The organism is Aphanothece stagnina RSMan2012, from assembly GCF_046764815.1.
Taxonomy (GTDB): Bacteria; Cyanobacteriota; Cyanobacteriia; order PCC-6307; family Cyanobiaceae; genus NIES-981.
The window spans coordinates 1-44638 of sequence record NZ_JBKOUC010000024.1; the positions used below are offsets into that span (position 1 = coordinate 1).

Consider the following 44638-nt stretch of genomic DNA (forward strand, 5'->3'; position numbering starts at 1 on the left):
CGCATTCGGCGCTCCAGGGGCGTACGCCCCTGGAGGTCCTCCAGCAGTGGAGAGCGGCCTGACGACCCACCAGCTCTCAGAAGAACTGGACCAGCAATGGGGGTCACGTCAACTTCACCAAGGTCAAGCGGGTCGCCGTCACCCTGCGCGGTGAACCGTTTCCCCATCTGCTGTTCCACTACCGCCTGGCCTGGAGCGGCTGGGCCTATGGCCAGGTGATCCACGGCGGCGAGAGCTTTGTGGCCCTCTCAGAGGGGCTGCAGAACGCCCTGGCCGCATGTGGTGGCGTGACCCGGGAACTGCGTACCGATCGGCTCTCGGCCGCCAGCCGCAACCGTGACGGCAGCTACGCCCTCGACATCACCCCCCGCTACCAGGCGCTTTGCGCCCACTACGGCCTGACCCCCAGCCGCAACAACCGGGGGGTGGCCCATGAGAACGGCATCGTCGAGGCACCGCACGGCCATGTGAAACGGCGGCTGGAGCAGAAGCTGCTGCTGCGTGGCAGCTGCGATTTCGACGAGCCGGCCGAGTACGGCGAGCTGCTCGCTGAGGTGTTCAGCGCTCTCAATGCCCCGCGCCAGCGGCGCTACGAGCAAGAGCTTGAGCATTTGATGGGCTTGCCGGCCTTCCGCTTTGCCGACTACGAGCTGCTCACGGCGCGCGTGCGGAGCACCAGCACGATCGAGGTGCGGCAGGTGATCTACTCGGTGCCGCCCACCCTGATCGGCCGCCAGGTCACGGTGCGGCTGCACCATGACCGGCTGATCGTCTACCTCGGCAGCGATTGGGTCTGCCAGCTGCCCCGTGCCTATGGCACCGGCAGCCATGGCCCGAGGGCCTGGTGCATCGATCTGGAGCACCTGATCGATGGCCTGCGCGCCAAGCCACGGGCCCTGCTCCATTGCCGCTACCAGCGCCACCTCTTCCCCGACCAGCACTGGTGGAACTTCTGGCAGCGCCTGCTTGCCAGCGGTGACCGTGACGCGGCGGCCCGGCTCATGGTCGAGGCCCTCTATGTCGCCGTGCGGGTGGCCTCATTTGCGCTGGTGCTCGCTTTTCTGCAGCAGGCGCAGCAGCGCCAAACCCTGACCCTCTCGCACCTGCAGCAACGCTTCCGGGTGCCGCCGCGCCGCACCGCCCTGCCTGATCCCGTGATCCCCCAACACTTGCTGGCCTCCTATGACCACCTCCTCCCCGGTGCCCCGCTCAGCAGCTGTGGAAGCGGCGCTGCCGCTGCTGCTCAAACAGCTCAAGCTGGCGCGGTTCCGCAGCCACTGGCAGCCGCTCGCTCAGCAGGCTGAGGCCGAGGGCTGGAGCCCCGGCCAGTTCCTCTATGCCCTCTGCGAGCAGGAGGTCGACCACCGCCAGATCGCACGGCGCCAACGGCTGCTGCGGGAGGCCCATCTGCCCTGGCAGAAGGGCCTCGATGGCTTTGATCACCAGCACCTCGAGCCCAAGCACTGGCAGGAGCTGCAGGTGCTGACCCGCAGCCACACCTGGCTGCTGCAGGCCGAGAACCTGCTGCTATTCGGGCCCAGCGGCGTGGGCAAGACCCACCTGGCCATTGCCATCACGATGGCGATGATCGAGCAGGACCAGGCCTGCCGCTTCTTCCCGGCCACCGCCCTGGTGCAGCTGCTGCAGAAGGCCAAGGCCAGCTTTGAGCTGCCGGCCCTGATCCAGAAGCTGGATCGCTACGGCCTGCTGGTGATCGACGACATCAGCTACGTGCGGCGCAGCGAGCTGGAAACCTCAGTGCTGTTTGAGCTGATCTGCCACCGCTACGAGCGTCGCTCCCTGCTGGTGACCTCCAACCAGCCGTTCCGGGAGTGGGATGAGATCTTCCCGAGCGGCTCCATGACCGTGGCAGCGGTGGACCGGCTGGTGCACCACTGCCACATCGTGGGGATCAAGGGCGAGAGCTACCGGCAGAAGCAAGCGGCCGCAAGGGTTTCCAGCGGCTCCAGCCACCCGCCTACGTAATTGACGCGGACGTCATGGCCGTCACGATCGAGGCCAGCAACCACTCTGCCCACCAGAAGCATTGCGGCGACACGATAACTGGCCCACCCGCCTTGAGATGGCCGCCGAAACCACAACTTGATTGACGCGCCGCGACAGCCTGGTCACGATCCCCGCTGCGATCTCAGGCTCCAGCGGGCTTCCGAACAACCACTCTCTACCGGTCAACCAGATTGACGCCACCCGTCAACCTGATTGACACGGGACAGCATCAGGCAGGACAGGGGATGGCCATGCATAGGGGGGATGTCCGAGGGATGGGCGGTGAACCCCGACCCTGGCGGCCTCGCAGCCCTGGTCAGCTGCACAACCTGGTGGGACTACTCAACCAGGTGAGCACCCCACCAAGTGTCACCATCCAGACCCATAACCAAGGTGGTGGCACTGCGGCTGTAGTCGTAGGTGATTCCCTCCACATGGCCGCGCGCCATCGCTAGCAGCGGCTGGACCCTGCCCTAGCGCTGGACTTGCTCGTTCTCATCGGCGCGGAGCACCATCGCCCAGCCGGGCGGATTCAGGCGCAAGTCGACAATGAAGCGGACCATCTCGAAAACGAAAGCGTCGGTGGAGGGGAAATCCGCCTGCAGGAGGATACTCAGCACTTCTCTGAGATTGCGCGCAGACTCTCAATCACGTCTCAGAAATCAAATGATTGCGATGCCTTCCGCCCCTGCTGGGCATAGAGATCGGCGGTTGTGGGTCAATGATCTGGCTGCGCCGTAACAATCACGCCGGTCCAGTTGCAGATGAAACGTCAGTTGCTGACAAAGAAGCTGACAAATGCACGCAATGTGAAAGAGCGCACTTCGTGGATCCTGAGCCAGCGTGCGCACACCAGTGACGTGGCAGCGGAGCTGTTAGACCATCACAGTCTCAGGAAGCAATCAGCCCCACGGTGCGGCGCTCAGATCAGCGGAGGAGCTCAACAAGGGGCGCTCTGCTGGCCAAGGTGCTGTACAACAGCGGACCGGTAGCGAGACACAGAATCAGTCGAGCTGCACAATCGGTTGATTGTTCATGCTTGGTGATACGATGGAATGCGACAGGAGCGCTTACGCCTCTCGCATTATAGGTCAACTGGGATGCCTGAATCTACCATTGTGGCAGCGCACGACACAGCGCCTATCCCGATCTTCATCGGCTATGACCCGCGGGAACGGGCAGCCACCAATGTGCTGATTGATAGCTTATACCAACACAGCACAATGCCGCTGGCTGTCACTCCATTGGTAAAGTCTCAACTTGAGGCTCAAGACCTCTACTGGCGCCAGCACGACCCCCTCCAGAGCACGGCTTTCTCCTTCAGCCGCTTCCTGGTTCCGCAGCTTATGGGCTTCAAGGGTTGGGCAATCTTCATGGATTGCGATATGCTCTGCCGTGGTGACATCGCCGAGCTATGGGAGCTCCGCGACTCCCGCCATACGGTGATGTGTGTTCAACATGAACACGTTCCCACTCAAGAGGTGAAATTTCTTGGAGAAGTCCAAAGCCGTTACGAGAAGAAGAACTGGAGTTCGTTAATGCTCTTCAATTGCAGCCGATGCAACGCTTTGACTCCAGAATATGTAAACAGTGCCAGTGGACTTGATCTGCATCGCTTCCGCTGGATCGGCGACGATGCACTGATAGGCAAATTACCAATGGAACGGTGGAACCATCTAGTGGATGTACAAGAAGCCGCAATGGCTGAAGAGGCTGCTCTGCTGCATTGGACTTTGGGGGGTCCATGGTTTCGGGAACAGCGCAAGATGGGAGGTTCGCTGGCAGCAGAGTGGTTCAGTGCCCGAGATGATGCAGTGCGACTTTGGGATTGAGCCAACCAATCCACTCACTCCTTGGGCAGTTCAGACCACCTATATGGCTTCAGAGCCAACTATATAGGTTTGTCTCCATTGCCTTATCATAGGTCAAGAATATCTTGCTCCATGAGCTGCTCTACGATTCGCACCCAATAGTCAGTATTCGCATGCCAGGCATTATTATTACCCTTGTAATACTGCACACGGGTAGACAGGGTTAGATCGCAACACAGGTCGGATGGGGGAAGAATGATTCTGAATGGGGACACCCCACTGCGAAGGGATTCATCACAGATAAGCCGGATATTTGCTATGTTTTCAGCATGGAGCTCACGAAGCGCATGATCAGAAGCAAGAACATTCCTAAGCGGCTCGATAAACATATCTTCCTTCCCAAGGATCGGGAGAGGAGCACCAATGAAGACAATCTTGTCACCACAGGCAGTTACCAGTGATCTGATAATTGCCGAAATACGAAACATCCACGGACTAATGCCGTCGAAACGGGCGTGATCGATGAAGCACGAAAAAATAATAGAGTGAAGAACTTCGGCAGAAAGAAGTGTTGGGAACGGCCTGGGATAATAGATGGGAGCAAAGAGCTTGCATGGAGATGCGACAATGAATATCAAGTCATAGTCATGGATGAGGGGAGTCTTGTGCTCACTAAGCTCCCATATTCTCCAGTCCTTGGATAGGTTTACCTTGGTCGGGTTGTTCTTGGGGGGAACAATATCAGGAGCCTCGATCCGCCCATCTTTGCTTAGTTCCAGATAGCCAAAGCCAGTCTCCCACATACCGGCGAAATCAATACTATCAGAATGCGTGCTAGAGCCTGATAGGGAGTCGACTCCTCTCTTAAAGCCAACGAGCTGGCTCGATCCAATAGCAAGGATCCTACTCATTGCGCAAACAGCTCAATAAATTCTTCTTGGCACTGGACTGCTTCTAAGTCAATCGAACCAACAGCATTCGAGGGCTCATGAGGAGCAAGACCCAGGGTATCGACCGGCAAATGTTCTCTGAAGAAATGCTGCATGGCATTTTCTGCTGCATGGGGTCTCACTGACCTGAGGTTGTCGGAAAATGATGTGGAATGGAGCCTAGGATTAGTTACAATCTCATAGGAAGGAAAATAGTCAATGTGTGATTGCTTGTTAGACAACTGACTGGCGACTGATAACAGCACCGCCTTTGAATGCATTGTGGCAACCAGAACATGATGACCACTTGCAGTTGCTGTGAGCGGAACAGGGGAGACCGTGAGGAGTATCTTAAAAGGTCGATTATTTCTAAGCTTTCTCAAGGTATCCTGAAACTTGTTGAAGTCAGACAGGATGCTCTTGAAGCTTGCATTTTCGAAGCGGTAGATGGCTCCATCGTACTCGCCGCAAAAGACTCCCGGTGCAGTTGGGAAGACAGTCCCAGATCTTCTATGTACCCACATCTCGGTTAGGCCAAGAGTAAAAATAAAGACGTCAAGACTCATAAGGAGCTCTTGAACTTTCTCGATGTGACACTTGCGCAGCTTCTTGACCACTTCTGGTGCATCACAGCCGGATGGTTCAACCGCAGGTCGTAGGGCGTCATAGTACCTTCCATTCTTTGTCCAGATATAGTTCTTGGGCGACCACTCGTGGGCGCACTCCTGAGTGAGCTGTAACAGCTGGCGAACGGTATATATATTCCCATATCTCGCGCTATACATCGAGAATCCGTAGTTCTGATGCAGGCTCAAGGGAAGCCCAGGGGGCGGCGGCTCAACATCCATAATATTGTACCCATTTTGCTTAAGTTGGCGCGTAATATGCTGAGCGAAGCAGGAGCCCGCGGTTGCTATCTTGTCGGCCGGCAGAATGTCAAACTTCTTCTTGTAAATCCCATCAATTAGGCAAGGGTTTTCCTGAGTAACGCCAGTCTTCCAAAAAGCGCTTGCAGGAAGGGCTTCATAGGGATTTGTGCTCATGGCTCTTCAACACTGGCTTGGCATCCTACTGAGGTGGTCTGGTATTTCTGGACCGGCCCCATCGCGAATCTCTGAGGCGGGATACCGCCCCTGAAAGGGCCTCCCACCGTAGGCACCGCCTTCTCCGAGGGAGTTGAGCAAGCGCCGAGCCACAGCCCAGAGTTCAAGGCCAGGGTCGCCATGGAGGCGATCAGTGGCCGCAAGGCGATCCAGGAGAGCCAGTGGAAGAAGCAGCTGCTGGAGGGAAGCAGCGAGCTGTTCACCAGGGGTAAGAAGACAAGGACAAGGGCGAGTGTCAGGCCAAGGAGGCGGAGCTGCTTCATCAGATCGGGCGACTGCAGATGGAGCAGGAGTGGCTCAAGGAAAGTCTCAGCTCCTCTGATGCCCGTGACCAGCGCAATCTGGACGAACACGACCATCTTGAGCTCAGCGTCAGCCGCCCATATGCCCCGCTGGGCCTGCCGCGATCCACGGTCTGTTACCAACAGAAACCAGTGCGCGAATCGACCCTGCAGAGCATGGCCAGGATCAATGTCCATGACCTGGAAGCCCCCTGCAGCCGCCGCCGCCGGATGGAGGGCTAAGGGTCAGAGATGGGATCCCGATCAACCGTGACAGGGTGCGAAGCCTCGCCCCGCGGTTCCTGGTGCCCCATCCGAGCGCGTTCCCTGGCTGGTGGCTGTCAGCACGATCACAACGGTGGATCCGGTGTGGCCACCGATATCACCTACATCCAACTGCAGAAAGGTGTGCTGCATCTGGTGGCGATCATGAAGCGCTTCACCAGCCACGATCTCAACTGAAAGCTCTCCAACAGCCGTGACACGGAGTTCTGTCTGAACGCTATGGAGACGGCTCAGGAGGGTGGCCGCAAGCCACAGATCCTCCATTCTGACCAGGGATCGAGTTCACCTCTGGGGACGTCGTGTCCAGGCTGCAGGCAGAGAAGATCAAGATCAGCTGGTCTGGAAGAAGGCGCTGCTACGGCCACATCCCCCTGGGGAGGCTGGGGCGTAACGCCAAGTACGTAGCCGCAGGCTTCCCGGCGACGCCGAGTAGAGGTGTACCTGCAGGCCTACAGCGATGGCTGGGACGCTGAGATCAACCTGGTCCACCGTCTGTGGAGATAGTGCCATGCAAGAGCGCACAGTGCACTAGGAGGCAGAACTCCCCATGAGGTCTACATGGAGACCGAACCGTGAGCCTCCCGCCCAGGGTTAACGATGTCCGGGGCCAAAGATTGTCGAATCGAAGGGACCCACATCAAGGGGGGCCGCCTGGGCCCTGCACTGATGCAGGTGTGGGATCATCTCGATGAACTGGCTGCGCAGGAACAGATCCAGCCGGTCGAGCCGCAGAGTGAGCAGCTGACCAATCAGCAGAGAGGTAACGCTGGATGTGACCTGGCGAACCTCGATCGTGCCTTTACGCCGCACCCGCACCACCGGGGGGGGCCTGGGCAAAGAAGTGGATCCTCCCGGCCACCTCGTCGAGACAGTTGACTGTGGCAATGGCCTGGGGCAGCAGCTGCCGGTAGTCAGTCCTTGTCTGGGAAGCCCTGCTGGCGCTCTAGCAGCATGCGGAAAAGCGTGTGGTCGCATGTGGGGTTGGTTTGATGCTGACGTGCCTGGTCCTGTACGGGATGCTGACAACTCCCATTCTGGCGAGGCCGTTTCAGAAGACAATCCCAGGCGCAGGGTTAACTCGCCAGCCTGCGAATGCCTAGAGCCTTTCATGAGTATTAGCATGTCTTTAGCAACTCGGAGAGCGCCAGTCATTGGGCTCAACCCCTGGGGCCCCTTGGCCTAGCAGAGCCAGTGTAGAATGGCAGAGCTGTTACCAGAACAATGAAGAAAGCGCGGAGGAGCCTAGAAGAAGACGTGATTGAGAATATTGCGTCAATCATTAGTCACTGCCGCGAGACATCTATTCCCAATGGTGTAGGCAAGCCAATAGACAAGCAGGATTCCAAAGCCTCGGCACGCATGCCGACACAGCAAGAACTTATCGAAGGCCTCTACAGCTCATGCATCGCACTGGAAAAGGACAACCAGTATCTTTTTGTTCTACTGTCACGCACTGAGCACAAACTCAGATGGTACAGAGACAGAGAGAACATGCGCCAGATAGAGAGCAAGCTTACAGCGCAGACATTGCGGATGGCGGCGTCGTCAATATCACGACTTTTGAGGATCATGGCTCGCTTGGTACAGACATGAAGCCCGGGATCGAAATAATGATCACCCAAAAGGACTAATAGCAATCCGGCCATGATTCAACATCTGGACAGCCACTCATCAGTTCAAGCAAAAGAAGCATTTGACGAGGACTTCTTTCTTGAGATCAACAGCATAAGCCGCGCATCATTGAATGGGGTAAGTGGTTTCGCATATTTTCAAGTCCACTATCAACTCTGCGATCTAAAGGCACGCTATGACTATGGAGTTTACCAGAGAAGACTTCAGCGACTTATAGCCCTGGGCAAGTGTCCTTCAAAGTTTCTGACACACTGGGCAAGACTGGAATCTGCACCACATGGGAAAAAACAGTATTACTACCCGCCTGCCCAGTCTGACCTAAAGGCTCTAGGCTTGAAGGCGAAAGAAGTCGACATGTTTGCAACACCGGAGGTTTTCACTTCCATACTTATAGAGTTTCTGACGAATGCTGATGGTGTACTAGCAAAGCCGCAGCTTATTCAGATGATTCCTCGCCTGCTGCGAGTGCCTGAGATTCGGGAAGCGACTCTTTGGAATGACCAGTTAGTCAACAAACTGCTTGAGCTTCTACAGGAAAGGAGCCAAGCAAGTCTTCTATCCAATAGGTACTCATTTAGCCATGGACGGCCAAAGGATATAGATGCCGTTCAGATTGAAACGATAAGAAGCTGCTTTGACAGTGACTATTACGCTCTTAATTACAACGTTCAGAATGACGACGAAGAAGAAATAAATTCATTCGATTTCTTTGTGTCGGAAGGCAGGCATGATGGCCACTCACCATGCGAGTTTTTTGACTATCAGTACTACATTGGACGGTACTGGAGGTCGATCCCAGGCACTGAAGATGCGTACTACTACTACCTTACAAGAGGCTGGAAACTTGGACATGACCCTTCACGAAGATTTCCGCATAAGCTGCTATCAGATCTAGCCGCATCATTAGATCTCGATTCCAATGGTCCTGTCGGCAAGATCTTAAAAAATAATTATCCTTGCAGCGTATTATTGAAGAATATGGAAGGTGGCCTCAGCCCTTCCAACAGTAGATACAACAAACCGTGCGACATTGATCCAAGTGGCGCCAAGAGGGTCCAAAGTCTAATCAGCTCGACGCCAAGTGTCCATGCATATTATCTTACCCAATACCACCCAATCTCCGAGAATGATGAAAACTGGGGGAAGGGGTTTACTGAATGGACAAATGTTACCAAAGCCCTGCCATATTTCCTGGGCCACAATCAACCCAAGCTTCCTCTGGAGGGATTTTACGACCTAAGAGTTGATGAGAACCTTTCCAATCAGTCAATTTTAGCCAAAGAATATGGAGTCGACTCTTTCTGCTTTTACTTCTATTGGTTCCAAGGCAAGAGAGTCCTGGAAAAGCCTCTAGATTCACTTATCTCCAGGATCAGTAGTGATCAGAGTTTTACATTGCTGTGGGCCAATGAGAACTGGACTCGGAACTGGGATGGCCAAAATGATGATGTAATTATTTCTCAATCCTACGGCGATGAGGACTGTGAGCGCTTTTGCCGAGATATTGCACAATATCTTACTCATCCGAGCTATTATCGCATCGACAACAAGGCAGTCTTTTATATCTATAGACCCAGCAGCATCCCTGACTTTCACGAGTGGGTCAGCCGCCTGAGAGAATACTTCAGCGCCCACCATAACCTTGAGCTTCTGATCGGAATCGTTCAATATCTACCCTATGATAAGTCACCAAAGCTATATTCCGCAGATTTGATACTACAGTTTCCCCCGAATGGTTATTCGAAGATGACTATATCAAAGCCCCCACCCAAGATTCTGCGTCCAACCAGCAATGACTACATTATTCTTGACTACATGTCTATGGTAGACGAGAATCATTCAATGGACTACCCGAGTGAAGTTGTGAGAACTTCTTTCGCTGCCTGGGACAGCTCTCCAAGAAAGAAGCAAGGCTGGGCTGCATTTGTAGGGGGAACGCCAGACGAATTTCAATACTGGCTCACCAGCAATATCAGGTCAACAAGCTTAGATAATAGTTTAGGTCTTACTATGGTAAACGCCTGGAATGAATGGGCTGAAGGTGCATGCCTTGAGCCAGATAGGCATTACGGATATGAATACTTGCATGCAGTACGAGATGCTCGTCTGCACTTTGCCTTAGAAGAAGAGTCTTTTGAATGGAAGGCAACACTACCTCGGGCCATAGTTGCGCATATATATTACGATGAATCCATTGATCGGGTAGCAAAACGACTTGAGCCTTATATTGGCATATGTGACATATATGTTACGACTCATCCTAAAGGTCTTTGTGTAAGAGCAGCAAAGATTTTCGCAGTGCTTCCTGACGCTCGTCTCTTTGTCACGGAAAATCGAGGACGAGACGTTGGGCCCTTTATAAAGTTATTGAACATTTTTCATGATCTTGGCATAGAATACGATTATATCTGCAAGATTCATGGTAAAGCCTCACATCATAGATCCGATGGGATAGATTGGTTTAATGATATTACCGAAAAGCTCCTGCCGAGCAGTCTAAATGGACAAGAAGAACTTCTGCGATTCTTAGAAAGCCACAACTGTGATCACTTCGGACTTCTAGCTCCATCAGGTCATATCGTCAACCTTAAGGAGTATATTGGTGGCAATCAATATTGGGTTGATAGGTTATTAGATTTCTATTCTGGCAGCAAGTCTGGGGAGCCAACATCATTCGTTGCCGGCACAATGTTTTGGATTGGCAGGTCAGTATGTAGAAAGCTTGTAAACCATTTCACTCCCATTTTCTTCCAGGAGGAATATGGACAACTTGATGAGACTCTCGCCCATGGTTACGAGAGAATGTTCTTGTGGTTGGCAGGCCATATGAATCTGGCGTCCTATACCTCAGATTACGAAGTTCTAGACTATACCGATACAGGCGAAGTTCGATACCTGTTCTGCTAATTTTGCGCGAAAGCTATTAGCAGCCTGTTCTCTCTCAGGCCGCATATCTCCAGACTCAGACATTACCTCATTATCAAAGATGAAATGTAGCCACTCAGATTCCGTTCTACCCACTTTGTCAGATCCCTATGGAGCTCAAGGGGTAGAAATCGTCAAGTGTGCAGGGGTAAATTCGTTCTATGGCCATTCTTCCGTCATCCGTCGATATTCGGGTTATCCGGTTAATCAGCCACTCCCATACATAATCCAACATGGTACCATTGGATTATCACAAGACTTCTACGAATTAAGAGAGTGGTACGACAGAGAAGTTATACATTCGTACTGGGCATGGAACCAGAAAGCATTAGATGCTGCGAATGAACATAGCTCTAGGTTTACTGTTGATGTTCTTGGGTCTCCGTTCCTATATTTTCTCCGGCTAATCAGCAAGGTTGACAGCACTCGTGGTACGGATCCTGTCTTGCCTTCTCGCTTAAGGCTTAGTGACATAGAGCAGAGAGTTATTGACACGTTAGATTGCATTAAGGAAAGGCGTAATAACTTGACCCCGGTTATTTTCGCTCCTCACTCGCTGCCAAATCGACTAATTCCGTTAGCAGAGCACCGCGCTTTTGCTACCTACTTGATTGTACAAGAACAGCTTGAAGCTGGAATCGTATGCTTGCATCCCTATGACATATTTCTTGGCAATCATATTGCTTATCAAGACTCTGGCTTTGAGATATCATGCTGCATGCATAATGCAATCGCCCGTCATCCCTGGAATGAGAAGGAATTTTGGCGTGCATATCACAAACTTGGAATTGAGTTCATGATTAACCTATACTCATTGCTCAGGATCTCATCCTCTTGCTATTTCTGTGGTCTCTCTACCCCTCTTTTTTATGCTGGATATCTTGGCATAAGATGCAAGCTTGTGACGTTTGAAGATCACATGGAAGTGGCTGATATGAAGCAGATAGTTTCGATCGCACAAAAGAGGCCTGTCACTGCCGCAGACAATGGAGTATGTTCAAGGCTGAACCAACTTCTACATCATAATGAATGGACTAGTTCTGATCTTCTTACCTTCAAGTCTTATTGTGAAGTCGTGCTCGGCAAGCATGCACTTGTATCGCCCAAGGCTATGCTAGCCAAGCTTGAGTATGCCTATCTTCTGTTATCGCGAAGCAACTCGTGAATCCTGTCGATTTGCTTAGAGATGGTGGACATAATGTACGTCTGGCAGACCATATCGCCGAGCCGAGTGGAGGCAAAAGCCATCCGGGTATTGAGCATGGGTATTATATTCGCTAGATACAATCAAGAAGGATTCTATACAAGACAAGTACAACTACCTAGGTCTGGGCCTGCCATCAGGGTGTTCATGCCAGTAGCTAAGCCAGACGCTGCTTGGGGGTTGAGGCAACCCAGGTCCATGTGGCATCGAAGTCCCTTGTAGATCTGCAGATATCTAGGGAACACATCGTTCATGGAGGCCTCGTAGGCGAAGGGTAATGACGTGAAGCCCGAATACCGGTCCAGGCTGAATGTCAGTCCTCAGCAGTTCAGGCTGGTCCAAAGACTCCACGATGAAACGTACTGAGCACACAGCCAAGCAGATCATCTGCAAGCTCAAAACGTCTGAGCAGCTGATTGCTCAGAGCAAGACCATCGTCGATGGTTGCGACGTGATCGAGCTGATGCAGCCGCTGTACCACTGCTGGAGCAGCAATACGGCGGCATGCAGGCCGATGGAGCCCGGCGGCAGACTCAGCTGGGAAAGAAGAAAGCCAGGCTCTAAATGCTGCTGGCGGTGGCGGAGCTGAAGAAGGCCATGCTCTGGCTCCAAGCGGCTGCGAAGCAGGAGGACCCTGACGATGGAGACTGCGGATCCCGGAACGTCGGCGCTAGGCCGTCGTGATCCTTCAGAAGCATTGGCAGGGCGCAGAACGTCAGGTCTGCCGGGTGGTGGGCCAGTAGTACCGAAGCACGCAGCGCCAGGGCCGCAAGGCCGTCTCGATCAAGGAGGGCACGCTGCGGCAGTGCCTGTGTGTGGTGGCAGCTGCACACAACCATTGGAGCCGCCCCATGTCCTGGCACCAGCTGCGGCGAGAGAGCTGGATTATGCACCACAAACAGCTGTAACGGCTCTGGTGGCATGAGGATCTGCAACGGACTACTACCAGGAAGCACTAGCGGCACGACTCACAGATGGCTCAGTGCGTCATCACCAAGCCCGCTGAGCTGGTCTGCATTGCGAGGAAAGGTCCCATGGTGAACCTCTGAGGCGGGGCACTGCCGCTGAAAGGGGGACCCACCCTAGGCGCCAACTTCTCCGAAGGAGTTGAGCAAGCGCCGTACCCACACCCCTGAGTTCACGGACAGGGTCGGCATGGAGGCGATCAGTGGCCACAAGACGCAAGACGATCCAGGTGAGCCCAGGGAAGAAGCTGCTGCTGGGGGGTGCCAGCGAGCGGTTCCCCCGATGGAAATGATCCAGGCCAAGGACGAGAGTCAGGCCAAGGAGACGGTGTTGATCCAGCAGGTCGGCTGGTTGCGGATGAAGCTGAAGCGGCTCAGACAACATCTCAGCGGCTTTGATGCCCATGAACTCCGAAAGCTGGTCGAGCACGGCCACCCCGGGCTCCGTGTCAACCGTCAGTGTGCCCTGCTGGGCTTGCGTCGATCCACGGTCTGGTGACGGCGCACACCGGTGCATGAATCAACGCTGCGGATGATGGCGCGGATCGAGGCTCTCTGTCTGGAGGATCCGAAGCAGATCACGGCAGTTGATCCGATATGGGCAACCGGCATCACTTCCAGACCGCTGCAACAAGGATTTCTGGACCTGGGGGCGATCATGGATCTCCACTCCAGGCACGTGCATTACTGGAAGAGCTCCATGAGCCTTGACACGGAGTTCCGTCTGGATGCCCTGAAGATGGCCCTGGGCGTGGTCGCAAACCCGAGATCGTCCACTCCGACCCCAGGGATGATTCAAAGTTTCAGCACGGGTTCAGCAGAGGCTGGTGCTGCGCCATCGCCAACAGCGCCGTGATGTCATGCATCACCGCCTGCATTCCAGCGCGGATTGACTGAAAACCTGCGAGGCGCAAGAGGTTCATCGCTGCAATACGCAGCGCCGCCATCACTCCGGCGCCATTGCCCCGGTAGCGGTGGCCATCTTCATGGAGCTGGGTGTCCCGGACCCAGTGCCAGCCTTCAATGCTCCAGCGGTCTCACACAAGTTGCAGCAAGGCTTTTGGGGTCGTTCGCAGGCTGGTGAGAAACAGGTGGGTGGCCTGAAATGGCTTGCCGTCACGGGTGCCGGTAGCCGTCACCTCGACGACCCAACTGGTGCCGATCCAGGCCTCGAAGATGTGCTCCGGCGCCTGTTTGGCCCGCAGCGTCCAGGTGATGTCGCGACCATGGCTGATCTCCTGATTCGTTGCCACGAAAGGGATCTGGCGTTTCCCCTGAAACTGGCTACGGATCTGGCGGTGCAGCGTCTTCTGGTTGGCTTTAACGGTCAGGAGGAAGTCGGCCCCCTGCTCTGTGAGCTGCCGAAAAACGGTTTCTGGGTGTGGAGAGCGTCCGCCTGGATCAGCACACCCTCGAGATCCAGCTCACCGAGCAGTTTTTTGAGTACCGCCCGCTCGTGGTTCTGGCCGGTGGCGTAGCAGGCCTGGCTGATCGCCACGCCCAGGGCAGCCGAATACAGGGTCACCTGGGCAATGAACGCCGACCCGCCACCGGCGGTGGGCTCGATCGATCCTCTCAAGGTCTTGCCGTCGCAGATCAGCTGGTCGAGATCAGCTGCACCACCGTGGATCTGGGCGATCGTCCAGTCACGGATGGCCGCGCACAGTGCCGCCACGTCCACTTGTAGGAAGAAGTAGCGGAACGAGGAATCCGATGGCGGTCGCCTCAGCTCCAGGCCCAGTGCCTCGGTCAACACGCCGTGGTGGCGGATGGCAAAGCGCTCCAGATCCCGCAAGCTCTAGCAGCGGCTCAGGATCCCCAGCACGGCCACCAGCAGCAGATACCAGGCCGGAATCCGCACCCCACGCCGCATCCGGGCGTCCGGGATCGCCTTGAGGTAGCTGATCAGATCGAGATCGGTTGCAGCAGAGGCGCTTTCGAGCACAGGGAGGAGGCCATTCCGCCGACCTCAACCCATGGTCGCAGCCGCGACAAGAGAGCCTGTGACTGACTTTGAATCAGCCCTGACTCCGACCCAGACTGGCAGTTCACCTCCGCCGACTTTGTGGCCGTGCAAGAGGAGCAGGAGGTCAGGATCATCTGCTCAGGAAGAACGGGCTATGACGACAACATTCTGGTGGAGAGGCTTGAGCGGGGGGTTCACGCATGGAGCCGCAGGGTTTCTCGGCGAATCCGAGTAGAGGCGGCCCTGCGCGCCTACAGCGTCGGCTTGGAGGCTGAAATGTGCACAGCTCCCATCCTCTGGAGGGAACTACCCGGCAAGACCTCAAGGTGTTGGGGAGGAAGAACTCCCGACCGATCTATAGTGGAGCTTAACCCTGATCCACCCTTCCGGGTTAACGAAGCCTGGGGGCCAGGTTGTCCAGAGAAAGGCACCATTCTCAGATAGAGGGTGTACGGTCAGCCCCCCCAACAAGCTTTAAGTGAATCTCTCAATAATCAACCCGACAAGGCCACACAGCTGAAGAATGGTGATTGCTGTGAGTACACCAGCATCCGGGCACAGAATGGAAGCGACTCTGCCGAGCTTCAATGTTGGCAGTAGCAGCTGGGGACTCATGGCATAACCTGATCCGCCCGACCGTGAGCTAAGATGCATGATAAATGCCAAGCGATGATTGATCTAGGACAGTCATTGTCAAATACATTAAGGGCGGCTTTTCAGGGACACCGCAGACGGGCATATATTCGAGAAGAGGCTGTCAGCTTCTACTTGGTCATGAGCAGTACCCGCGGTCTGATAGCTTCCGATTTCACTTGCACCTTAAAACATCTACAAGGCACTAGCTTGAAAGCCTTGACTAGGCATAGAGCAGCTCCGGCACTTATTGTTATTGCAAGTTCTGAGCTAAAGAAAGTCAGAAATGGCTCAGCACACCTCAACGCCTTGATGCTTTATGGAAGCAACGGCGGGGACTGGCAGAGGAAAATACTTGTCTCTAACACAGAGGTCTGCGAGAGAATAGTTCTAGAACCTAAGGAGCAGTTGTTTAGAGACAGAAGAAGCATGGTTGCTACGATCTCCAGAGAGGAAGACATGCTGAAGCTCTCAGCGCCTGCCTTGAAGGTCTCTAGGGAATCACAAAAGGACTCACCTGCCAGAAAACTCATAACAAATATCTTTTTTCACGCCAAAGACAGCAGCTCATCTGAACTCTTCTATCTTGTATCTGTTGGACCTCAGCACATCGCTGACATCGTAATTGCGCAGTGCAGAGAAGCCCTCAATCGGCTTCATGCCAATCCGAGCTGCAATCATAATATGGACAATGCATCACCTTGTGGTCTTCATCTAAGAGAAGAGTATGAGACACATGACCCAGCCTTCCTATCAGTAGTCTACAACCGGAATAGGTGGAGACTTGGCGAAACAGCTACAGCCGTCAAACCCAATCTAGCTAACAAAGAGGAACTACTGAAAGCAGGGCCTGAATACGATTATTTATCAGCAGATGGCTGGACCAAGTCCTCTAGCCCTCAAGGCCTTACAAATACCATTGCTTATCTAAGTAGAGTTCAGGCAAAGCCATCAAAGGGCGCTGCAATTTTAGCTACAGCGCGCAATGAGGCTGTTTATCTTCCGAGTTGGTGCGCATATCATATTGCACTTGGCTTTGAAAAGATTTTCTTATACACAAACTCCAATGACGACAAGACGCTGGAGGTAGCCAAGAGACTAAATAATCTTGGCGTCAATATTAGTGTTATCGAAAATCAGATTGAAGCCCCCGGATCCCCACCCCAGATCAAAGCATACCGACATGCCCTATCAATATCGCAAGAGATTCTGGACTACAAGTGGTGTGCCGCGATCGATATTGACGAGTACATTGCAATCAGGCCAACCAAGAGGATTGCGTGCATAAATTCATGGCTCAGAAAAGTCAGCCGAAACTCAATGCTTGAGTGCGATATAATAGCCATGAACTGGATATTTGCTGGCATTGACAAGGATTTTGATGCCCATCATAGATGTCTGGTCCCCATTACTGAAAGGATCCAAAGCGTAACCGCCAAGAACTCAAGCATTAAATGCATATTCAAGCCCAGATACTTCCTGTGCTCACTGCCCCACCATCCATTGGCCACAATGCAGTACACTCCATTTGCCGTCAACTCTGAAGGTGGATTATACGGTGAATATCAAACCGCAAGAGTGCCTTCTGTCTCTGAGTTCCCTGCCTTCAACGACGCAGCCGTGATGCACTATTATCACAAGTCAGGGCCTGAATATATTTGGAAGAAATCAAGAACTGGAGGGGCCAGAAAGATTAGCAGTCCCAATCCCAACGGCGAAGCACTAAAGTCTCTTGTTGCCGCAGCGGACAGTCGGCATGACAAGTCCATTGATTGGATCAACAGTATTCAGTCATCAGAAGCCTATTGCAACTTATTGTCAGCTTTTGCTGAGGACAAGCCTCTTCAGCAGCTACTAGTCGACTCGATGAACGTAATGGCCTCAAAGTACGAAGACTGGATTGACAGCCAAGACGAGTAGCACTCAATGCCAGGGTGCAGTGCAGCAGGCCACTTTATCATGAGAGGCATATTAGTTCGATTAGAATACTGACCGGATCCCGAAAGTTGGCCATGGTGTGTACGAGTCATCAGCCGAGCAGATCATCCGCAAGCTGAAACCCGCCGAGCAACTGCTCGCCCAGGGAAAGACCATTGCCACGTCTGCCGTGTGAGCAAGGTGACACAGCCCACCTACCACCGTTGGAGACAGCAATACGGAGATGCAGGCCGAGGAAGCCAGGCGGGGGACGCAGCTGGAGAAGAAGAACGCCCGTCTCTAGTGTGCCGTCCCGGAGATTTGCAAGCAAAGTCGCTGGAGTTTCTCCAGGATTGAGTCCGCTGTGGCCGTCCAGTTGAACGGTGCCTTGGTCTTGTTGTAGGCCGCCACGAACTGCTCAATCCTGGCGATCAGCTCCTTGACGCTGGAGAAGCTGCCGCGCCGGATGGCGCGCTGGGTGATGATCCCAAACCAGCGCTCCACCTGGTTGAGCCAGGAGGCGTAGGTGGGGGTGTAGTGGACATGGAAGCGGGGCCGCTGCGCCAACCAGGACCGCACCTTGGCGTGCTTGTGGGTGCAGTAGTTGTCCACGATCAGATGGACGTCCAGATCCTCGGGCACGGACGTCTCGATCTGGCGCAGGAACCCCAGGAACTCCTGGTGCCGGTGGCGCGGTCTGCACTGGGTGATCACCTCCCCAGTGGCGACGTCCAGGGCGGCAAACAGGGTGGTGGTGCCGTGACGGATGTAGTCATGCGTCACCCCCTCCACATAGCCCAGCCCCATGGGCAGCAGCGGCTGGGTGCGGTCCAGGGCCTGGATCTGGGTCTTCTCGTCGACGCAGAGCACCATCGCCTTGTCCGGCGGGTTCAAGTACTGCCCGGTGTCAACTACGTAGGCGGGTCGCGTCAATTACGTAGGCGGGTTCCCCCGGACCTCCTCCCCCCCTGCCATGGCAGGGGGGGAGGACAGCGAAAATTGAGCCGGCGACACGAAAACTGGTCCACCCCGGCCGCTTTACCCCACGGTGCCCCAGGGTTTTTGATCGGCCCCAGGCCTCAAGCCCATTGGCCGTTGCTCCTGCCGACCCGCCTGCGCCCTGCAGCGGAGCGCACGAGCCGGCGGACCCCACGGTCCGACGGCAGCGCGGAGCCCATCACCGGCAGCTGGCGCCAGGGGGCTCGGGGCGGTTGGCGGGTAATTGACGCCTGGCCAGGGCGATGAATCAGCCTGTGCCGGAGCGGCCCAGGCGACGGGCCCGCCTGCGGCGATAGCTCTCGCCACTTATTTGAACAATGGTGCTGTGGTCCACCAGCCGGTCCACCGCCGCCACCGTCATGGCACTGGTGGAGAACACGTTCTCCCACTCGCTGAACGGCTGGTTGCTGGTCACCAGCAGGGACCTGCGCTCGTAGCGGTGCATCACCAGCTCGAACAGAACCGAGGTTTCGGCCTCGTCCTTGCGCACGTAGCCGATGTCGTCGATGACGAGCAGGGCAAAGCGATCCAGCCGGTTGAGTGCCTTGGCCAGGGCGTAGTCAGCCTTGGCCCGCTGCAGCTCCTGCACCAGCATGGTGGCGGAGTAGAAGCGCGCCGAGCGGTCCAGGGCGATCAGGCTGCGGCAGATGCCGGCCGCCAGGTGGGTCTTGCCCACCCCGCTGGGGCCAAACAGCAGCAGGTTCTCGGCCCGATCCAACCAGCCGGTGTCATGGGCCAGCTGCTCGATCTGAGCCCGGTCCAGATCGGGGATGGCCCCCCAGTCGAGATCGGCCAGGGTTTTGGGCAGCGGCAGCTGGGCCTCATGCAACAGCCGCCGCAGCCGCGCCTGGTGGCGCTGCTGGTGCTCCTGCTCCACCAGCACATACAGGTAGCTGGCGGGATCCCAGCCCTCGGCTGTGGCCTGCTGTTCGGCCGCCTGCCACTGGCTGCGGAACTGGGCCAGTTTCAACTGTTTCAACAGAGATGGCAGAGCCGTTTCCAGCGCCGGCCGGCTGGGGGGCTCCACCCAGGAGTTCGTCATAGCTGCTCAGTCGGTGTTCAGGGATGTCGAGCTGGGGCATGGCCGCCAGGCCCCTCGGGGGCCGCAGGCCGTAGTGATCGCGCAGGGAACTGAGGCTGAGTTCACCGCTGCGCAGCTGACGGCGCAGATACCGCTCCACACCGGCGAGGTCGCCTGTGCGGGCGGCGACATGGAGGGCGTCGACCATGACCTTGGCGACCTCATCCGGCGGCAGGGCTGCCAGGAGCGCTCGCCACAGTTGCCGCCAGCTCTCGCCGGGGAGGATGTCGGTCTGCAGCTGGGCGCGCAGCAGGGCTCTGGGTTTGCGGCGCAGGCTTTCGATCACATGGCGGAAATCGATCCGCCGCAGCGCCTTCTGCCCTTTCTGGCCATGGAGCCGCGGCAGGGTTTCCACGTACTGGCTGCGCAGGAACAGATCCAGCCGGTCGTGGCGCAGGTGCACCGTCAGCTGCTGACCGATCAGCCGTGACGGGACGCTGTAGGTGACCGAGCGCACCTCGATCGTGCTGGTGCTCCGCACCCGCACCACCACCGGTTCGTAGTCGGCAAAGCGCTCCACCGGCAGCGGCTGCAGGTGGAGTTGCTCGATCGCCAGGTTGCCGGCCACCTCGTGGCGATTGTTGAGCGTGGCGGTGACCTGGGCCACCAGCTGCCGGTACTCCGCTTCCGTCTCGAAATCCCTGCTGCCGCGCTGGATCAACTGCTGCTCCAGCCGGTGTTTCCAGTGCCGGTGCGGGCCCTCGATGGCGCCGTTCTCGTGGGCGATGCCGCGGTTGTTGCGGGTGGCGATCACGCCCAGGTGGGCGCAGAGTTCGCGGTAACGGCTGGTGTAATCGCCGGCGTAGCTGCCGTTCCGGTTGCGAAAGCAGGCGCTGAGGCTGTCGGTGCGGTGCTCCGCCGGCACCCCACCGCAGGCCGCCAGGGCGTTCTGCAGTGCCTCGGCGAGGGCGACAAAGCTCTCACCGCCGTGGATCACCTCCACATGACACCAGCCCGAATGGGGCAGGCGGAAGTGGAACAGCCGGTGCTCGAGCACCGCACCGGCCACGGTGATGGGCGCGCCCTTGAGCAGAGTGAAGTCGGAGATGCCCATCACGCCGGGCTGGTGGTGCTGCAGAAACATCACCTCCTGGGCCGGACCGTGCAGGGCCTTCCACTGCTCAACGCGGCGCTGCAGGGTGCGCTTGCGGCGAAACCACTCCTGGCCTGGAAACGTCTGCTCCAGATGGAGCAGCAGCGTCTGGGGTTCGAGTTGCGGTGCCTTCTCCAGCATGGGCACCAGCACGCTCTCCCAGACGTCCGCCAGCGGATCGGCACGGGTACGCCAGTGGCGGCCCCGCTGTTGTTGTTGCCCCTGGGGCTGCAGCTCACCCCTGTCGATCCGCTGGGCGCTGCGCAGCGAGATCCCCACCGCATCGGCCGCCACCTGCTGGCTGAGCCCCTCGGCCCGTCTGGCCATGTACCGCTCCTTGATCCGCAACGACAGAGGGGCGGGCATCGCTGGGACTCCAGACCGTGATCGGAGCCCTGTTGTCGCGATCTGAGACCCGCCTATGTAGTTGCGCGGTCCCGCCTATCTAATCGTCGCCGGACAAAGTACAGACCGACGATGTCGCGGACTTTCTCCACGAAGAAGGGATCGGTCGAGAGTTTGAAATGCTTCTGCCGGTGGGGCTGGACCGAGAACGTCTGCAGCCAGCGGTGCACGGTGGTTTTGGAGATTCCGGTGGCAGCGGCGAGGGAGCGGGCACTCCACTGGGTGCTTCCATCAGCTGGCTTGGTTTGGAGTGCCCGGTTGATCACCTCGGCCACCGTGTCGTCCTCATAGGTGCGCGGACGGCCAGGCCTGAGCTCATCGTGCAGTCCCTCCAGGCCCAGCTCCCGGTAGCGCTTGCGCCACTTGCCGACGGTCATGCCCGTCAGCCCCATCCGTTTGGCGATGGCTGTGTTGGTCTCCCCAGCCCCGCAGGCCAGCACGATCTGGGCGCGCTGGACGATGGAGTGCGGCAGTGAACGGGAGCTGGCGAGAGCCTGGAGTTGCTGAACCTCGTCGTCGCTGAGAACCAGCGGCGGCATCGGACGACCAAGAGCCAAGGAGCGCCCCGGGAAACACTCCGTATTCTAGATGTTATTTCCGGGACGGCACACTAGCCGAAGGCTTCTCTGAAGGAGTAGAAGCTTCTGGCGGAAGCAGAGATGGAGATGGCAGTGTTCTAGCCGCAGGCGTCTGTGAATCATTAGGATCTTGCCAAGGGACACTGCTGAGCCTGGAACCTCGCTGCGCTGCACAGCGCACCTCGGTGACTTTCAGGGAAGGTGTCACTCCTTGGCTGCCACTCAGGCGGCCGCGCTTAAGGGTATCGCGAGGATCGGATCGGGCTCTTCTGTTGGCTTGTTGATCCACACTTCTTCGGGTTGGCGCCAGCAGCGAGTGGATCGGCTCCAGCGTCTTGGATGGACCTGACGGGCCTTCTCGTAGACATGGGTTCGCTCCCGGCAGATTGCGGTGGCGGTACCGCTGTGACGCTGGTGAGGCGTGACGAATTTGATGCTGCTGTGGCGGTGTTGGTGGTTGTACCAGTCCACAAAAGCCGCCACCCATTCGCAGGCCTCCGCCTTGCTGGAGAATGGTCGGCTGGGGTAATCCGGCCGATACTTGAGCGTGCGGAACAGGGACTCCGAGTAGGGATTGTCGTTGGAGACCCTTGGCCTGGAGAAGGATCTGAGCACACCCAGCTCCTCCAGCCGTGATTCCAGTGTCGCCCCACGCATGGCATTGCCGTTGTCGGCGTGGAGGATCAGGGGCGTCTGCGGACACTGGTGGCTGCCAAAGCCGCTGGGCCGGCGGTAGCGCTCCCTTAGACAGGCCCGCTGCACCAGATCCGCCGCGATCTCAGCCGACTCCACCTCGGCCACATCCCAGGCCATCACCTTGCGGCTCCAGACGTCGACCACCAGATAGAGGTACAGCCACACACCCCGCACCGTGGTCGGCAGAAAGCTGATGTCCCACGACCAGAGCGCATTGGGGCGATCCGCTCTCAACCGCGGTACGGAGCGCGGTTCCTGCGGCAGCCGGGCACGCCCGCGGCGGTGGCACTGCCCTGCCTGGTGCAACACCCGATAAAAGCTGCCCTCTGAGCCGATGAACAACCCCTGGTCAGCCAGGGCCGGCACGATCTGTCCAGGCGGCAGCGAGGCGTACTCCGGCTGGTTGCAGGTGAGCAGGATCCGCTGGCGCTCCTCCTCACTCAGGCGGTGAACGACATGGCGGGGGCTGCCTTTACGGCGGTCCTCACCGTCCCCATCACCCAGGAAGGCACGCCGCCAGCGCTTGAGAGTGCGCAGGGAAATGCCGATCTCCCCGCAGGCAGCCCTGAGGGTGGCGCCGCTGGCATTGGCCTCACCGATCAGCTCGATCGCCTTCCGCCGGTGCGCGGCGCTGGTCAGCCTTCCGCGTCCTCCGAACAGAAGGCCTCCCACTTTTTTCGCAGCACCAGCAAGGCCGCTGCCTCCGCCAGGGCCTTCTCCTTGCGCTGCAGCTCCTTCTTGAGGGCCTTGATCTGCCGCTGGTCCTAGGCGCGGAGCTTCTCGAGCTCCTTCTGCTCGGCCATCGTCAGCACCGGCTTGGCGTTGGCATCCTGGGCCGCCTGCCGCCAGCGGCTCACCTGCTCAGGAAAGAGCCCCCGCTCGCGGCAGTAGGCGCCCAGCTCGGTGGCGTTCAACTCGGCCGTCTCCAGCACCACCGTGAACTTGTCGGCAGCGCTCCAGCCCTCTGGTTCCTTCTCGGATGCCTGCACCACCTCTCCCTGCAACCGCCACGTCTTCCTCCATTTGTAGAGGGTGATCACGTGGATGCCCAGCTCCTCTGAAATCCGGGCCACGCTCTGCCTCTGCGGCGGGCTCATCCGCCTCCTCACATCAGCCTTGACAGCCTCGCTGTAGCGACGCATTGGTCATCTCCTCAAGCCCCCGGGTGTACGGATGAGAGGGGTGACATCTTTCCTGAACCCGGGGGCCTCGGCACACTCGGTGCGACAGGGTCGTCGTGGCTCTGCGGAAGCACTACCGGGCTTCTGAACGCCATGCCCAGGCAGCAAGGTCGCCTTGATCGAGAAAGCCAAGCTCAGGCATCGCTGCGGGCAGCTCCACAGTCCCAGAGGCGCAGATCCTGGCCGATCGTTGGCCAACGCCAGGAAGAAGTACTTCCCGGCCGCCTTCAGCCCTCCAGGTGTGTATGCCCCTGGAGGCAGGTCAACAGGGAGCTGCCGCATGACCATGACCAACCGCTCACAAAGCCTGGAGCGATAAAGGGGTTAACGTCACGGCAGCGGATTCAATCCTGAAGAAGCGGCAGCGACGTTGGTCGTAAATCCCCTGAAAGGGACACTAGGTTGGCTTGGCATTCCAAAAGTTGCTTGTCGAGACTGACTAGGCTTACAAGGACTTGGATGCATTGCTCGAGGAATCCACAAACAAGCGGCCATCCAAATGCTTGATCGCTGGTGGACTCTCAAAGGAATCATAGATATATGTACCAAACAGGCCATGGGTTGCCTTGCATGCAAACTTGTTCACCAAGTGCTCAGGAGCTGTCTTGCGCCCATCAAGAAGCGGCAGAATCACCTCTTCGTAATACGTAGTTCTGCACAGATGGTTAATGTCGCTCCAGCCGAGTGTCTGCATCACATTAAAATGTGAAGCATTTGGGAGCAGGAACTGTAGTTGACTAAAAAATTCGGGGCGCTCTTGCTTTGCATCCCCTCTAGGGCCAGATGCGTCATAACCAGCCGGAATATTACGGCGCCAGTTAAAGCGCAAGTGTCGTATCCGAGGATGGGCCTCCATAGCGTCAATACATGTTCCTAGAGGAATGGCGCGGATGAACGGCAGATCATGCTGCATGATTAGAACGTATTTGCTCTTTACAAATGTCAAGGCATATTTGATTGTCCCAGAAAGGTGCCCCCACGAGGGTGCTCTCAATATCTTTGCACGGGCACGCCGAACACTTTTTGACTTTGATAGGTTGGCAAAGTAATCATCATATCGTTCTCCCACGTTGACAATATGACCCCACTTCTCTGGGTCTTCACACTCCATATCCAATGGAGGCATGGCGTCATGCGCGAGCAGAATACTGGTTCCCCGATCCAGTCCCAGATGTGACAACGAATCGATAACAGTTTCAATCAACGTAGTACTGGGATGGGATGGTATTGGACTACCCACGATGACAACTGTGACGGATCGTTTGTTCATTGTTTATATGGCAAAGATTCAGGAGGAGTGCGAGGGTTGCAGCAAGGCTGATACTAGATATGGCAGCTTGTGAGTTTTAATGTGCGGTGGCTAACCTGATTTGCAAGCCATTGGCTGTCGGGAGATCGATCTCTTCCCGTCTGTTTATCAGTGGCTTGGCTGCCCAGCCTTCTTACTTCGAGCAGACTATAAGACGCACGAAGGAGTTGTCTGAGTGTTCTTCTCGCAGCGCTTACAGATCCGAGATCTGCTGTGGCGATTAAATCGAGTCCAGCTCTGTCGGTGCCGCTTTCGATTGTCAATTCAAGTAAGACCTGGGGATGGTGGTCGATTCAAGAATTAGTTGCTGAAGGTCGAACTTGTCACCTCTGCGCGGGAACAGATATCCACCTCAGATTTAAGATGCACCCAATCCGCTTCTGCCAAATAACTGGCTGTCAATCATGTCTCCATGCAAAAGAGGGTTTCATACCGTTTACGGAGTCAGTGGCTCATGAGGCGGCTGCAGATTACCGGATAGACTCCTGTGAAAAATTGTTGAAACCGCTCCTGAGCCAAAGCCCCAATAGCAAAAACTATTCCTCCAGAGGGAAATATGACTTGCTTGGCTTGACTCCATATTTTGAGTATAAATGGTTCTTGGCAGCTTGCTCTCCTAGGACATATTGGGTATTGGCATCCTGCTGACCTCTCACTGTCTTGGTCGTGAAGCCTGCCCTATTGGCGACATATCCGTGTTTCCATTCGGGATGACTATGATGCTTAAACTTGTAGCCGTTCAGCACCATTTCCCTAAACCACCGATCTCCAGTATCCACAAAGAAGCTACTGCCAATGGGGGGGATCGTTCCATGTGGGATAACCTCTTTCCTATAAATATCTGCATCCACAAGACAGCAAAATTCATTGAGCCTGCATTCAGGCATTGGCAGAGGCTGATCTCGAGGCCAAAGGCCATTCTTGATGAGCTTAAACGATCGACCGGCCCCAAGCTTTGGGTGCCTAAGAATCATCCGCTTAACCTCAGAGTAGGCAGGCTTGCTATCAATGAACTCCTGAAAACTCAAGGGGGCGCAACGCTCCTCTTGAAAGGCCGGGCAATTCCAGCATTGTCCGATCTCTCCTATGCCAGCATAGTCTTTTAAGTGATGAAGGATTGGCAGAATTGGGCATGAGAAAAATTCTACATCGTTATGCAGTATAAGCATGGCAGCCTTGTCCGTAGACTCAAGGCCATATTGATACCGGACTGAGAGCCTGTAATCCGCATCCACGAGACAACGATCGTAATCCGTGCGATGTGCTGCAAGGAAATACTTCGGCTGATAAAATACAAGCTTTCTTCGAAGCGCGTCAGGGAGCAGAGACTCAAGCGCTGAGATAGAGAAGCCTTGGGGCTGCTGGGATTCGACTACGATGTAGATGCGATCAATAAGTTCACTGCTATGTGAAAAGAGGCTTAGCAGAGTTGCCGCAGTCTGGAAGGGCTTACCCCAAACAGTCATGCATGCATCGACCATAGTGGCTGGAGAAGCAGATGCAGTCATGGCGGGTTTTATACTGTAATGCTCATCCCGATATTAGTTGCGTTCAATCTTTGCGTCAAGCTCGGATTAGGCAGTGACTTCCTTGATTGCCTAGCCCTTAATCGATGACCTCGAACTAGGCACCTCCTTCGTCCATCCTGCAGCTGACTGGCTCTTATGGTCACAGAGATGCAACCATGATGGACTGGCTGCCTTCTCGCCAAGCAGGCGCAAAGGGGAGAAGACATATTATTATTGGTTATTGGCCTAAGGATTCTGGCGCCTCTGATGTTGCTCCAGCGGCTCGTCGCCTTGCCAACTGGTGGCCGAGTAGCAGCATTCCTCAGGATTGTTCTTGCCCTTCTTGCACAGCAATCCAGCATCGCACAGCCTGACGGCCAAGCCAGCGTCGCTGACACATTGATTCTATCCGCTTGGGCATAGGGGCTGGATTCATTGATAAATCTGCAGCAGGTCGCTTCTTCCGGTCAGTTGCACGATGTCATGAAAGAAGTCAACAACTCCATCAGACTTGTGATGAACCTCTCGCTCTTGCCGTTGGCCGTGGGGGGGGGGGGGGTGAGGACCTTTTATTCATTGCCTTCATTCGGAGTCTTCATTCGAATGGCTTTAGCATCCTACGCCTCTTGTCAGACTTGTTGAGTGAACCCTCTTGCTTTGCATCCCTCGGCGCTGAAATCCCTCGCCGTCGAGCCATGCCACTCCGCGGCTTAGGTGCTCAACTACGCCAAACAGCCTTCGCCGCGAAGATGATCTGGGAACATGGCTGACGGGTGGCCTCATCCACCGCCAGATTCAACGTCATCTGGCCCTCACCCGGTGAGCTTCCCTCCGTGGGTCATGGATCACCCGGGACAGCAGTCAAGTCTGCTCGCAGGATGCCGGCGATGGGATGGTGTACGTCGCTATCGACAACACCACATGCCCTGCATCGGTCAAGTGTTCGACAACGAGCAGATGGCCACGCCGGCTTGGTTCCTGGCCCATGCCGTCGGGTGGTCTTCAGACCTGGGCATCAACTTTCGCCTGATGCTTTCCGACATGCATCGTGGGCGTGCCCCTTCAGCCAACGGGCGCAGGACCTGACACGCATTGGGTTTCAAACCCATCAGCATCAAGGCATTGCAGCTCCGGACCACCATCAGGGACGAGCTTCCCCTCAGGACTCTCTTGGCTGGATGGGCCCACGTCATCGGCTAGCATCCACAGATGGCATGAAGGCAAGAGCTTATCTTTCCCGGATTGCAGGGTATCTATAAATGCCAGAGACGTAACAAGGCTCTCGCTTGTCCCAATTCCAGCCATGTCTTGCAGCGGTTGATTTCGCTCAATCAAATGGTGAGCAAACAGAGTCGGTTCGACGCAATCAACTCCATCTCCTGGCTGGCGGCACTTCGAGAACAGCTCGAGTCGATGAAGAGCAGTCGTCGTCGACGGCTTCGCTCTTTGGCACCCGCCGGTCTGGCCGCCTTCGCCCCATCTCTCGCTGAGCGACCACACACCCTCCTCGACCTGGCCAGCAACGACTACCTGGGGTTGAGTCGCCATCCCCAGGTCATCCTCGCCGCCCAGGCAGCTGCCGCCAGCGAGGGTGTGGGGGCAGGGGCCTCACGCCTGGTCACCGGCACCAGGCCGGTGCACAGCGCGCTGGAGAGCGCACTGGCCAGCTGGCTGGGACGGGAGCGGGCGCTGCTGTTCCCCAGCGGCTTCCAGGCCAATCTGGCCGCCGTTGCTGCCCTCGCCGATCGCCACAGCCTCGTGCTGGCCGACCGGCTGATCCACAACTCGCTCCTCACCGGCATTCGGGCCTGCGGTGCTGACCTCCGGCGCTTTCGCCACAACGATCTGGCCGACCTGGCCCGGAGGCTGGAGGCCGCCCGGCGCCGCCGCTCCGACCAGCGGTTGGTGGTGCTGAGCGAAAGCCTCTTCTCCATGGAGGGCACCAGCCCGGACGTGGCCGCCCTGGCAGAACTCTGCCACCGCCACGATGCGGCCCTTGTGCTCGATGAAGCCCATGCCCTCGGCATCCTGGGGCCGGAGGGTCGTGGGCTGGGCCACGGCCTCGACTCCATCGCGCTGATCAGCGGCACCTTCGGCAAGGCCTTCGGCAGTGGCGGGGCCTTTCTGGCCGGAGACGCCACGGTGATGGAGTGGCTGCTGCAGACCAGCGGCGCCTTCCGCTACACCACCGCCCTGGGGCCTCCCCTGGCGGCCGCGGCCCTGGCCGCCCTCGAACAGATCCAGGCCACCAACCCGGGGCCGGCCCTGCTGCAGCGGGCCCGGCGCTGGCGTGATGCCCTGGAGGCCGCAGGCTGGCCTCGGCCCCCCGGGGATGGGCCGATCCTGCCCCTGTTGATCGGAGCTGATGCCGAGGCCCTGGCCCTGCAGGAGCGGCTCGAAGCAGCGGGACTGCTCACCGTGGCGATCCGGCCGCCGACGGTGCCGGAGGGCACGGCGCGGCTGCGGCTGGTGCTGCGCCAGGATCTGCCCAGCGGCACCCTGCAGCGGTTGCTCGACGCCCTTGGAGCCGGCCCGTGCAGCTGATCGCCATGCACGGCTGGTGCGGCGATCATCGCAGCTGGGCCCCGTTCGAAGCCCAGGCCCGCGAGCGGGGCTGGGGCTGGCAGAGCCCCGATCGGGGTTATGGGCCCTGCCCGCCCCTGGCTCCCGCCTGGCCCGCTCAGGGAAGGCGGGTGGTGCTCGCCCATTCACTCGGGCCCCATCTACTCCCGGCGGAGCTGCTGCACCAGGCCGAAGCCGTGGTGCTGCTCGCCAGCTTCGGCCGCTTCGTGCCCCTGGGGCCGGGAGGCCGCCGGCTCAGGGCCGCCCTGGCCGGCATGGCGCGGGAACTCCAGGGCCCCAACCCGGAGGCGATGCTGCATGCCTTTCTCGAGAAGGCCGCCGAGCCCCAGCCGATCAGCCGGTTGCCCGCCACCATCCTCGAGGCTCCGCTGACCGCGGCCGGCCGCCAGCGCCTGCTGGAGGATCTGGCCCGGCTGGAGGCCACCAGCGGCCTGCCCTGTGGATTCCCATCCCAGGCCCCCTGCCTGATCGTGGAGGCCGAACGGGACCAGATCGTGCTGCCCCAGGCGCGGCAGCTGCTGCGTGAGGCCTTGCCGGAGGCCGATCGGCTCGAACTGCGCGGGATCGGCCATTGTCTGCTGGCGGACTCCCTGGTGGATCAGGTGATCGGGTGGATCGAACAGCTCTGAGCCAGCCCGAGCCCTTCAGCCAACGGGTGCGGCGCGGCTTTAACCGCCGTGCGGAGTCTTATGACCGGCACGCCCGGCTGCAACGGGCCATCGCCTGGCGCCTGGCCCGGCGGCTGCTGACGCTGCCCCTGCCGGTGGGGCCTGGGGCGGATCTGGGCGCCGGCACGGGCCTGGTGGGGCAGAGCCTGGTCCGGCAGGGCTGGCCCCACCACCTGCTCCAGCTGGATGCCAGCCCCGAGCTGCTGGCCCGCAATCCCCTGTCCGGCAGCCATGGCAGCCAGGTGTGGGATCTGAACCGCGGCCTACCGCCCGACCTGGCGGGTGCGGCGCTGCTCACCTCCAGCTTCGCCCTCCAGTGGCTGGAGGAGCCGCTGATGCGGCTGGAGCAGTGGTGCGGGGCCCTGGCTCCCGCCGGCTGGCTCGGGCTGGCGGTACCGACGGCGGGGAGCTTTCCGGAGTGGAGGGAGGCCGCATCCAGGGCCCAGGTGCCCTGCACCCTGCTGCCCCTGCCCGCAGCCGAGGCACTGGAGACCCGTGCCCAGACGCTGCTCGAGCTGAAGTGCTCGGAGCGGATGCGCTTCAGCCTGCCCTGCGCCGATGGCCGCACCTTCCTGGGCCAGCTCAAGGCGATCGGTGCCGGCAGCACCACCGCCGCTCCCCTCGCCCCGGGCCAGCTGCGGCGGCTGTTGCAGCATTGGCCCAGCTCCGGAGTGGCAACATGGGAGGTGATGCTGCTGGTGGGCCAGAAGCGCCCGTGAGCCCGGCGCCGGCCCTGCGGCTGGTGGTGTGCGGCACCGACACCGATGTGGGCAAGACCGTGGTGAGCGCATGGCTGGTGCAGGGTCTCGGGGCCCTGTACTGGAAACCGGTGCAGAGCGGGCTGGAGGGAGGCGGTGACCGGGGCCGGGTGCAGGCCCTGCTGGATCTGCCGGACGAGCGGCTGCTGCCCGAGGCCTACCGGTTTCAGGCCCCGGTCTCCCCCCACTGGGCGGCCGAGCAGGAGGGTGTGACGATCGAGCCCCACCGCCTGGAGATGCCGGCCGTGGCAGGTCCCCTGGTGGTGGAGACGGCCGGCGGCCTGCTGGTGCCCCTGCGCCGGGACTGGCTGCAGATCGATCAGCTGCAGCGCTGGGGGCTGCCCGTGGTGCTGGTGGCCCGCAGCGGGCTGGGAACCCTCAACCACACCCTGCTCTCCCTGGAGGCGCTGGCCCAGCGCCAGATCCCGGTGCTGGGCCTGATCCTCAACGGGCCTGCCCACGCGGACAACCCGCGGACCCTGCAGGAGCTGGGGCGCGTGCCTCTGCTGGGCCACCTGCCGCCACTCGAGCCCCTCACGGCCTCAGGGCTGGATCAGGAATGGCAGCGCCAGAACATCCTCCATAGATTGCGGAACTGAAACAGATCCCTGGTACCCGCGAGGCCACGCCATGGACCGGCGCAACACCCTGGTCAGCCTGGCCCTGGTTCTGCTCTGCGGCGGCATCCTGGTGGTGTTCACCGACGTGGAGCTCAAGGTCGTGCAGTGGGTGAACTGCGGCCCCCTGGCCAGTTCGGAGGCGCGCCGAGCACCGCTCTGTCAGTGATCGATCGGTCCGTGCGTGTGATGGTCACCCCTGCCATGGGTCAGGGGCCGGCAAGGATCGCCGCCTCCGCATCCGCTCGCGAGAGGCCGTAGGGGAACTGGCGCACACAGGCCTGGCCATCGGCGTGCCAGCTGACCCGCAGATCCTCCACCTCCAGTTCGATGCGGGCACTCCACTCCGGGCGGTGCAGATCCCAGAGACAGGGATCGGAAGGGCGCTGCACGGCGCCCAGCTGGCGCAACCAGGCCTCCAGCTCCGGCAGCGGGTGGTGGTACAGGGGCGTCTGGTCGGCCGGCAGATCAGGCATGCCCTTCAGGTTGTCAGGTCGGGTGGTCAGGTCGGTGGCCACCAACTGGGGGAACGGGCCAGCTCCATCCCCCGGGCAAGGGCCAGACCCACCCCGAGCACCAGGCTCAGGAGCAACGCCACCCCGAGCAGCAGGAGCGCCAGCCACTCCCCACCGGACAGGGCCCGCCTCACCGGCAGGGGGCGGGTGAGGGGGATCGGGCCCACCGGGCGGGGAACCGGGGCAGGGGCCACCCGGAGCAGCTCAGCGTCGTAGATCCGCCGGGCCTCCGGGTTGCTCAGCACGGCATAGGCCTGCTGGAGGCGCTGGAAGGCCTGGGCCGCTTCTGCAGCCGGCAGGGCCGTGGTATCGGGGTGGTAGCGCTTGCTGAGGCTGCGGAACGCCTGCCGCAGCTCCTCGGTGGTGGCCGAGCTGGGCAGCTGCAGCAACGCGTAATGGCTGAGGGCGGGGATGGGGGCGTCGCCAGACGGTGAGCCGGGGGGCAGCAACGGCAGAGGGGCCGGTCTGCGGGATCCTAGGAATCACATCCCCTCGATCTGCGGATGGCTGCCGCTTCCGGATCCGCGCTGCCGACCGTCGCCGATCGCGACGCCCTCTGGGAGGCGCTGGGCTGGCGGCCGGAGCCGGCCCAGGTGGAGCGCTTCGGCGCCCTGCAGCAGCAGCTGCGCGAGTGGAACGGCCGGCTGAACCTGACCCGTCTGGTGGAGGGCGATGACTACTGGATCGCCCAGGTGTTCGACAGCCTCTGGCCGCTGGTGCCGCTGCTCTCGGGGCCCCACCGCGACCAACCGCTCGAGCTGATCGACGTGGGGACCGGCTGTGGGGTGCCGGGGCTCGTGCTCGCCCTGGCCCTGCCCCAGGCCCGCCTGACCCTGGTGGACTCGGTGGGCCGCAAGGTGGAGGCCGTGCGGGCGATGGCGGCGGCCCTGGGCCTGGAGCAGCGCGTCTGCCTGCGCTGTGAACGGATCGAGCTCACCGGCCGCGCTCCGGAGTGCCGGGGCCGGTTCGACTGGGCGGTGGCCCGGGCGGTGGCCCGGGCCCCTGTGGTGGCCGAGTACCTCGTCCCGCTGCTGGCGCCCAGCGGCCGGGCCCTGCTCTACCGCGGCCAGTGGTCGGAGCAGGACCAGGCGGACCTGGAGCGGGCCTGCCACCAGCTGCGGGCGCGGATCGAGACCGTGCAGCGCCGTGAGCTCCCCGGAGAGCGGGGTCTGCGCCATGCGGTGTGTCTGGCCCCGACCGCCAGCTGTCCGGGCACCTACCCGCGGGCCGTGGGGATTCCGGCCAAAGTCCCCTTGGGCCAGGCGGTCTGATCCGCTGGGGAGAGGAGGCTCAGTCGGCGGAACTGAGGCGGCTCACGGTCTGCCCGCCCAGGCGATCCCGCAGCTGGCGCAGCACCGCCGGAATCCGCTCCCGCCAGGGACTCGCCGCCAGGGCCCCGAGCAGCTCCTGCTCACTGACCGTGTGGTCGAGGCCATCGGCGTTGGCCCCCGGGAACCAGTGGCCCCCCTGGCCCAGCAGTCCGTAGCGGGCCCTGGCAAAACTCTCGAGATCCCAGGCCTCCAGCAGGTTGTGCAACCACAGCAGCACCGGGAGGTTGATCTCCCCCGGGGCCTGGCTCCAGTCCGGCAGCCCCCGATCCCAGCTGGCCAGCCAGTCGGCGCCCAGGGCTTCGTGCCGGGCCTGCTCCAGTTGCTCCACCACGCCGGGGAGCAAGGCGTCGGCCTGATCCAGCAGGGCCACCGCCTCGAGATGGCGATCGAGATCCTGGGGCCCGGCCGCCCCCAAACTGATCGTGTGGACGCCCGGTGCGCTCAGGCAGAACAGATCGTTGAACACGATCGGGTGCAGGGGGGCGCACAGATCCAACAGCCGCTGGGATGGGCTGTGCAGGTGTCCGCCCTTGTCGGTGGGGCTGATCACGAAGACGCCCATGTCATGGGCCTGGGCCAGATCGATGGCGGGCCGGTTGTCCTGACGGATGAAATACCAGTGCAGGTTGATGTAGTCGAAGGCGTCGGTGGCGATGGCCGCCTGGATCAGCTCCAGGCTGGCGTGGGTGGAGAAGCCCACATGGCCGATCCGCCCCTCCCCCTGCCAGCGCCGCACCACCTCGAGGCAGCCCCCGGGCCGCAGGGTGTGCTCCAGGTGCTCCGGCAGGTTGATGCCATGGATGGAAAGCAGGTCAACCCGCTCCACCCCCAGGCGGCGGAAACTGCGGGCCAGCTCGGCTTCGAAGGCCTGGGCATCGGCCTGGGGGGGCACCTTGGTCTGGAGAATGCGCTGCGGATCGGGCAGCTCGGCCAGCAACCAGCCCAGCTGCCGCTCGGAACTGCCGTAGTGACGGGCCGTTTCGATGTGATGGAGGCCCGCAGCACGGGCCTTCTCGAGGGTCGCCCGCAGGTTGGCCTGGCTGGCCGCCGTGATCTGGTCAGCCGCCAGGTCGCTCCAGCTCTGCTGGAAACGCATGCCCCCCAGCGAGAGCACGGGCATGGGCAGCTCGGTGCGCCCGAAGCGGCGGGTGGGAATCATCGCCATCGCCTCAACAAGCCTCAGCCGGGATCCCGCCGGGGCAGGGTGCGCCGGATCCGGGCGGGATTGGGGAATCCCAGGGGCTGGATGTCCTGCTGGGAGAGCTGTTCGGCCAGGCCCGGCAGGTCCTCGTAGGCCACCCAGTGGATGCAGTCCACCGGACAGGTGTCGATGGCCTCCTGAATGGTGTCGGTGCTGTCGCCGTCCTGGCGGATGGCCCTGGAGCGCCCCCAGGTCTCCTCCACCAGGAAAGTGTTGCCCGCCACGTGGGCGCAGTAGCGACAGCCGATGCACACGGCCTCATCCACCCAGACCGCCTTCTGACGAAGGGCTCCACCCAGCAGGGGCTCGAGGCCGCTGGGCTGGCCCTGGGAATGGGTCGGCGCTGCCGTGAAGGCCAGGGCCGGGTCCGCGATCGGGGGCTGGGGGGGAGGCAGGCTCACCCTCAGGCCCAGCGGGTCACCACCAGCTCGATGCTGCCATCGGCATGGCTGGTCTGCTCGCTGACCTGAAAGCCCTCATCCGCCGTGGCGGCCAGGATGCTGCGCAGGGCGTAGCGCTGGTTCAGCTGGGCGAGGAAGCGCTCCACGGGCACCGGCTGCTTCCAGAGATCGAGGTCGGTGACGAGCTCGTAGCAACCGCTGGAGGGGTTGAGCCGGAAGCCGATGTCGGCACCGTTGATCTGGCTGATCGCCAGATCCGCCAGCTCCGTCTGCCCCCGATAGCCACGAACCGGCCGCTCGCCATCGGCGGGGGCATGGCCGAGGTCGATGAGAGCAGCAAGCAGAGCCTCCCGGTCGCGGAGCTCGGTCTTCAGGGTGCTGAAGTGGGACATGGTCTCGAGGAGGCTGGGACTCAGGAAAGCTGGGTGGTCTGGGCTTCGGGCTGGTGCTGGGGCGTGACCTGGTAGGCCTCAGCCGTGCTGAGACGCTGCTGGACAGCCCCAAGGCGGGCTTCGATGCCCTCGGTGAGCCGCTCGCAGCCCTGCCCCTGCACCCCCTCCACCAGCTCTTCGACCCGGCCATCGGGCCGGATGCGGAAGCGGATGGATTGCTGTGCCATCCCAGAGCGGCGCGCAGTGGGCGGATGCTAACCGCGATTGCCGATCGCTGGGATCAGGCCAGCAGGCCTTCGTCCACCAGGGTCTGGAGGCGCTCGAGCACCTCGGGCTGCTCCAGCTGCTCCAGGGCCAGCCTCGCTTCGTCCCGCACCCCCGACTCGGCGTCGTGGAGCATGGTCTGGAGCAGGGCCTCCACCACCTCCTGCTGGCGGGGCTCGACCAGGTCGGCGTAGAGTCGTCCGAGCCCCCAGGCGCTGTTGCTGCGCACCGCCGGCTCGCTGTCGATGCGCAGGCTGAGCAGCAGCTGGGCGGCGGCCGGGTCGGCCTTGGCCGGGCCCGTGCCGCCGGCATCGGCCAGGGAACTGGCGGCCCAGAGCCGCACGGCCGCGATGTCCACCTGCAGGGCCCGGATCAGGGGATTGAGCACGGGAGCCTCCGGGTAGTTGCCCAGGCTCCAGGCCACCGCCTTGCGCACATAGCCGTTGTCATCCCCGGCGAGGAGGGCCAGCAGGGGCTCCACCGCCTGGGGGCTGGGGTTGCGGCCCAGGGCATAGACCGAACTCATCCGCAGGATCGGACAGCTGGCGGCCAGCAGGGGCAGCAGCAGAGGCACGGCCCGCGGGTCCCGGTGCTCGCAGAAGATCCGCAGCCCCTGCATGCGCTGGTCGTGGTCTCCGGCCAGCAGGGTCAGCCCAAGATCACACTCCGCCGCCACGTCGGCACTGGCGGGCTCTCCGCCCTCGAGTTCATCGAGCGGGTCGCCCAGCAGCTCCTGGGCCAGCTCCTGGGCCAGCACCTCCGGGTCGAGGTAGAGCTCCTGCGGACTCTGGCTGAAGGGTCCATCGGGAGGCGCCTGCTCGGCTGGCGCCGGCTCAGGGGGCCAAGAATCGGATGGGAGGGGACTCACGGAAGCTGCTCAGCCCATCGGAGCGGGAGCCGCCATGTCTCCCGGGAGCCAGATCCGGGCACTGACTGCGAACAAGGCCAGAGCGAACAACAGCACAATCGCAGCCGGCAGCAGGAAGGAGCGGAAGAATTGCACGGGGGGAGCTGGCCGTTCGCCGCGGCCATCATCACCCCTGCGGGGTCAGGCCCAGCAGCCGTCGCAGGCCGCCCTGAATCCGGGCGCGCTGGCGCAGGGCGAGCACCCCCAGCACCGCCACCACCAGGCCGCCCCAGCCCCAGACGGGGAGCTTCAGCAGGAAGCCACCCAGCCCGAGCAGGGCACCGAACAGCACCGCACAACTGCAGATCAGCTGGCTGATCAGGTCCAGCAGGGTCTCCTCGGGCTCCACGCCCGTGCGCTGGCGCCAGTGGCGCCAGCCGGGGCCGGCGGGGCGGACCTGGCGCACGAAGTGCTCGAGCACCTCGGGAGATTCCGGGGGGGTGGCGAGCATGGCGAGGATCCAGATCAGGGCCGTGATCCCGGTGGTGATCAGCAGCCGCTCGCCGTAGTCGTCGACGCGCAGCAGGGGCACCACCGAGGTGGCCAGGCCCACCAGGAAGCCCCCCACCATCGCCGCCAGCTCGGCGGCCGCATTGATCCGCCACCAGAACCAGCGCAGCACCAGCACCACCCCGGGGCCGGTGCCGATCGCGATCACCAGGCGAAACACCGTGCCGATGCTGTTGCTCAGCAGGGCCGTGATCACCCCAAGCACCACCAGCAGCACCGAGGCCAGCTGGCCGATCAGCAGCAACTCCCGCTCGGAGGCCGACGGTCGCATGAACCGCTGGTAGAGATCCACCGTGAGGTAGCTCGCCCCCCAGTTCACCGCGGTGCTCACGGTGCTCATGAACGCGGCCACCAGCGACACCACCACCAGCCCCAGGGCCACCGGTGGCAGCAGACGGACGGCCAGCAGGGGATAGCTCTGTTCCCAGTCGGTCTGCTCGGGCAGCAGCACCACGGCGGCCAGGGCCACCAGGATCCAGGGCCAGCTGCGCAGCAGGTAGTTCACCCCGAGAAACACCCAGCTGGCCACGCGGGCCTCCCGCTCGTTGCGGGTGGCCAGCAGACGCTGGATGAATTCGCCGCCCCCGTCGCTGCGGCGGAAGCTCCACCACTGCAGGGCGATGTAGGCGCTGAAGGTCGCCACCGAGATGCCGGCCCCTTCGATCCACTGCAGGCGACCGTCCTGGAGATGCCAGGGCACCAGGGAGAGCAGTTCGGGCCGATCCAGGGCCCGCAGGCTCTCAAGCATGGCGTCCATCCCCCCGGCAGCCTGCACCGCCACCACGGCGACGGCCGTGGCGCCCATCAGGGCGAGCACCAGCTGCACCATGTCGGTCACTACCACGGCCCAGAGCCCCCCCGCCGCCGTGTACACGAGCACGAGCACGCCCACGATCGCCAGCAGCGTGAGGCGGGCCCGGGGGGTGGGGGCCAGGCCCAGGGCCTCGCTCACCTTGGCCATGGCGAGGAAGGCGTAGCCGATGCCGATGCAGTTGATCGGCAGGGCGAAGAGGAACGCCTTGATGCCCCGCAGCCAGGCCGCGGTGGCCCCGCCGTAGCGGAGCTCCGTGAAGGCGGCATCCGTGAGCACACCGCTGCGGCGCCAGAGGGGGGCGAAGACCACCGCCATGGCCACGTGGGCCACACCGAAACTCCACCACTCCCAGTTCCCCGCCAGACCGCGGACCCCCACCAGCCCGGCCACGTAGAGGGGCGTGTCGACCGAGAAGGTGGTGGCGGCCATGGAGGCGCCGGCCAGCCAGCCCTTCAGCTGGCGGCCGGCCACGAAGTAATCCGCCTGGTCCCGGTTGCGGCGGGCGAGCCAGAGACCGAGCACCAGGCTGGCCACCAGGTAGCCGATCAGGATCAGCCAGTCGATCGTCGCCAACGCCCTCGCCTCCGGTGGGCGCAGTATGAAGGCGTGGTCCGATGCCGGCCGACCAGACCTGCCCGATGCAGAACAGCTTCTTCGCCGACTCCCTCGACCAGGACACGGTGCGCCGCCGGATCCTGGGCCTGGAGCGGGGGCTGGTGGGCTTCTACAGCATCGGTCTGTACCCCGCTTCCCTGGCCTACAACAGCGCCATGCACGGCGGCGGTGATCGCCTGATGCTGGCCCCGCGGCCGGGGCGAAGCCTGTTCGGGGCCTTCTCGGCGCGGGATCTCTCCGGCATGGACCCGGCCCACGTGGCCACCATGGAGCGGATGCTGCGGCACGAGCGGAATGGGCGCCTGCAGGAGAACACCCTGCGGGACCTGATCGAGCACTGTGATCTGGTGGTGCTGAGCGCCAACAGCAACCACATCGAGCAGGACCTGCTCGAGGCCTGCGACCTGCGGCGGGAACTGGATCGCGAGCAGGTGGTGCTGGCCTGCCTGGCCGGTTCGTTCAGCCACGATCCGCTCCGGAACGATTCCTACGTGCTGTGCGAACGCCAGCCGAATCTGGCCTTCTTCTCCGGCTTCCACCGGCACGGTGCCCTGCGGGATCCGGTCGACAGCTTCACCGCCAACTTCTGCCATCCGAATGCCATCACCGCCCTGCTCGGGGCCAGGCTGCTGGATCGGCTATCGCCAAACATCCAGGTGTCGCCCGGCGTTCACAACGTGGAGGCCCAGTACATCAAGGCCGCCAAGAACATCTCCTCGATCTTTGCGGGCTTCGGCTACGGCTACCACGCCGAGAACACCGGCATCCTGCCGACCCTGCTGACGCTGCTGCTCGACCAGTGCCTGGATCAGGCGTCGTCCGTGTCGATGCGCCGCCGGGACCGGCAGCGGCTCTACGGCCGCCAGCCCTTCCCGCTCACTGAGCTGGGTTACGGCGTGCAGCGAATCGAGGCCACCCTCAGCCGCGGCGGCGACATGGAGAAGGTGCGGGACCACACTTTCACCCAGCTGACGGCGATGGTGGCCGATGTGCGCGGCAGCATGATGCTGCCGGTGTTCGGCAAGCCGACCCGCAACTTCCAGGCCGGCCAGATCCTGGCCGAGGGCATGCGCACGCTGGGGCGCTGCCCCCACGACGTGGATGAGTTCGAGCAGTGGTGTGAACAGGCGGGGGTGAAGAAGGGTGGCCTCGAAGGCCTCAAGGCGCTGCGCTTCTGGCCCCAGATCCTGATCAACTATGGCCTCCAGGTGCACGACGCCTCGATGGTGAACCTGCTGTACATGGCGATCTTCGGCAAGAGCGACACCAAGGCCATCGCCTTCCGGGTGATGACCGAGAGCCGCGAACTCTCGAACTACTGCCAGGAATCGGTGCGGCCCTCCCACAGCCGGCGCTATTCCGAGGCGCTGCAGAGCCTGGAGCGTCCAGAGTCGCTGGATCTGCTGGCCAACGCCGTGATTGCGGACAATGCCCGCCGGGCGATTCCTGATGACACCAACCAGGACGACGGTGGCGCCAGTGAAGACACGCCAGCCTATTTAAGAGCCATGAATGTGATCGAGAATGTGTGGTGAGCGGCTTGCAGAGAGAAACCAACGCCCCATTTACAGCGACCCACGCCTTCTGCCATGGTAAGATGTGACAATAAAGATTGTTACGCATGCTCCGCTGGTCCTCAGCCCAGCCCCTTCCGGCGCACCTGGAAGAACTGCTCGAGCAGATCGGGGCACTGCGCGACAACTGGTTCAGCAGGGAATCGGGATGTGTGCTGGTTTACATGCCGCCCCATTGGCTGATCAGCACGGGGCGCCTGCCCCATGCCGCCATCCTGGCGAGTTACCAGCTCACCCTGGATGCCACAGGAATCAACCAAGCGAGTGCGGTGAATGGCGAGAGGCTGCTCAGCTGCAGTGCCGATCAGTTGGCTGGCTGGCAAGGTGATGGCCCGCTGCCGGGATCCGCTCCCCTGGCCGCCCCACCACCCCTTGTGGGGGCGATGACAGCCTTGATCCTCGAGACCGAGCCAAAGCTCGCTGAGCTCTATCACAAGCTCGAACGAGCCTCCACTCATGGAATTTGCGAGGCCGATCCCCCTTACACCGCGCTCTTACGCGGTTATTCCGCCACTACTCTTGTACAGAACTGGAATCAATTGATTCGGGCCAGCGAAAGCAGCAAGCGCAAGACTGCACCCTTAGCGCAACAGGATCTCGATCGGGAGCGGGAGACGATCCAGCGCCACATACAAGTCTTAAACCATGAGCGGGTGATACTCCAACGCCGCATGGATTCACAAAGCATGAAGATCAGCTGGTTGCGCAGCATGAATGAACAGTGCCTACTTCTGCTCCGCGACCATGCCCAGCTGTCCAGGCGAATCCGGGGTCTGACGAGTCGGCTCTTGCACGCCACAGCACAGAGTGAAAGCCTGCCGGCGCAGGACGGTTGACCGCATGATCCCGTCCGAGCCTGTATCCAACAGCCTGACGATTCAACTCGTCTGCATCGGTGACGCACCGGGAGTTGCAGCCAGCCTGGAGAGTCTCATCCTGGCCCAGGCCAAGGCGGGCCTGCAGACCGAGATTCAGATCGTGGCCTGGCGGTTGAGCGCTGCGGGTGTGGCCTCCATCACGGCCTGTACGGCCGAGGTCCCGACCCTGAGCTGGTGGGAGGGCGACGCCAGCACTGAAGTGGCCGCGCTCAAGCAGGCCACTGCCAGCGCCCAGGGCAGCTGGATCTGGTGGCTGGAAGCCGGAGACCTGCTGCAACCCAAAGCGCTGCGAAAGTGGAGCCACACCGTGGCCCACCACCCCGAGGCCCTGATGGTGGTCGGCGATGGCGAACATCTCGATCGATCCGGCCGTGCACTCAAGCGCCACGGCGCCTTGGCCGCCTCGACCGGGCTTCGAACGGTGGTCGAAGCAGGCCTCTACTGCCCAGGGGCCGTGAGCTGGCGACGGGCACTCGAACTCCACAGCCCATCCCCACCTCAGCATCTGCCGCATTGTCACCGCGACGCGTGGCTGTTGGAGGTGCTGCGGCAATGTCCAGAACGTGTGGTGGTGACCCCCGAGCTTTGGGTTCGGACCCGCCAACACAGCGACTGGCAAGGTGCTGGGCGTTGTCGTCAACGAGCCCTGGAGTTCTGTTCCCAACTACGCGGGATCTGGGCAGAGGTCCCCCTGACTCCCCTGAACGAGTACGGGTTCCAGCTCTCCAACAACCTCGCCACACCACCCAGCGGGAAGACCATTTTCGAGGAGCTCGAATGGGTACTGGAGGAGACAAAGCCCCTGTTGGGCGTTGAGGGCTCAACTCGGCTGGCCCAGGACTGGAGCCTTGATGCGCTGAAACGTCCCTGGGAGGAACGGCTGGATCAGGCCTTGGTCGAAGGAGGCCTGGCTTCCGTCTGGAGCGTGACGTTGGTCCTTGACATGTTGTATCCAGACCTCAAGGAGCTCCCCCACCACGGCCTGTGGGGATTGCGACGTCTGGCGGACTTGGTCGTACGGGCCTGGTGGCCACGGCTTCGGCTGCTGCGGCAGGACACGCAGCTGGTGAGGATACTCAACAGGCCTGTGCATGGGCTGCCGCTGATCGCGGTGCTGCACTGGTTGCTTGAACCGGAGCTGCAGCATGCATTTCATCTGGCTCAGGAACTCGATTCCTTTCGTTCCTGGTGGCGGGAGCGAGCCAGGGATGTGTTGCCCCAGATGAGCTTCAACGAAGCCGGGGAGATTGAGGCCGAAGCCATGCCCGAGGACGCAAGGGTTCCGCGGCAACAGCGTCCCTTCGGGGTGAACCTGATCGGCCACGCCTTCGAGGTGTTCGGCATCGGAGAGGATATACGAATGGCCGCCCTGGCCCTGGAGAGCGCGGAGGTGCCCTTCTGCGTTGTGAACGTGCCGGCCAACAACGGCGCCCCGGCCACCGACCGCAATCTTCAGCCCTATGCCGTTGCGAAGAGGGAGCCGGGACCTTACCGGTTCAACCTGGTATGCCTGGCTGCGCCAAGCCATGCGGCCTGGATTGCCCGGGAGGGCATGGCCCAACAGCGGGGGCGAACCACCATCGTGGCCTGGCCCTGGGAAACCGAAACATGGCCGAAGGCCTGGGAGTGCGTGATTCCGCTGGCCGATGCCTTCTGGCCGTCCACCACCTTCACGGCCACGGCCCTGGAACCCTTCAGTGACCCTGATGAACGGCCGTTGCAGGTGATGCCGATGGCCGTACACATCGATCATCCGGAACAGTACCGACAACCCGGGCGCCGCCTCGGCACCCGCCAGCGCTGGGGCCTGGATCCCGAGGCGCGTCTGGTGCTGTTCGTCTTCGATGTGAAGTCCTCACTGGCCCGCAAAAATCCCAGGGCAGCGATCGCGGCCTTCCAGCGAGCCTTTCCTCCTGGGGGACCTGAGAAGGTTCAACTGGTGATCAAAGCACTACGGCCCATGACGGTGAACGAAACCTGGGAGCAGCTCCAGCAGCAAGCCTCGCTGGATCCACGGCTGAAGATCATCGAGGCCGACCTTGAGCGCTATGAGCTGTTGTCGCTGATCGGGGCCTGCGATGTGTTTCTATCGCTGCATCGCAGCGAGGGATTCGGGAGGGGGATTGCGGAAGCCGCGCTGCTGGGGCTTCAGGTGGTGGCCAGCGACTTCGGCGGGAACCGGGACTTCTGCGAAGGACCGAACTATCATCTGGTGCCCTGCAGCCCGTGGACCATTCCAGCTGGGGCCTATCCGGCTGCGGAAGGGCACCTCTGGGGGGATCCTGATGCAGGAGCTGCAGCAGAACAACTGCGCATCGCCATTCAAGCCAATCATCAGACTTTAGATAGCACGACAGCTCAATTCACTGCAAACACGACAGGACGTCGCTATCACCGTTGGCTGGCCATGGAATCTATGGGTTGCAGAAATATTAGGTGACTTCCCTTTATCTGTCCAGGCCCTATCACAGTGGGTGGTCGTGGTCATGTGGCAGCGCCGAAGGGTCTGAGAGATGAACTCCCAGCATGTGTTGCTCCGGGTGAACGCCGGTGCCGGGTAGAAGCTGGTGGGCTCCTCCAGCACTGCCACCACATCCTTGGCTTTGCTGCGCCTGCCCACCTGGATGGCCAAGCAGAGGCGGCTGTACTCGTCGATAGCCTTCAGGAACTTGGGTCTGTCGCCGTCGGCTGTGGCGTAGAAATGGAAGTCCATGGCCCATACCAAATGGGAATACTCGGCCCGGTTACGCCGCACCAAGCCATCCGCGCACCGTGCGCGCCTCTGCTTTCTCGGACCCGGCCGTTGCAGGCCATTACCCCGCCAGAGCCGCTGCACCCGCTTGTGGTTCACCATTCAGCCCTCCCGTCGCAGCAGCCGATGGGCCATTCGGCGACCCCAGCGGATTTGATCTGCGGCGATCTCCCGAAGCCGATGCAGGAGCTTGGCCTCCTCGATCGAGACAACCTTATCGTTGTTGCGTTTCGTGCTGCGGTGCTGGCCCACCACCCGGCAGACCAGGCGCTCAGAGGCCCGGTAACGCTCCTGCAGGACCTTGACAGCCTTTCGGCGCCGTTCCGGGCTCAGAAGTTTCCCTTCGTACCGAAAGGTGCACTTCTCAGCGCGACAAGGTCCTACTGCTGCGCAGAAGCCTGCGGCTAGGAGCCTGTCGCACGTTGCGCCGAGGGCAGAGCGCCAGCATTGAGCGCTGGCGATGTCGGAATGCCCGCCCACGGCCCTGGCGACATCAACCACGCCCTCAACCTGTTGCCACTGATGCCATGAACAGCTTGAGCAGGTTGTGGTTGGTGGCCATCAGGGCCCATTCCCCGTTCACCTTTACCAGGCCTCGTAACCGGAAGCGATCCAGGCGCCTGGCACCTTTGATCTGACCGAACACGGGCTCCACGATCGTCTACTCCTTCGGAGAAGCTTTCGCCTAGCGCAGGGGGTAGATCGCCTGGCCGGCCTGAGAGCGCAGTTTTCGGTCCATCCGCCCTCGGGCATCCAGATCCCGGGGCGCAGGACCCCGTGAAGGCCTGGGCCGCTGGCCGTGCTGCTGACGGCTGGTGGAGATGTAAGCGTTGAGCTGCTTGTCCTCGCAGGCTTTCAGGTTGGCGGTGCTGCAGTAACCGGCATCTGCGATCAAGGCATCCGGCCGCTGGCCGGTATTGGCCTCGATCCGCTCCAGCATGGGCAGCAGGTGCACCGCATCACTGGCCTGGTTGCTGACGCCGATGGCCACGATCACCTGGTGGTCGCCATCGACGGCGGCCTGAGCGTTGTACCCCTGGATCCAGCCGTCCGCTCCCTTGAGAATGTGGCTGTCGGGGTCGGTGAAATTCCGCTGCGCGGTGGGCTTGGGGTTTCCGATTGCATCGGTGGGGAGCGTGCGCTGCGGCATCGTCAAGGGATCGGTACCGGCAGCGGCGGCAACGGTGCTGAGATCCAGGCCCGCGGCCTCGGCCTTCTCAATCGCCAGCTTCTGGGCGTCATCCGCTCGCTTGCGCGCACCACGGCTGCGACGTGATGCCCGCTTGCTGCGCTGCTCATCGCCACTGGCCTCGGCCTCGACTGCCTCCTGCTCCGCAGCGTCGGCCTGGT

At 60.7% G+C, this 44638-nt stretch carries 42 protein-coding genes and 2 pseudogenes; 18 read left to right on the top strand and 26 right to left on the bottom strand.

Annotated features, from left to right (window positions below):
• The first annotated feature begins 215 nt into the window (after positions 1-215).
• Complete coding sequence (locus ACLNEE_RS13925; protein ID WP_411424766.1) at positions 216-1304, top strand: Mu transposase domain-containing protein; 1089 nt, start codon at positions 216-218, stop codon at positions 1302-1304.
• Positions 1219-1986 (top strand): IS21-like element helper ATPase IstB, encoded by a 768-nt coding sequence (istB, locus tag ACLNEE_RS13930; protein ID WP_412007247.1) that lies wholly within the window; start codon positions 1219-1221, stop codon positions 1984-1986. The genes ACLNEE_RS13925 and istB (ACLNEE_RS13930) overlap by 86 nt, the downstream gene beginning before the upstream one ends.
• Positions 1987-2480: 494 nt before the next feature.
• On the opposite strand, the gene ACLNEE_RS13935 is transcribed toward istB (ACLNEE_RS13930), so the two are convergent.
• Positions 2481-2627: a hypothetical protein gene (locus ACLNEE_RS13935; protein ID WP_411424750.1), complete on the bottom strand. Its 147-nt coding sequence runs from the start codon at positions 2625-2627 to the stop codon at positions 2481-2483.
• Positions 2628-3107: 480 nt separating this feature from the next.
• Here ACLNEE_RS13935 and ACLNEE_RS13940 point away from each other — a divergent pair, with 480 nt between their 5' ends.
• The gene (locus ACLNEE_RS13940) at positions 3108-3839 is read left to right on the top strand and encodes a glycosyltransferase (RefSeq protein WP_411424751.1); all 732 of its coding nucleotides are present in this window, start codon (positions 3108-3110) and stop codon (positions 3837-3839) included.
• Between the two features lie 86 nt (positions 3840-3925).
• Here ACLNEE_RS13940 and ACLNEE_RS13945 read toward each other — a convergent pair whose 3' ends face one another.
• Together ACLNEE_RS13945 and ACLNEE_RS13950 are read right to left on the bottom strand one after the other, a co-directional pair.
• Complete coding sequence (locus ACLNEE_RS13945; RefSeq protein WP_412007240.1) at positions 3926-4621, bottom strand: hypothetical protein; 696 nt, start codon at positions 4619-4621, stop codon at positions 3926-3928.
• A gap of 104 nt (positions 4622-4725) precedes the next feature.
• Positions 4726-5790 (bottom strand): GSCFA domain-containing protein, encoded by a 1065-nt coding sequence (locus ACLNEE_RS13950; RefSeq protein ID WP_411423088.1) that lies wholly within the window; start codon positions 5788-5790, stop codon positions 4726-4728.
• A gap of 341 nt (positions 5791-6131) precedes the next feature.
• Here ACLNEE_RS13950 and ACLNEE_RS13955 point away from each other — a divergent pair, with 341 nt between their 5' ends.
• Positions 6132-6374 carry a hypothetical protein gene (locus ACLNEE_RS13955; RefSeq protein ID WP_411423089.1) on the top strand — a complete coding sequence of 81 codons (243 nt, stop codon included), beginning with the start codon at positions 6132-6134 and terminating at the stop codon, positions 6372-6374.
• A gap of 633 nt (positions 6375-7007) precedes the next feature.
• Here ACLNEE_RS13955 and ACLNEE_RS13960 read toward each other — a convergent pair.
• Positions 7008-7235, bottom strand: coding sequence for a hypothetical protein (locus tag ACLNEE_RS13960; protein ID WP_412007241.1), 228 nt, complete (start codon positions 7233-7235; stop codon positions 7008-7010).
• An 825-nt stretch (positions 7236-8060) separates the two neighbouring features.
• Here ACLNEE_RS13960 and ACLNEE_RS13965 point away from each other — a divergent pair.
• The 4 genes from ACLNEE_RS13965 to ACLNEE_RS13980 all read left to right on the top strand — a co-directional run bounded on the left by ACLNEE_RS13965 (position 8061) and on the right by ACLNEE_RS13980 (position 13641).
• Positions 8061-10955, top strand: coding sequence for a glycoside hydrolase family 99-like domain-containing protein (locus ACLNEE_RS13965; RefSeq protein ID WP_411423092.1), 2895 nt, complete (start codon positions 8061-8063; stop codon positions 10953-10955).
• 544 nt (positions 10956-11499) lie between these two features.
• The gene (locus tag ACLNEE_RS13970) at positions 11500-12138 is read left to right on the top strand and encodes a hypothetical protein (protein WP_411423093.1); all 639 of its coding nucleotides are present in this window, start codon (positions 11500-11502) and stop codon (positions 12136-12138) included.
• 391 nt (positions 12139-12529) lie between these two features.
• Positions 12530-12766, top strand: a complete 237-nt coding sequence (locus ACLNEE_RS13975) for a hypothetical protein (protein WP_412007242.1) — start codon at positions 12530-12532, stop codon at positions 12764-12766.
• 659 nt (positions 12767-13425) lie between these two features.
• Positions 13426-13641 (top strand): hypothetical protein, encoded by a 216-nt coding sequence (locus tag ACLNEE_RS13980; RefSeq protein WP_412007243.1) that lies wholly within the window; start codon positions 13426-13428, stop codon positions 13639-13641.
• A 304-nt stretch (positions 13642-13945) separates the two neighbouring features.
• Here the strand turns inward: ACLNEE_RS13980 and ACLNEE_RS13985 are convergent, their stop codons facing one another.
• From ACLNEE_RS13985 to ACLNEE_RS14000, 4 genes are all read right to left on the bottom strand, one after another.
• Positions 13946-14089, bottom strand: coding sequence for a hypothetical protein (locus ACLNEE_RS13985; protein WP_411423096.1), 144 nt, complete (start codon positions 14087-14089; stop codon positions 13946-13948).
• Positions 14090-14179: 90 nt separating this feature from the next.
• A complete protein-coding gene (locus ACLNEE_RS13990; protein WP_411423097.1) occupies positions 14180-14395 on the bottom strand; it encodes a hypothetical protein in 216 nt (71 codons plus the stop codon).
• A gap of 74 nt (positions 14396-14469) precedes the next feature.
• The gene (locus ACLNEE_RS13995) at positions 14470-14937 is read right to left on the bottom strand and encodes a hypothetical protein (protein WP_411423098.1); all 468 of its coding nucleotides are present in this window, start codon (positions 14935-14937) and stop codon (positions 14470-14472) included.
• Between the two features lie 3 nt (positions 14938-14940).
• Positions 14941-15087: a hypothetical protein gene (locus ACLNEE_RS14000; RefSeq protein WP_411423099.1), complete on the bottom strand. Its 147-nt coding sequence runs from the start codon at positions 15085-15087 to the stop codon at positions 14941-14943.
• Positions 15088-15882: 795 nt separating this feature from the next.
• On the opposite strand from ACLNEE_RS14000, the gene ACLNEE_RS14005 reads away from it, so the two are divergent.
• A complete protein-coding gene (locus ACLNEE_RS14005) occupies positions 15883-17661 on the top strand; it encodes a glycosyltransferase family 2 protein (RefSeq protein ID WP_412007244.1) in 1779 nt (592 codons plus the stop codon).
• A 297-nt stretch (positions 17662-17958) separates the two neighbouring features.
• Here ACLNEE_RS14005 and ACLNEE_RS14010 read toward each other — a convergent pair.
• The 8 genes and pseudogenes from ACLNEE_RS14010 to ACLNEE_RS14045 form a co-directional block, all read right to left on the bottom strand.
• A pseudogene (locus ACLNEE_RS14010) lies at positions 17959-18561 on the bottom strand (IS630 family transposase); the annotation flags it as partial.
• Positions 18562-18904: 343 nt separating this feature from the next.
• Positions 18905-19699: an IS21-like element helper ATPase IstB gene (gene istB / locus ACLNEE_RS14015; protein WP_412007245.1), complete on the bottom strand. Its 795-nt coding sequence runs from the start codon at positions 19697-19699 to the stop codon at positions 18905-18907.
• A 370-nt stretch (positions 19700-20069) separates the two neighbouring features.
• Positions 20070-21197 (bottom strand): annotated as a pseudogene (gene istA, locus ACLNEE_RS14020) (IS21 family transposase); the annotation flags it as partial.
• Between the two features lie 53 nt (positions 21198-21250).
• A complete protein-coding gene (locus tag ACLNEE_RS14025) occupies positions 21251-21775 on the bottom strand; it encodes an IS630 family transposase (protein WP_411423103.1) in 525 nt (174 codons plus the stop codon).
• Between the two features lie 261 nt (positions 21776-22036).
• The gene (locus ACLNEE_RS14030) at positions 22037-23182 is read right to left on the bottom strand and encodes an IS3 family transposase (protein WP_411423104.1); all 1146 of its coding nucleotides are present in this window, start codon (positions 23180-23182) and stop codon (positions 22037-22039) included.
• A 92-nt stretch (positions 23183-23274) separates the two neighbouring features.
• Complete coding sequence (locus ACLNEE_RS14035) at positions 23275-23652, bottom strand: transposase (protein ID WP_411423105.1); 378 nt, start codon at positions 23650-23652, stop codon at positions 23275-23277.
• Between the two features lie 484 nt (positions 23653-24136).
• Complete coding sequence (locus ACLNEE_RS14040; RefSeq protein WP_411423106.1) at positions 24137-24895, bottom strand: hypothetical protein; 759 nt, start codon at positions 24893-24895, stop codon at positions 24137-24139.
• Positions 24896-25536: 641 nt separating this feature from the next.
• Complete coding sequence (locus tag ACLNEE_RS14045) at positions 25537-26508, bottom strand: hypothetical protein (protein WP_411423107.1); 972 nt, start codon at positions 26506-26508, stop codon at positions 25537-25539.
• A gap of 1335 nt (positions 26509-27843) precedes the next feature.
• On the opposite strand from ACLNEE_RS14045, the gene ACLNEE_RS14050 reads away from it, so the two are divergent.
• Genes ACLNEE_RS14050 through ACLNEE_RS14070 form a run of 5 tightly spaced genes read left to right on the top strand, consistent with a single transcriptional unit; the run spans position 27844 to position 31303 of the window.
• A complete protein-coding gene (locus tag ACLNEE_RS14050) occupies positions 27844-29052 on the top strand; it encodes an aminotransferase class I/II-fold pyridoxal phosphate-dependent enzyme (protein WP_411423108.1) in 1209 nt (402 codons plus the stop codon).
• Positions 29043-29720: an alpha/beta fold hydrolase gene (locus ACLNEE_RS14055; protein ID WP_411423109.1), complete on the top strand. Its 678-nt coding sequence runs from the start codon at positions 29043-29045 to the stop codon at positions 29718-29720. The genes ACLNEE_RS14050 and ACLNEE_RS14055 overlap by 10 nt, the downstream gene beginning before the upstream one ends.
• Positions 29702-30478, top strand: a complete 777-nt coding sequence (locus tag ACLNEE_RS14060; RefSeq protein WP_411423110.1) for a methyltransferase domain-containing protein — start codon at positions 29702-29704, stop codon at positions 30476-30478. Before ACLNEE_RS14055 ends, ACLNEE_RS14060 begins: the two co-directional genes overlap by 19 nt.
• The gene (gene bioD / locus ACLNEE_RS14065; protein ID WP_411423111.1) at positions 30475-31116 is read left to right on the top strand and encodes a dethiobiotin synthase; all 642 of its coding nucleotides are present in this window, start codon (positions 30475-30477) and stop codon (positions 31114-31116) included. Before ACLNEE_RS14060 ends, bioD begins: the two co-directional genes overlap by 4 nt.
• 31 nt (positions 31117-31147) lie before the next feature.
• Positions 31148-31303 carry a hypothetical protein gene (locus tag ACLNEE_RS14070; protein ID WP_411423112.1) on the top strand — a complete coding sequence of 52 codons (156 nt, stop codon included), beginning with the start codon at positions 31148-31150 and terminating at the stop codon, positions 31301-31303.
• A 40-nt stretch (positions 31304-31343) separates the two neighbouring features.
• Here the strand turns inward: ACLNEE_RS14070 and ACLNEE_RS14075 are convergent, their stop codons facing one another.
• Positions 31344-31610, bottom strand: coding sequence for a DUF3143 domain-containing protein (locus tag ACLNEE_RS14075; protein ID WP_412007246.1), 267 nt, complete (start codon positions 31608-31610; stop codon positions 31344-31346).
• A gap of 26 nt (positions 31611-31636) precedes the next feature.
• Positions 31637-32098 carry a J domain-containing protein gene (locus tag ACLNEE_RS14080; RefSeq protein ID WP_411423114.1) on the bottom strand — a complete coding sequence of 154 codons (462 nt, stop codon included), beginning with the start codon at positions 32096-32098 and terminating at the stop codon, positions 31637-31639.
• A 54-nt stretch (positions 32099-32152) separates the two neighbouring features.
• Between ACLNEE_RS14080 and rsmG the strand changes: the two genes are divergently transcribed.
• A complete protein-coding gene (gene rsmG, locus ACLNEE_RS14085) occupies positions 32153-32920 on the top strand; it encodes a 16S rRNA (guanine(527)-N(7))-methyltransferase RsmG (protein ID WP_411423115.1) in 768 nt (255 codons plus the stop codon).
• A 19-nt stretch (positions 32921-32939) separates the two neighbouring features.
• Here rsmG and ACLNEE_RS14090 read toward each other — a convergent pair whose 3' ends face one another.
• The 6 genes from ACLNEE_RS14090 to ACLNEE_RS14115 all read right to left on the bottom strand — a co-directional run bounded on the left by ACLNEE_RS14090 (position 32940) and on the right by ACLNEE_RS14115 (position 38042).
• Positions 32940-34136: an aldo/keto reductase gene (locus ACLNEE_RS14090; protein ID WP_425625133.1), complete on the bottom strand. Its 1197-nt coding sequence runs from the start codon at positions 34134-34136 to the stop codon at positions 32940-32942.
• A gap of 23 nt (positions 34137-34159) precedes the next feature.
• On the bottom strand, positions 34160-34555 hold the full coding sequence (locus ACLNEE_RS14095; RefSeq protein ID WP_425625134.1) for a ferredoxin: 396 nt from the start codon (positions 34553-34555) through the stop codon (positions 34160-34162).
• A 29-nt stretch (positions 34556-34584) separates the two neighbouring features.
• A complete protein-coding gene (locus ACLNEE_RS14100; RefSeq protein WP_411423117.1) occupies positions 34585-34974 on the bottom strand; it encodes a DUF1257 domain-containing protein in 390 nt (129 codons plus the stop codon).
• Between the two features lie 20 nt (positions 34975-34994).
• Positions 34995-35201, bottom strand: a complete 207-nt coding sequence (locus tag ACLNEE_RS14105) for a DUF2997 domain-containing protein (RefSeq protein ID WP_411423118.1) — start codon at positions 35199-35201, stop codon at positions 34995-34997.
• A gap of 53 nt (positions 35202-35254) precedes the next feature.
• Positions 35255-36106, bottom strand: coding sequence for a HEAT repeat domain-containing protein (locus tag ACLNEE_RS14110; RefSeq protein WP_411423119.1), 852 nt, complete (start codon positions 36104-36106; stop codon positions 35255-35257).
• Between the two features lie 166 nt (positions 36107-36272).
• Positions 36273-38042, bottom strand: a complete 1770-nt coding sequence (locus tag ACLNEE_RS14115; RefSeq protein WP_411423120.1) for a sodium:solute symporter family protein — start codon at positions 38040-38042, stop codon at positions 36273-36275.
• Positions 38043-38083: 41 nt separating this feature from the next.
• On the opposite strand from ACLNEE_RS14115, the gene ACLNEE_RS14120 reads away from it, so the two are divergent.
• The 3 genes from ACLNEE_RS14120 to ACLNEE_RS14130 all read left to right on the top strand — a co-directional run bounded on the left by ACLNEE_RS14120 (position 38084) and on the right by ACLNEE_RS14130 (position 42976).
• Complete coding sequence (locus ACLNEE_RS14120; RefSeq protein WP_411423121.1) at positions 38084-39619, top strand: hypothetical protein; 1536 nt, start codon at positions 38084-38086, stop codon at positions 39617-39619.
• 86 nt (positions 39620-39705) lie between these two features.
• Positions 39706-40494 carry a hypothetical protein gene (locus ACLNEE_RS14125; protein ID WP_411423122.1) on the top strand — a complete coding sequence of 263 codons (789 nt, stop codon included), beginning with the start codon at positions 39706-39708 and terminating at the stop codon, positions 40492-40494.
• Between the two features lie 4 nt (positions 40495-40498).
• On the top strand, positions 40499-42976 hold the full coding sequence (locus ACLNEE_RS14130) for a glycosyltransferase (protein WP_411423123.1): 2478 nt from the start codon (positions 40499-40501) through the stop codon (positions 42974-42976).
• Between the two features lie 817 nt (positions 42977-43793).
• Here ACLNEE_RS14130 and ACLNEE_RS14135 read toward each other — a convergent pair.
• Together ACLNEE_RS14135 and ACLNEE_RS14140 are read right to left on the bottom strand one after the other, a co-directional pair.
• Positions 43794-43943 carry a transposase gene (locus tag ACLNEE_RS14135; protein ID WP_411423125.1) on the bottom strand — a complete coding sequence of 50 codons (150 nt, stop codon included), beginning with the start codon at positions 43941-43943 and terminating at the stop codon, positions 43794-43796.
• A gap of 30 nt (positions 43944-43973) precedes the next feature.
• On the bottom strand, positions 43974-44638 hold a 665-nt coding region (locus ACLNEE_RS14140; protein WP_411423126.1), incomplete at its 5' end, for a transposase.

Coding starts and splice junctions, on each gene's coding strand:
- ACLNEE_RS13940 (WP_411424751.1), top strand. CDS start 3,108: ATGCCTGAATCTACCATTGTGGCAGCGCACGACACAGCGCCTATCCCG.
- ACLNEE_RS13945 (WP_412007240.1), bottom strand. CDS start 4,621: ATGTGGGAGACTGGCTTTGGCTATCTGGAACTAAGCAAAGATGGGCGG.
- ACLNEE_RS13950 (WP_411423088.1), bottom strand. CDS start 5,790: ATGAGCACAAATCCCTATGAAGCCCTTCCTGCAAGCGCTTTTTGGAAG.
- ACLNEE_RS13955 (WP_411423089.1), top strand. CDS start 6,132: ATGGAGCAGGAGTGGCTCAAGGAAAGTCTCAGCTCCTCTGATGCCCGT.
- ACLNEE_RS13965 (WP_411423092.1), top strand. CDS start 8,061: ATGATTCAACATCTGGACAGCCACTCATCAGTTCAAGCAAAAGAAGCA.
- ACLNEE_RS13975 (WP_412007242.1), top strand. CDS start 12,530: ATGAAACGTACTGAGCACACAGCCAAGCAGATCATCTGCAAGCTCAAA.
- ACLNEE_RS13980 (WP_412007243.1), top strand. CDS start 13,426: ATGGAAATGATCCAGGCCAAGGACGAGAGTCAGGCCAAGGAGACGGTG.
- ACLNEE_RS13985 (WP_411423096.1), bottom strand. CDS start 14,089: ATGGCGGCGCTGCGTATTGCAGCGATGAACCTCTTGCGCCTCGCAGGT.
- ACLNEE_RS14005 (WP_412007244.1), top strand. CDS start 15,883: ATGAGCAGTACCCGCGGTCTGATAGCTTCCGATTTCACTTGCACCTTA.
- istB (WP_412007245.1), bottom strand. CDS start 19,699: ATGACGAACTCCTGGGTGGAGCCCCCCAGCCGGCCGGCGCTGGAAACG.
- ACLNEE_RS14025 (WP_411423103.1), bottom strand. CDS start 21,775: ATGCCGCCGCTGGTTCTCAGCGACGACGAGGTTCAGCAACTCCAGGCT.
- ACLNEE_RS14035 (WP_411423105.1), bottom strand. CDS start 23,652: ATGCGTCGCTACAGCGAGGCTGTCAAGGCTGATGTGAGGAGGCGGATG.
- ACLNEE_RS14045 (WP_411423107.1), bottom strand. CDS start 26,508: ATGACTGCATCTGCTTCTCCAGCCACTATGGTCGATGCATGCATGACT.
- ACLNEE_RS14050 (WP_411423108.1), top strand. CDS start 27,844: ATGGTGAGCAAACAGAGTCGGTTCGACGCAATCAACTCCATCTCCTGG.
- ACLNEE_RS14070 (WP_411423112.1), top strand. CDS start 31,148: ATGGACCGGCGCAACACCCTGGTCAGCCTGGCCCTGGTTCTGCTCTGC.
- ACLNEE_RS14075 (WP_412007246.1), bottom strand. CDS start 31,610: ATGCCTGATCTGCCGGCCGACCAGACGCCCCTGTACCACCACCCGCTG.
- rsmG (WP_411423115.1), top strand. CDS start 32,153: ATGGCTGCCGCTTCCGGATCCGCGCTGCCGACCGTCGCCGATCGCGAC.
- ACLNEE_RS14100 (WP_411423117.1), bottom strand. CDS start 34,974: ATGTCCCACTTCAGCACCCTGAAGACCGAGCTCCGCGACCGGGAGGCT.
- ACLNEE_RS14105 (WP_411423118.1), bottom strand. CDS start 35,201: ATGGCACAGCAATCCATCCGCTTCCGCATCCGGCCCGATGGCCGGGTC.
- ACLNEE_RS14120 (WP_411423121.1), top strand. CDS start 38,084: ATGCCGGCCGACCAGACCTGCCCGATGCAGAACAGCTTCTTCGCCGAC.
- ACLNEE_RS14125 (WP_411423122.1), top strand. CDS start 39,706: ATGCTCCGCTGGTCCTCAGCCCAGCCCCTTCCGGCGCACCTGGAAGAA.
- ACLNEE_RS14130 (WP_411423123.1), top strand. CDS start 40,499: ATGATCCCGTCCGAGCCTGTATCCAACAGCCTGACGATTCAACTCGTC.